The organism is Burkholderia sp. Ac-20365 (genome assembly GCF_017104715.1).
Classification (GTDB): domain Bacteria; phylum Pseudomonadota; class Gammaproteobacteria; order Burkholderiales; family Burkholderiaceae; genus Paraburkholderia.
The window spans coordinates 346029-388245 of sequence record NZ_JAAGPI010000006.1 but is presented as its reverse complement, the minus strand read 5'-3'; the positions used below and the strand labels follow the sequence as shown (position 1 = coordinate 388245).

Sequence of the window (42217 nt, the reverse complement as noted above, 5' to 3'; positions counted from 1 at the left end):
GCGCGCGATGCTGTCGCCGCGCAACGGCGGTGCCCAGCCGATCAGCGGCCCGTCCGCGACGCTGCAGCCTACCAACCAATTCCAGGGACAAGGAACGACGAAGCCGTGAGCGCCCCCGCCCTTCCCACCTGCGCAGGCGCCCGTCGCCGTGAAGCCCGTCGCCGTGAAGTTCGCCACTATGAAGTTCGCCACCATGAAGCCCGCCGACTGGATCGACACGGGCACGTTACCCGTGCAGCGGCTTCCCTCCGCTATCGATGCCGCGCTCGCCTATGTCGGCGAGGTGCTCGGTCACCCGGTGTACCGGCGGTGGACCCTGTCCGACCTCAAGCGCGTCGCGCCGTCGCTCGCCGACGCGAAGCGCGCGCATCCCGCCGTCTTTGCGCTGCTGCTCGAGCACGACGCGGCAATCGAATACTGGTCCCACGGGCGCCTGCACCTGGCCGCCGATGGCGCGGCGCCCGCCGCCGACGTCATCCTCGCGCGCGTGCTGCACGCGCACCGGCGCCGGTTCCGTCATCTGCCGGAAGCCACCGCGGATGAGATCACGGACGTCAGCAACGGCCCGAACTGCCCGTCCGGTGACGGGGTCGCCGGTCCCGTGGATAGGGAGCCGGCCGATGCGGTCGCGCTGGTCGCCTCCGGCAATGGGGATCCCGCCGCGCTGCGAACGTGGCTGACCCGCGCCGGCCGTTTCATGAACGCGTCGCCCACCAATTCGCTGGGCGTCGCTGACGACGCGCAGGCCCTGGCGCTGTTCCTGCGCGACCGCGCGCAGCGTTCGCCGCACACGCTGCGCGCGTACCGGTCCGAACTGCGCCGTCTGGTCGGCTGGTGCGAGGCGCACCGGCGCGGGCCACTGTCCGACCTGACGCGTGACGACCTGCTGGCCTTCCGGCGCTCACTGGATCACCCCGGCCATGCCGGCAACATCGCCGGCGCCGCCCGCACGGTCGCCTCCGGCGGTGCATCCACCGTTCAGGCATCCCGCAGCGATGCCACGCGCCGGCGCGCGCTCGCCGTCATCTCCAGCCTGTTCCGCTACTGGCAGAAAACCGGCTACCTGGTGGTCAATCCCGCGGTCGAACTCGCCGGCGGCGCACGCATGACGTGGACACCCGCGCGCATCCTACCGTCCCGGGTACTCGCGCTGTGCGATACGGTGACAGCGGGTGACCGGCCAGCCGGCGTGTCGCCGCTCGTCTGGGCGCGCCGCTGCGCGATCTGGTCGCTGTACCGCTTTGCAGGCGTGCGCCTCGCCGAACTCGAATGGTCGGTGGAACAGGGGCTACCGCGCCTGAGTGTCGATCACAACGTCAGACCACCGGTCAACCCGCAAACCAACACCGCTGGCCGCGAAACTGGCACATCGGACCCTGAGCTCTGCGCGTGGACGCTGCACGTCCGTGGCAAGGGCGGCAAGCTCAGAGCCATTCCGCTGCCGTCGCGCTGTGTACCCGTCCTGCGCGCGTACCGGCTCGCGCGCGGCCTGCCTGCGCAACCCGCGCCGTTCGAGTCGGCCCCGCTGGTTCACAGCGAGAAGCGCGACGCGCTCGGACACAGCGGTCTCTACGACGAGGTGAAGGCGGTGCTGCAGGCGGCGGAAGCGCGGGTGCCACCGGGCGACACCGCCACGCGTGCGCTGATTCACGCGGCGTCGACGCACTGGTTACGGCACGGCTACACGCGCACGCTGGTGGTCGATCACGCGGTGCCGCTGCCCGTCGCGCAGACCCTGCTGGGGCACGCGTCGGTCCAGACCACGGCCGCGTACGCGCGCACGGATCTCACGCAGCTGCGGGATTTTGTCGAGGGAAGTTTTCCGTAGCCATGATGCGATGACGACAGTCGTTGAACAACCTCCCTCTCAAACCTATTCGACCGATCAACCGCTTCGGACTTTTAATCCGTTGGTCACGTGTTCGAGTCACGTACGGCCTACCAAAAAAATCAAGCACTTAGCCCGGTCTCGTGACCGGGCTTTTTGCTTTCAGGATTCCACGTAGGCATCGTGTAGGCGAATTGGATTAACACGCGCCTTCCCCGAACCACTCCAAGTTTCTATCATTTGCAATAAGGTCCTGTCCGCGCAGTTCTTAGTTGTTAAAAACTATCGAGGGGCAACGTTTACCTCTATGCCAAATGGCCCGTTTGGACCTCACCAGCCCCGTCTCCTCACCCTTGCTTGAAAGTTTCAGATTGGTCCAGAACAGCCTTCTGGATAGCATACGGGACGCTACTCACTGTCGCGCTTGCGCTGACTCGGCTTAGTCCCATCCGTGCTCGCGGCAAAGCAAGACAACCGTGACGCCGGTTGTATCGACGCCGAAACGCCGCCAGCTTGGTAATAGAGCCGGAGAATCATAAAAGGGAGCACAGCATGAAGCAGACTCTTCGGGAAGTCGGACTTCTTGTGGTCCTTGGCTGCACAGGACTACTCGCGGCTCCGATATTGGGCTGGGTTCTTTTGCTGATCGCCTCGGGTGAAGGTTCTGGCTTAAATTTGCCCCAAGCCGGTACCCTCTATGTCACTCTGGCGGTTATTTTCGTCGGTTCAGCAGTTGTTTTCCGGGCCATCCTGTTCCTGCGAACGCGGCTGTTAGCCGCGCGTCCGCCTTCTCACTTCGGCCGAATCTCTGGCAATAAACAGATCGAATCCATCGTCTACGCGCTTCGACAGCGCGCAACTCGTCTCCGGCGCGCGTCAAATGTCATCCTTGGGTTAGTTGTTCTTTCCGTCTTGTTGGGCTTCCGCGTCTTCGCGTCTGCTGGATACATAACGTCTCGTGACCAAACAGCTGCCATAGATCGAATATCAGAGCGAGCCTTAATCGGTCTTGAAAGAGCGGTCGAAGACCTTCAGGCGTCAAAGAATGTTTCACAAGACGATATCAATGGGGTGCGGAGGCTGCTAGCTGATTTGGAGACCGCGAACAAGGAACGGGCAGCAGCTATTCGTGAAGCAGGTGCCGGATACGCCATGACAACTGTCTGGTCCACGATCAGTACCAGGGTAGCCTCTGTGCTACTTCTATTGTTTCTAGTTCAAATACTCGTAACCATGTATCGCTACAGTATTCGCCTAGCGGCGTTTTATGACGCCCGCGCAGATATTTTGCAGCTTAGCCCGCCGTTCGACTCCGTTCAGTTTGCCGAAATTGTCAGTGCACTGTCACCTGACGGATTAGACTTTGGAAGGGAACCGAAAAGTCCCGCGCAATATGCTATCGATCTTGCGAAGGAAGTTATAAAGGGTAGTAGACCTTCTACCGAATCCGCTAAAGAGGGGTGAGCTACTTTTACGGCTCTCCCTTGTTCGCGGCCGGTGCCAAATTTTCATTCGTCAAAAAACCGCTCTTTCAATTCTTCGCAGCTACCATCGAGGCCCGGAAACAAAGAACCGGCGGTTATGCCCATCATGCTCAGTTCACGCATGATTGAACGTCGATCTTTCGTTTGCAGATCAAACACCTCTAAATAATTACAATTGTTTTGCTGTTCACGCATTCGAATGTACGTCTCGATGTCATCGATATTTGTCACGCTTGAAAGGGCCTGCTGCGGAATCATTCGCTCGTTGTCGACTGCCAAAAATTCGAAAAACGAGAGGTGGAGCCGCAGCGCATCCACATTTGATTCATTGGCAAACGTCTTTTGCCAAGCATGCTTATCAAATTTGAATATGCGAACACGATCATCCTCACTCGCATTCGTCACTTCGCTGTTACGGGTCGAACGATACGCGAAAAAGGTAGCGACGAAAGGCGAATACGACCAGTCCAACAAAGGGGTTGGGTACCCATGATGTTGTGCTAAATGCAAGAATGCACCGTATTCCGCACCATTCGCCAGCGCGAATAGATGGCGTGTGCGTCCGCTAATGTGCTGATGCAAAGCGGGGATGTCATACATCGTGTAGCCAGTGAGGTCAGATCGACCCGTACGATGAAACGTGGTTCGCAGTCTTCTTGGTTTGCGCTGACCACGAAAAACGAAGCGGCGTGGCTCAAGTCCCATAACTACAATTTTGAAATCTTCCCAAGAGATGGCGTTTGCAGGGTATTCGGACGTAGCTCCGGCAACGGACGCTGGCAATATCGCTTGACCTTGCCCGCCGAGATCCGAAGTCCAATCTAATTTAAGTTCTTTGTCGCTCCATGCCGCCGACACTTGCACGCTACGCGCGAACTGCCCATTTGGATACAGCTTCGAAACCTCGTCCCACGTTACGAGGGCTGTCGTTTGAGGGTGCGCCGCCGCAACGCTTACAGAAAAGCGGGCAGGATTTTGTTTTGAGGTAGTCTCAAAGAAACCGACAAGCGGCGGTACGGAAGTCGGATCACCGAACACCGCAATTCGTCCGCGAAATCCGCTAGGAAGTTCGTCCACGTCGACGGTCACTCTTCCCTTCAGATGCGATCCCTGAAAGTCACCTATCCATTGTCCTTTCATACATCTCCGCGTAACTGTTTGGTTTGCTTACCGGTCCATTCCTGACTCAAGAAATTGATCGAGGCTCAACACCTTCACTCCTATTCCCAAAAAAGGATAGATTTGACGGGCCCTCGCGACCAGCTTGGCGTCATTCGAGACAAACACCTGGGATTGGGAGCCATAGATCAGGTGCTCGATATCGTGTACGCTGCTCCGTCGCGTTCGCTCAGAAGTTTCGCGCTTAAACGACAATAGATCCAGACCATTGTGGAGCGCGTATATCGCGTTCCTGATGTCACTATGTGACAGAAGGTTTTTGAACTGATCCTTTTGGAAGCGCGAGGAAGCGCTATGAGACATGAGGTGTGAAAATTTCTCATCGGTCAATGCGTCAAACACGTCCGTACGCTGCCCGAGAGCAATACGGTGCGATTCATCATTGTATTCTGGAAAATGCAATTCCCGACTTTCTTCTTTTAGCGTCTTGATCCGCTCAACTGCATCAGTCGCCTCTGGCGACACAGCAGCCCGAGCCAGAACGTCAGCGGGATTCTCTATGAAGAGGTCAATCTGGTCGTTTGAAGAAGGCTGCAGACATTTGTCGTCGGTGAGCTCCGAGATCGCTTCAATAAACGCCTGTCGATAAGACTCCTCCAGAATCTTGTTGATCTCTTCGAGATGCGATGGACTGTAGACAAACTGAAGTATTCCTCCTGATTTTAGTCGCCGAAGAGTTTTTTTAACTTCATCGTCTTTGGTGAAGACCGAAAAGACATTCTGATCCAGGTAAACAATCGCACATGATGTAGTCGTCGGTACCCGATTGAATCGTAGCTCAGACGTGTCAACGAGATGCTTCATTGCCTGGTCAGCGTATATTGCGTACTTCCATGCGAGTCTGTTCTCTTTGGCCTGATCAACTGTCATCTTTCCAGTTATCAGATCGTTGAGCAGCGGCAAACTGAACATCAAATTATGGCACGGGTCGCAGTTCATGCAGAATTCGCCCTTTCCGATATTGACCCGCTTTAACTCGTCACCCATGCCGTATAGAACGCCCACGCCAGACTCCAGCACGGCATCAATTAGTCCGCTAACCACAGAGTCTATTTCCGAGAACCGCTGCTCGTGAGTTTGTGTGTGCATATTTTCCTTCCTACATTCCTTCTCAAGATCGACGACCGAAGGTCGTCTCAAATCACAGAGTAACCGATCTGTCTGGCTTCTCGGAGCCATTTCAGTATCGTTATGCCTGAGCTGGCTTAAAGCCAGTCTCTTTGGTCTGCCCCGATGTCCTCCCGATTTGCATCGGCTTCATACATCTCAGCTATTCGCTCCAGACATGCTGCAGTTCGTGGCCAATCAAACCGAAGTTCGCCTGCATCGCGCCGATATTGGTGTGCGAGAGCGCGCTCCTGATCGCCTCCGTCGTGGGGCATTCGCACCGTCACGCCACGCCGGTTATACACGCCGAGTTCCAAGCCTCGCTCCAATTCCTTGCTTCTAACAAGCTCGATGACTGCTCGCACGGGTTCTGGGGGCCATGGGTCACTGGCTTTACGCCTTGCCGCTGAAAGGATCTCACCGATCTTCTGGTCCCCGATAGTTGTGCGTCCGGCCTCAGAGAGAAGTTTGCGCGCCTGCTTTACCCAAGGCTCCAGCGACTCACCGTCGATTTCGCCCTGATCATCTGCGCCAGGTACATGCGACCACTCATCAAGCACGTTATATGCGTGACTCGCCAGGTCCTGCGCTTTTGCAGGGTCGACAAAATCAGTCTCGACAACGTTGCTCCCTTCTTCCGGAAAGAAGATCAGCTTAATCAGGTAAACGAAAAATCCGGGATCGCGTGCTAGGGCACGGTGAAGAGTCCGAGTCGAGCGCCGTGAATAACGCAGAGCATCGAAGTAGGAAAATTCCAAGCTCGCAATTTCTTGCTCGCTTACGGTGGGATCGGTATCGAGATGGTCGAGGATCACTCCAACATTATGGCTGAGCATGGTTGCAGCGTTTCCTTCAAGCGGCTGCGCGAGTTTTGCTGCTGCGTGCAATGCTGCAATGAGTAAGTGGCCAGCGGGCTTTGTTTGAATGTGGTGAGATAGCCAACTAATGGCATCAACAGCACGGTCCCATTTCAGCAATCGTTCGACAATGTCACCAGCCTCTGCTTCTCGCTGAATCCAGTACACAGGTAATGAACGCCAGTAGGCCTCGCTCAAAGCTAGACCATGACGGTCTATCTCTTCCCATGTAGATATGTCTACCGGAAGTCCTCGAACAATACGGACCTCAGCCTCCTGCCCCCATCCCTCAACTATGGCCTGCTGCCACAAACGCCGAGTCCAAGAAGCGCCGTCTGTGCCGGCTTGCATCACTAGTCCCTGGAAGATACCCAGCCCGACCTCGACTTCTACGGGTTCGGCAGCTGAAATACCTCTCTTCATCAACAGATGCTTGAGTTCGCCGGGTACGTCAGCGTTTGCAATTCCGATGCCGAGTGCGTGCCACATTGTAATTGTCGACGCGAAAGCAAATAGGTCATCTTGCGGCAACTCAGCCAATAACAGGTTTGCCGCCTCAACCTGCCTTTTTGCTAAGTCTGCTTGCTCCAGATCCCAGTCAACGTTCGGCCCCAACGTCGCCGCACCGGGGCGAAAAAGCCATCGGACGCGTTCCTGCGTGCTAGCTGGTTGTAGCAACTCAAAAACTGCATCGAGCGGCTTCAGATCGTCTTCACGCATTGCCCATTGCGCGTCCGAAAAAGCGCGATGTTTGGACAATAATGACCGTAGATGGTCGCGCATTGCCTCAATCGCTTTGGGATCGTCAAGTTCGCGGACCATGACTGTTAATTGTTCAGTCGCCTGCCTGCGCCACTCGGAATCAAAATTCGGCCAGCGATCTAGCAGTTGAATCCATCGCTCCAAATCATTTCCGGCGTTTTGCAGCAGACGCTGGCCGATAGCACGGCTTGCTTCGCCGAGCGCCTGCACGGTAATTTCCTCGCGCCTGTCTGGCGTGAAATCGCGCCATTTGGGCTTTGCGGAAGGCTCTGTCACGTCATGAAAACTAGGTGCCAGCTTTACCAAGAGTGACCATCCGACTGTGGGACGCTGTCGCGTGATTGTGTCGATCACCTTAAGTCGCTCGGAGGGAGTCGCATACGTCTGCGGAGACCAACTGACAAAAATGCGTCGGAGAGAAACAAAAGGCCTGTTGTTCCACTTTCCTCCCGGATCAATTTCATGGAGGCGTGCAAGCAGCAGCGCGGATTTCGCAAGGTAATCCGGACTTCGAGCCAGCATCTCCAATGCCCATAGCAAGTTCGACAGGTATTCCGTGGTATGTAGCATCCCTTCATCGCTACGGAACAGGGACATGATCGGAGGGTCATTTCCATCGAGGCCTGCTTCTATAGCATCTAGGAACGCGCCAGGCGCGGCTTCCGCCAGATTCATGAAGTCGCGAGAAAGTGACCACCATAGTGACGACTCGGCCTTATCGAATAGCTTGCGAACTGCACCGTCGACACGTCGGCGGAGATCGGAGGCGAGTGTAACTCCCTCTGGGAGAACGGCCATCGCGATCATTGCCTCCGTCAGACCACTGCGAATCGCTGCAGATGGCTGTTCCTCGAATTCGCCATCCGCCTCGTAATAGATACTCTCCGGGCGCGTCGCGAAGCGGGGATTGACCGTGCTGAGTACCTTATGAAAGCTCCGTTCAAAACGGTCTAGCTGGGTTGGCGTAACCCGGTTGCCGATTTGCATCCAGAGATCGCGGAGTGACACGACTTTCCAGAGTTCGCCCGAGCGAACCAGCGGGCCGCCAGCCGCGGCCGATAACGGTATAAGCACTTCCTCGATTTGCTCATATGGGCGGTCAGCCAGTTCGCTGAGTACCTTTTGATCTTGCGCTGACGTTCCCACCCATGCCCCGGCGAACATGGCCGCGATCAGTGCCGGGTCGGCGTTTTTTGCCCATTCAAGCTGCTGATGCGGCGCTGCGGGTTTCAACCGCCGCAGTACAGTGATACTTCGCCCCGCTGCATGTGCATACGCGTAGGCGTCTTCCTCTTCTATGCCGGCTTGTATAAGTGCCAGTTTTAGATGGAATTTCCATGGCCGACGGAGTCGTCGCATGCCGCTTGAATGGCTGCTTGTGCTGGAGCCATATGCGGCGAAAACGTGATGCCCCTCGTCCACCAGTCGTTGCGCAAGTCCAGGTTCCGGGTCGGAGAGAACAATAATCAGCGACGTCCCGAGCCCGACAAGTTGCCTCGCTGTCTCACTGTTTTCAGCGACGACACAGCGGCTCCAATGCCACAACCTGTAGTGCTCGGGCAGCGGACTGATTGCGGCATACAGGAAAGCCATTGCCTCTTCTGGATCGTCTGCCTGCAGCGCAAGAAGGTGCGGCTGTTCTCGTAGCCACCTAAGTACCGCTATCTGGTCTTCATCGCGTCCGGCAAGAAGCACATCCGTGGTGATGGGTATCGTGCTCGCCCCTATCCATTCGGACCAAGCTTCTTCCAAGGTCCGCAGTCCTTGAGGGCGACGACCTGTCTTGATCGATAGCCATTGTGCTACTGCCGGGCACATTTCCAGCCAATGCACAAGATCATCGCCATCGATTAACGCTACATCTCGCCACACGCCGCGTGCCTTTTGTTTCGCGATCCAGTCATCCTTTTTGGGAAATCGTTGAGGCGTTATGAAGACAAAGGTCGTTTGCGAAGGATCGTGCCCGAGCGGGTCCTCCGAGCGCTTCTCGAAGTCGTCGTCTGCTTTCTTGCTAATCCTTAAGCGTTGCGTTCCGATTTCCCATGCGGAATTTCCGGGCGGGACATAGGTCGCCCCGATATCGGTTATGCACTGACCGTCCCATCCGCCGTGCTGAACGCTTTCGTCCGAAGGGAAGCGGACGTCTGCGGCTGGCCCTACCGTTGCAAAAATCAAGCGGCGGAGCAGCTCCGGCATAGCGCCCTGGGCGTCCCTTCGCTCTCCCCACTGGGAGAGGTCCGTGGCATTCACCCAGCGCATCAATCCGCCTGGGCTCGCAGTTCGAGGGGAAGAGAGGAGCCTGCCCTTTTCAACAACACCGCCGGCAACAAATTGCAGCCCCTCAGCCTCGAGGGCGTTCCGGATAGCCTCAGCGTTATTGACCATGGGCGTGCGAACCCCACGCTCAAAGTCTGCGATTGTCGATGTGGCAACACGGGCCTTTTTAGCCAACTCCTGCTGAGACCAGGCCAAAAGCGCGCGAGCTGCTTTGATCTGCTCCGGGATAAGTTCTTCGCGCAAAGCCAACCTCATATTAAAAATATGATGTCAATTTAGGATGCTGATGTGATCAAGTCAAGCATATTCGTGTTGATGCCTGTCGGTTATTTGGGGGTCGGATTCATGAATGGTCCACCTACGTAGTTTGGCCCGCTCGGCCAAGATCTCAGTCGCCACAAGCCAAGGTCGTTCGCGCCATATTTTTGGCGCAGGCTTTTCTCGTCAGTAAGGCTGGATATGAACTACCGCTCGAGGCGTCGCATGAAGGCTTGGTTTTAGCGCCGAGCACCCGGAGATGGCCCCCGCAGAAACTCCGCTGAGCAGCCACGCTGCAGGTGAAAAAATTGTGCATCGCACACCAGATTTTCGCGTTGCCGCAGACATTGTTGTCTCTGAACGACCAACCTTGCGGTGCCGCGTACTTTGTTGTGCGCCCATAAAAATTATTAGCGCACAACAAAGTGTGCGGGAAAAAATGGCTGGGAGCCCTGAAGTACCGTTGGTGTAGCCGCCGTTACAAACCCCATAGTGTGCGGGAGGCAATCACCGGCCTCTTACGCTGTCTATTTCAGAAACACAAAGTGTGCGGGAAGGCCGTTCCACGGCCATCTTGACGGCGTGAAGAAAAAGGGAAGAATCGTTTCTATGTTGCGTCGCAGCGCTGCTTGCTCACGTCGAATTTGAGCCTGTGAATGCTCCGTTCGAGGCTGTTAGAGTGTCGCTCGCCGGCGACAACTACTGCGGATATGGCAATTGCAATCGATAAGGCGAATGAATTAAAAAAAACTATTTCATCGCCGTTCGACGATAGGCACTTCAGTCAGCTGCGCCATGTCAGACAGAACTGGTTTGGGATTACCGGGGTGAGAAACGCCCCGCGCGAACGTACAGAAAACGCTGGGTGAAGCTCCTATCAATGTGCGCCCGCTACTTGGATTGGCGGATAACCCGCAAATCGATTTCCTGAATTCGGCTTTGCTGCTCTCTTGTGAAAGCACGCAACCGTATCCCCGCTCGTTTCAATGCGTCACCGCATGTTTCCAGGCGTTGCTCCGATGCCAATGCCGCAAGCCAAGAGATGACGCGTTCACGATAGGCTGAATGCGACTCTGCCAATCTGGCGAGCAGAACGGAAAAGGGCCGGCCGCTATCCCGTTGCCCGTAGAACCCTATTCGTTCGAGAACTGCAACTCGCGTCACCCATACCGGAGGCTCTATGAGCATCAACTCCTGCCATGCTTCGCGAACTTGCGCTGCCGTTGGCTCAATCACGCGATACGAACTTCTGGGACGCCAAGACCGGTACCTCCGATTGAACGTAAGTAACCAATCCCGGTCATTTCTCAATAACGTTCGATAAACAGTCGGGCTACTTTCAGCGGCGGTCGTGATGCGAGTCTCTGATGTGATACTTTTCACCAACTGGCGCCACTCTGCACGACATTTTTGAATCTCACGTCGAGTCATTTCATTTCGATTGACTTTCAGCTCTGAGGCCGTCCACTTTATTCCTGTCGCCCGAGTCACACCAAGCTTTCGCACAGCAGTTTGGCGACTTACTCCTCTCGCTATTAGTTGACGGAAACGCGCCCTATAACGGGCGCCGTAAAGGTATGGCGTCAACTTCTTGGTGTCGCGACCAATCGCGTTGTCCAAGCGATAAGAGATTCCACAGGTGCACTGGAGCTTAAATCCTCCCGACCTCCTCAAGGTGCCTGTGAATTCGAGCCTATCTGTTTCTCTATGTAATACCCCCGTGCATGAAATCCCATCTAAAGAGGGTGTGATGGACCGCGGAGCGTCCGAAGACCTTATTGAGCTCGCTTGCCTGCCAGGCACAAATGAGCCCGGCATGGAGAGGTGCGTTTCAAGAAAGCTGTCTGCCGCGATGAACATGAATGGATTCGGATAAATCGCAACTTGCCTCGGGTTTGACAAACCGCCAAGCCACCGCTCAATCCTTTCCGTGGTCATTCCCACAACATGACAATATCCCTCGCCAAAGAACTTGCGCCAAGATAATATTAAATCATCCCTTTTCAAGAGGTTAGCGGTTCGAGCGAACCCGGCTTCATAAAACATTTCACGATACGTTTGTATTGAATTCGACAAGACGTTGCTTAGTCTTTGGCTAACACTCCTCCTCGCGACATCCACCACGGCAATCATATTCGAAGGGGAAATATCTTTCAAAATTTCCACATCCGATGGACTTATAAGTTCCTCCACTATAAAATCATCACTTCTATCAATATAGTAATGCGAAACAGATTTCAACATGCATGAATGTTTAACACAGAAATATACGCCTTCCAATTGATGGTCAACCCTCCAGTAGAGTGGCTCACGATTGACCTTCGATTCTGAAAAGCATTCAGAACAGTAACGCAGTTTCGTCGAAATTCCGTGGACCGAATATATATTCTTCAATGATGAGCTATGATTCAATGGATGGGTCAGCATTCTTTCACGCAGATGTTCACGCGCCAACTGTGATGCCATCTTAATTGTGTATCGATACTCCGTGTGCTCGTCGATTATTTCTTCACCCGTCCGATTCCAATAATCGCTCGCTTGTTCTGCGAGGTACGAAACAGCACTCGGGAGACGAGTACCAGGCAAGCAACCGTACCCAAAGACCGATTTCCTCAGGGCTACGGGGGACGTCAAACCCATCATCTTCGCGTATCGTCCCAAATTACTACCGATGGTCTCATTATCCATTAGCGGAAGCAGTGCAATAGCCATGACGCCCCCTAGAATTGATTATCACGAATTTTTCTTCCCAGAATTAATCGAACTGTTTTTCCTGTTAAACTCAACAATCCAATGTCGGTCGTATCGATACAATTTTCTATATAATCGCGAATCAGCCACGTGCGACGACATTATTCGCGATTGGGGGCGAGACTTCATGACAATGGAACGCCATTGGTCACGTAAGCGGAGAATCTCCTCTGGGGAGATAGTTCTCTTTACAGAAAAACCACAAAGCCGAGCCCAACGGGCGAATCGCGGATTTACCAAAGGAAACCTTGGCTCTCTGCTGTCGGAGTTAAAGTTGTCGGCGAAGCGCATTGCAACTAAGTTTCGGTAGCGCTCACCATAAATCATCACACTCGAATCCGTTTCTACATGGTGTCCAATCCCTGACGACTTATAGGTTACGCCGCAGGAGCAAACCAACAGCCGCCCTTCGAAATCAATCAAGTCCCTTTGCCATGCATCGCTAGTTCGATGAAGAAGTCCTTTGCACTGCCAGCCCCGTTTGCTTTGACATGAGCCGTCGTGCACGTTTTTGGCCGGGACTTCGGCAACTTCCTCAGCTTTATTTCGCATGGCAGGTTCAAACGTGCCAGGCGCCATGCAACGAGCATTCAGCATTGACAATACGGAAATGAAAATGAAGGGATGCGAAGATTCTCCGCCCTTTACGTCACGCTCAATGCTCTTCAACCATGTGGCAAGCCTTTGCAGGCTTAGCCCCGTAGACTGGCAGTATTCATGACCGAAATGTTCAACCATCGACGCCGTGAACGCTCGAATATCCACGCCACCGGTCGGCCACTCGTATCCCGCCGTTCGAAGAAGCTCACGATACGTCGCGGTCGAAGGGACACTGTCGCTCGCAATCCGGCACAGCGCGCTTAGTTTTGCCACCTCCGAGAACGCGGCCCGCTCTGAGGGCGACGGACGCGTCAAGACGTCTTCATCGTCAACGTCCTTGAGTTCAATAACCGTGGAATCCGTGAGGTTTTGAGGATTACCCCGCTTCGCGACCTTTAGCATCCTCGAATGCGCAGGACAGAGATACACGCCCGGCAGTTGAAGGTCTACCATCCAGTGTGCAGGTGTCCCAATCTCCCGCCACTGCGCCAGACAGTCTTCACAGTATCTAAATTTTGCGACGCGTTCGGCGCTCCACCCGCCAACGCTTCGTCGAAAAGTGCGGCTGCCAGGCTGCTCGAGCAAAGCTGAGAACATTGACTCCCTCTGCTTCATAGACATGGTGGCAGTTGCGTAATAAAACTCCGTTCCTCTTTTAAGAATTTGTTCTGGCGTCAAACCCCAGTAGTCTTGAGTTTGCTCAGCAAGATGATTCATGCCGCTCGGGAGTCGGGTATCCGGCTTACATGGATACCCGAAGACACGACGTCTTAGGCGCAGAGTGCTCTCAGCTCCGATGGACTCCGCATAGCGTCCCAAATTACTGCCGAGTGTTTCACCATCTAAAAGGGGAAGCAGCGCGATTGCCATGATGTCTCTCCCTGCATACGCAGTTCGAATCTGAAGCGTTTTGGCACGAAGGCTACTCAAAAAAGCCTTCGTGCTCGCCGCCTCAGGCCGCACTATCCTTGACACGACTATTCAGAGAGCGCGCGGGCGCCTTCGCCTGATAGAAGCGTCGAGCGGCTTCATTACTCAAATCCTGAGTCGACGCTGACGGGTATTCCTTCTGCACCGTGTTCACAAGCGACGACGCAAGCTCCTGCGGAACTCCTAGAAGTAGCAACCTGGACACCGCGTCAATCGCCGATTCATTCCTCTCGTGCGCCATCGCTAGCTCTTGAAGCGCAAAACGTTTGGCGGCAGCTTCCGTCGAGCTGACGATGTCGTTGAGCGTATCGCCCAGCAAATCGTCGTAGGCCAGCATCTTTTCTCGTTTTCTTGACCGGATTGCATTCATCATCGGCTTCAACGAATTCATCTTCTCCTCAAAGACATCGTTCACTAAATCTTCAGATAATTGCTCATCTCCCGAACAAATCGCCTGATACTGCGACAACTGAAACAGCGGTACGGCCACGCCCGGTAAGCCTTGGGTCAAGTTGTACATGTTCTTCCGCAAGCCCGTAGACAAAGGCGTCGCCTTAGCGAGCCATTGGTACTTCTCCAGTTGATTGCAGAACCGCTCCCAGTCATCCTTATTTCTCATGCCCTCCCACGTCGTAACGCCTTGACTGCTGAGACGTCGTGCAGACCGAAGCGTCTTCCGGAAGAGCTGCGCCGCCTTCGGAGTTCCACTCACAATCACCGGTATCCCGACCACATTCGTGAGATTGACAAAGAAGTCGAAGAGCGGGTCATTCTTCGAGACGGCGTGCAACGCATTCTGCATCTCGTCAATAACGATGAGTCCCGTGTGATGCCGCTCGCAAATTCGGTGTAGCTTGTTCGCGTGGTCTGCCAAGGTCGCTCTCGAACCGACCTCCGCCATATAGTCCGTCCCGAGCAAGTCATCGAACTTCAGAATCAGAACCTTGAGGGTGTCCTTCAAGCTCGCTCCCTTCGGGCAATCGACCTTGACCCACACAACCTGATTGATTCCAAATTGCTCATGATGGACAACCTTCGGCATTAGGCGCAAAGCAGACTCCAGCGCCGTAGTTTTGCCACCTCCCGAAAGCCCGAAGATACCCGCACAGTAAGCATGTGAACGCTGATGGCGGTATATCGGCACGAGCTCGCCGGCTTGATTCGCCCGGTATCGGTCTTCGATGCCTCCGGTGTCAAGTCGAACGTCCCTGTCAACGTAGTGCTGGCGGACGATAACCTGAACTGTGCTCACGACGTCGAGATGAGCTGGAAGAGCCATCACAAACCGCGATAGCCGCCCGACCGCATGCAGGCGATACTCTTCAGAGTTTTCGCGCTCATGTGCTGAGAAAGCAATCGGAACGTCCAGCGCCTTCAAAATTGTCGCCTTATCCCAGATGGGGCCCAATGAAGAGATAAGCGGATTTTCCCGATACTCAGGCAGCAGGTCGTTGCCCTTGTAATACTGTGCCTCGACAGCCTCGACGCACTGTTTCACGGGCTCAGGCACCTCCGTTTGCTTCCCAGAGAGCAACTGCGTGACAGACTCCTTGATTTTCATGACGCGCTCCTATTTGTCCAGTTCCGCAAGCACCTGCCGAGCGCGCATCTCGCGACGCTCCTTGGAGGTCATGCGGTCAGCCCCGCCCGAAGGCGCAGCAGTGTCAGCTACAGATTGCTCAAAGGCATCTCCTTCTTCGTCATACGTCTCCTGTTCGACTTGGTCGGCCACACTGACTTCATGCTCAAGGCTCTTGATAAACCTCTTGAACGACACACCGGATTTGGTACGGTGTCTGGTCTTTCCACCTCTCTTCGAATCCCGCGCTATCGACGAGCTTGGGTCCGCGGAACGTTCGTCTTTGCGCGTTTCGTCCATATCATTGATGTCAGGACGCGACATGCCCGCCTCTTTCAACGCCTCCCGCGTCTTCAAATCTGCGTCCTTCGCAGCCTTCGATATGTTGTAGTAGGTCTTCGCCCGCTCAGCTTCGTCGGCTTCTTCCGCCATTCCCCGATTCGTTGCGTCAAGGTCTTTCCCGAGTTTCTGCTCTTGGTAAGTCACTCCAATTAGCTTCCCAGCTTCTCGGTCGGAAATTGGGCAGCTGATTGGCTCACCAAACCCATGTAGCAAAATACTGCTGTTGTCAGTTCTTTCGTAACTGATTTCCACCTCCGCTTTAGGCTTCCCTGCGCGGGACATCGACTGACGTTCCAAAAGCTCAAACGTCGGACACTTATAGTGAAAATCGTTGTGCAGTATTCCTTCTCCATCAATCTTGGCAGTCGTTTTTGGCATGACCTTTGCGCGGAACTCATCGACTGGCACGCGCCTTCCTCCGCAACCATTTACCTCGGACCCGTAATTCCAAAGATTGAGCGGTGTTGGAGCTTTTCCACGCTCAATCATTTCAGGTGGCGTGGGGTACCCACGAATCACGCAATTGTTGTAATGCAGCAGCGAGAGGCAAATGATTCGACGAAGCTCACCAATATGTAACGCAGCGTCCAACGCTGGATGTTGGTATCCACGGTCGAACGAGTCTTTTTCAACGACCCCCGGAACCAACGGATTCCAGATTGCTGGAATGATTCCGAATCTCCGCTCCATCACGCTGCGAAGGTCGGGTCGATAGGCCGGTGCATTCTGCACTTCCATTCGACAGTATTCGAACAAAGGATGTGCATTATGAACGCTACTAACCTCACCCTGGTCCGAATAAACGACTTCACAGAGACGATTAGCGGGCCATTGCTCTTCTCGAATATCGATGTCTAAAGTCCTACAGAACGCGACCTTTGGACTAATCGCATTGATAAGTGCCATCATCGCCCCAACCCAACACGGCGGGTCAAAAGTAAGGTAAAAGCCAACCGCCATTCTTGAGTAGTCGTCAATCACTAGATATAGGGTGGGTCGCCCTATAACTTTCATTCTTAGCATCTGCCCAACAAGGTAGATGTCGACGATAGTAGCGTCGATGTGGAATTTTTCCCCGGGTCCACGTGAGGTGCGCAGGGTACCGGTTAACGGTCGTTCATGAAGTAAATATCGTCTACGACCGACTTTGCGGGTGCGGCGTTGCTCATATGTAAAGTTTTGAAGGATGTAATGCTGAAGTTGTCGCTTCGTCAATACGACGCTGTCATCTAATTCAAGGTCGACCATTTCGCCTTGTTCGTTAAATATTGTCCGTTTTCTCAGGAACGTGCCACGCACCCACGATAGTGCATTCTCCAACGTCTTTTGAGACCGCTTTCCCTTCTTATATGCAAAACAGAAGTAGTGGTCGGCGGCTAGCGCAAGAAGACTATTGACAAATCGGCTCCGGGGCGATGCGCCATTTTTTCGACGCCAAGGGGTCTTCCCTGGTCGACACTTCCATTCGCGTTGCTCTCCGCGCCCTCCGCAAAGGTCGTAGTCGTCGGCGACAGCATCAGCACTCATTCCTCGCTGGCAAAATCTACGAAAAGTGCGATGAACCGTATCCTCAGAGATAGAGGATATTGCACAGTACCGCAGAATTCGCTTTCGGCGTGTCTCCTTATGAAGAAGCTCTTCGAACTCGTCTCCGTAGATAGAAGGCTCCGCCAGATTACCCTCCGCATCTCGTTTCCTATCAAACCCTAATAGCCCTTTTATGAGAAGCCACCCTTTCGATAGTATTGGCTTATTCACAAGTTCCTGATATATCGCCAATCGTCGTGACAGGAAAAAAGGCGGTGCCCTTCGTCTCGAAGCTGGATTGATGGGTGACTTGTCCAGAAGTTCGAGAGCGTCATCTCCAACATAATCGGATGAAAGACGAATTCGAAGGTCATCCGTCTTCTCCTTGAACGGTGCGGCTTTGTGAAACCTAAGTCTCGTGTCATGCTCAATGTCAATGAGATAAATCCATCTATTGTTCGCATCTGTTTTTAGGATGACGAATATCTTTCCGCTGCCGCGCTCTTTCAACAAATCACCCACGGCAAGCTCTGGCAGAGGTTGAGCCTTCATTGGCATGATTGCCTCCAACTTACGTATCGAATGAGATGACTAGACCGGCCGCTTGGGCTTCCAAACGTCACCTGTGAGCAATCGAACGGGGTCACTGGTGTTTAGGTCGAATGCCAAGGCTTTGCGACCTGCAAGTTGCCGGAACGCCTGGACTCCAGAACCAGATGGGAGCTGAAATTTGGAGTCTACATATCTACATGCGTCAACAACTCGCATGTCTTTCCGGCTTTTGAGGATACGCATAAGCTCGCTCTGCGCTGTCAACTCTGAGGCAGATAGCTGTCGTCCCACCGTATCGTTGTGGGCGCGAAAAATCCAAGCCAGATTCTTCGAGCGGTTCTTGTGCATCCCGTGAAATGCCACGGCTTTGAAAATTGCGGCGTCGTCCTCCCAAGTCCTTCGCTCAATCAACTGAGTACGCGTCAGAGTTGCTCTTCCGTCAGTCCTCGCTGACCTGACGGAAATGGCCTCCCGTTTGTACGTCCTACCTCGCCTGACGTTCAACACTAAGTCAGTGCTGAGTACAGCGGGCTCGGTTCGGCCTATGTATGTTGGATGGTCGATGTTTATGCATAGCGCTGCGCGCTGAGTTTTTCCTCTGTCGAGAGCCTGATGGTCAAAAATGGTCTCCACATCCGCTCGCCACCAAGCCTCCAGAAATGCAGCGTGCTCCGCCTCGGACATGAGATGCAGTTCGTCAGCAGCGGCCTTCTCGCAAACGAGACGGGTCTTTATGCCAGAACCCGGCATATCTCGTGTATGAATCCAACGCAGATATATTCCAGCCTTTCTCGCATCTTGCTGCTCTTTGAGTTTTCGATGAATCGTGCGCATCTTCATTTTCAGTGTCTTCGTCGACATGACTGACCTCCGAATCTCGATTGTGAGAATGTCCTCTACTTCTTTATAACGGTAAGTTATCCTATATTTTTTGATGATTTTGAATAATTTATGCCCGACCCAACCTATGACTGCATCGAACTGGCCAGCGGTTCAATTGTCGATGTGTCACGGGAAAGAACGAAAGCAAAGACACGCTAGTCTCAGCCCACGAGTCTCACCGCATCACCTTCATCCCGGAAGCGCCATGCCAATATTTTGTCGCTCGTGCGTCACTACGGCGACGTCGACCGTGCTAGAGGAGATACCGCTCACGCAGAAGCCGCCCAACGGCGAAAGAATTCTGATAGGCGTGGACATAGCTTTCGCGCTCACGCATCGCAGATGCAAGCCTAGCAGCTCTGGCGGACAGCGAGTTTCGCGACGATGGAGCGGGCGTCACGGATAGTTCCGAGTCTTTCCTCGCGTCTGCACAGCGAAACCGCCGCGGTTGGGCCACGAGTTCAGCTAGAGACAGAGCTTCGATTTCAGACAAACGCCCGACGCTCGGCTCAACAATCGTCGGCGACTTTCGCGCCCACTTATGATGGTTGATTTCATCTGCGACCACCATTTCTCGAATCACCGTCAGGCCAAAGATACGCAGGTAAAAGGCCAGCAGCATCCAATTGCAGTATCGGGAATCGATGGTGCACACAACTGCGATGCCGACCGTTATTAACTTCTGAACCTGATATGCAAAGCTGCACGGTGAGCCGAGATATTGCTCGACTCCGTCGATTCCCACGACGGACCGTGACGTACCGCAACACGTGGCATTCGCGGTTGCACCGAGTGCGGCGCGGTCGAGCCGGAGGCTGACGACGCCGCCTACGCAATCGACACGGAGTTTTGCCCCTCCAACTGCAGAGACCTCTTCCATCCGCTTATGTAGAACCGCTTGCCGGGCGGCTGATTTCGCGCCGTCGATAAAGAGGACCAGTTTGGGGTCGCGATTCCCGGATGCGGCGGGTAGCCCAGGAGGGGGCAAGCCTTTGTAGTTCGGCTCTTCCTGCACCGAACCCGGCCCTTTTGAGGCGGCCGCCGGCGCTAGCTTTTTTGGTCTACGCAGCGACGCTGGCTTGCGTGACGCCTCACTCGCGAGACGCTTTTCTGCCGACAGGCGGCCGCGGAAACTCGGACCGCTATCGACGTACAACGTCTGAAGGGGCGATTGAGTCTCAATGTTCGAGAAAACAAGGGACGAGTCCATATCTGCCTCCCAAATGGGCTTGACAAGAGGCTCGACCAGGCAGACTATGGCGTTGAGGATTACGCGGTCTGCTGGTCAGGCCGATAAAAAGCGGGCTCCCGGTCTGACCACCGGGGGCTCGTTTCATTTTCAGCACTCTCTTCCTACGGTCCGCATTGCATCATTCGGTCTCCCAGAGTCGCAGACGCCTGACTTCCCAGAGTCGTACTTAGGCAACACTGACAAGTCACAGGGAATAAACCGTCAATCTGCCGGGCTGAGTTTGTGTTGTTTCTTGGCGCATTTCAAGGAAAGATGTATTGCGTCCGCGGGAAGAATTGGCCGCCCCAATTTCGTCAGATGAGTTCCCGATTCTTGCCGGCCAGGTTGAGTGCTCGCACCCCGTTTTTCATTTCGTTGCGCACGCAACTTATTTTTTCGAGCCTTCCCTCCCTCGAATATTTGCACTTTGTGTCGCTGGTACAACTACATCACTGCAGCTCGATAGCGCAACATCGCTTCAGCGAGCATTTCGCTGTTCTCTATTGATATACCGCGTTTTATCTATTTCCCGCAGAGCGAATCCTGGCAGCGACTCCGAGAAGTTAACATCGCGTTCACAGGTTGCGCTTGCGCGTTTCAATCCGAACACGAGGAGATTGTTAACTCGAAGGAGACATGCAAGGAATTTAAGTTGCAGGACAGTTTCCTCCTGAAAGGATGCTTGCGGTATCGCCATTACATGGTGAACGCGCCACATTCTTTTCCGCGGTCCGCAGAACCGAAAAGATAGGGCTGCCCCGTACGATGGTTGCCCTGTAGGAAAATTTCAGAAGTGCCAATGCATCCGTTAAGGCGTCGATGGCAGCGCTGCTGCAGTGCACTATCGATTTATGTTACTGGTTCCCAAACGCTTGGAAGGCAGGCCGCAAAAGGACCTCCATTTGAGGTGTCGCACCGGATGTTGGCCGGTGAGCAACTTGCGCGTGGAACACCATTTGGCTCTGAAAAAGCGAGTTCTTCGGTCCCTCGGCCCATCCGACACGCGCACGGCGCTATTCCATACGGCATCATTTTCTTGGTCTTTGGGAATAGTCATATAACGGACGTCCCCGTCCCCGTCCCCGTCCCCGTCCCCAGACAATAACGACTTGGCTGTGAGTGCAACGTCTACGTGTTTGAACGTCAGAGAGCGCTCCGCTGGCCGAAGAAGTCTGTGGGCACTGCATAGGAAAAAAACGAGTTTGCGATAACCCGTCTTATCGCGCATGCCGCCTGAGCGTCCTAAACTGTTCTTATGAAAACCGCCCCTGTCTCGGCCCGCCCGGCCGCCCGACCCGGGAACGGACTGTCTGCAGAATTGCCCGCTCCCCTGACCGTCACGCTGCCCGACCTCGCGTCGCTCGCGACACTGCGCGCGTGGCACGAAGGTCTTACAGCCCGCGAAGCCGTCACGCATTACCTCGACCACGCCCGTGACGACGGTCAATCTTCGCGCGGCGTCATCGCACGCATCCGCCGGCATCTCGCGGCCTGCGCCCGCGCACGCCAGCGCTACGACCTAATTCCGCTTTTTGCCATTCACGCCGCCAGTCGGACGCAATACGCCGCCCAAGTCGTCGGTGCCATCGACACCCTGCGTGCCACGGCAATCCCGGCGCCACAGCCCGCAGACGCAGTGGACCAGTGGCTCGCGCCACGTACGGCACGCGTACTCGCGGCCGTAGGGATACGGTCTCTTGGTGAACTGATGCTCTTCAGGCTGCGGCGGCGCCGCTGGTGGCAGCCGGTGCCGGGACTCGGAGCAGCCGGTGCGCAGGCGGTAGCAACGTGGTTCGATACGCACCCGAAACTCACGCGTCGCGCCGCGCATGTGGCTGAGCACAGCGAAGGCGCGGGGCAGTTGCACCCTGTCTGGTCTTTGGCTTCGCTGCCCGCGAACCTTGACGGCTCGCAGGGACGCTATCGCGCGCCGCCTGAGACCTGCGGCCTTGCCGCCACGACGGATGTCGAAGCCGTCATGGCGTGGCTCGGAATGCACGAGTCAGCACATACTACGCGCGCCTACCGGCGCGAGGCCGAACGCCTGCTCCTTTGGGCCACAGTTGAGCGACGCAAAGCGCTCTCGTCGCTGACGACAGAGGATGCGACCTCATTTCGTACCTTCCTGCGGCGGCCGGTGCCCGCTGCGCGCTGGGTCGGCCCGCACTGCCCACGCTCTTCACCCTCATGGCGTCCGTTCGAGCGGGCATTAACACCGCGCTCCGCCGCCTACGCACTGACGGTGCTGCGCGCGCTCTTTGCCTGGCTCGTCGACCAGCACTATGTCATCATCAATCCGTTCGCTGGTGTCACGGTTCGCGGTGCGCGTCCGCGCACGCCTTTCGATACCGCGCGAGCGCTAGATGACAGCGAGTGGAAGACCGTTAGAGCATTCGCCAGCAGGCTGGAGCGTCATGGCTGGACGGTAGCTGCAGCTCAACGCCTGCGTTTCGTGCTTGATTTTGGATATGCGACGGGCCTGCGGGCGAGCGAACTTGTGAGCGCGAAACTAGGCGACGTCGGGCGGGACCAGCGAGGAGCCTGGTGGCTCGATGTGACTGGAAAAGGCACAAAAACGGGGCGAGTCGCGTTGCCGCCACTCGCGAGACAAGCGTTGCGCCAGTATTTGAAGGAGAGACGACTGCCAGTGGCCCGCACTCGCTGGTTAGCGACGACGCCACTGCTCGCCGCGCTCGCCAGGGACGAAACTACAAGCCGGCGATGCGCACAGGACACGTCGGGCCATCGCGGTATCAGTGCGGCGCGATTGCGACAGATGATGAGTGAGCTTTTCCAGGAGGTCGCGGAGCTTGTGAAAGCCCGTAATCCGGCACTCGCCGCGAGGCTGCTGCATGTAAGTCCCCACTGGCTGCGACATACGCACGCCACGCATGCGCTCAACGCTGGAGTCGAGCTTGTGGCCGTGCGTGACAATCTTCGGCACGCTTCGATTGCGACGACTTCGACCTACTTGCATGGAAACGACAGGCGCCGCGCACAACAGGTCGGCGCTGCATTCGGACGTACCCTCTCGCGGTCATAGCGTTCAACGCAACGAGGCTTCATCTGCTAAACGAGCGCGATGGCTGCGCTGGGGGAGACAAATCTCACCCACCAGCGCTGACGCTGCCCTTGTGATTCCGTATCAATATCCATCCTCGTCAGGACAAGAGGTTTGTGTATTGAATGCCGGCCGCATCGAGCACCGGCAGAAATTCAACTGGCACTTGAGCGAAGTTGACTGCACCGTTCGTACCTTACTCTCCGGCGGTTCCACGAAGATATGCACGCCCTGCTCGCGACGCCAGGTTACAAAAAGGGCACGGAACTCGCGAGCTTATGTCGCAGATATTGCGATTGTGGTCATTGCGTACTCCCAGCTTAACTTAGGTTTGAACCATAGTGGCTCTATGCATCACCTACCGACGTAAACGCCGACAAATAGCCCGGCCGGAGAGGTCTCGGTACCAACGACGATGAAAATGGCACCCACGAGCCTTGCACGCGCAGCGTGCTCAAGGCGCGGGTCGTGAACGAGCCAATTAGGTCCATGCGCGTGACTTCGCGCGGGACGACTCTTGGCAATCCGAGACCGTGAGGGCAACATCCGGTCGACCGCTAGGACGGACGCCAAGATAGTGCCGTTCAATGTTATCTAGGACACGTCGGCCGAATGCCTGCCGCATTTGCCCTAGAAAGCGGTCGAACAGAATCGGCAAAAAATTATCGCCCTCGCTTCTTCGCTACCGCAGCTCGAATGTCTTTCTCGCTGACAGCACCAGTTTTATCGCGCATGGTCTTCAGAGTCGTATTTGGCCCGAAGCCCTCGATGGGTTTCGGCAGATTCTTGTTCATCGTATTGCCGTGCTTCTGGTCTATTTTTCCGTCCTTGTCGCGATGGCGACCATCAAGTCCGGGCTGCTTCATGTTTGCTCTCCAGTTGATTCTGACATGGGAACTGCAGGACGACCTCATTTCCCCCGCAAATGCTCAGGTAGTGAGGCAACTGCAGGCGACACAAAACGCTTTTGAGACTGTCAACACGATGAGACGACCTACTCTTTCAAAACGGACCGACGAAGCATCGGCTTTCCACAATCGACCGCTAGAGCGTGCTCGTTCTCGCCCAGAACAGCCCCTAGCAATCGACGCATGCCTATGAATACTCCTTTGGCGATACTTTCTGACTTTGTCGAGTTCCTTTACTGTTGAGCAACCTTACCGGTCGCGGCTATCTCTGCCAGCGCAACATTCTGGTCGGCATACCACCGAATAAGGCATTCGCGCTCATGGCATTGCTGCTCGCGGTAATTCCATTGAGCCCGAGTCCGCTCTTTGAATGCTATGGGGTCGTCTGCAACTGCCTTGGCCTTCGCGTAGATTGCGGCCAACTGAACGTCATCTGAGGCCAGCTCAGCGTCGCTACATATGATGTGCTCCGCGTCAGAATGAGCCTTCGAACAATCAAAGCTGGTCTGCTGAAATGAAGTCGTTTGAGCCGAAGGCGCGGCGTCTGTACCTGCAGCCTCCTGCGCCCAGCTTGATAGTGGAGTGACGCCGACGCGCAAGTCAGGCCACTGGAATATCTTTATCGAGGCGTTACCCGAAGAGTTTGAGGTTTGCTTGACGAGCATCACGCCTTTGCCTGATGTTGCATCGACAGCAAACGCGGCTTGCTCCGTACTGCACTCATGTTCTTTGCACCCTTGCGCGACCAGATACCCGTCTTGCATCTGAATCCCGGAAGAGTTGACCACAGCAAGGCGCTCCGAGATTTTTTTCCAGTCCGCTCGCGAGACGCCGTTGAAAGCAGAACGGAATCGTTTGTCATTCACGACATCAGATGGGTACTTACCCACAAGCCAGCTAAAGTCCGGAACCGGATGAGCTGTATTCAATGTCGTGGCAGTAGCTGCGGCCGGCACGACGCCATTCGAACCGACTGCGCTTGTGGCGGATTGAAGCGTTGGCTGTTCGCCATTGCCATTCGACGGTAAGTGATGAGGATAGCCGATGACGGTGTAGATGACCGCCATCGCAGTGACTGTTGCGGATGCCGCTGCCTTGAGGGCAACATAGTCATTACTCGAACGGATGGTTGGGCGCGGCGTAACCTCCACAGCTAGTTTGGACTGAAACCACTCGTTCGCCTCCTTGACGGCTTGGGAGGAAACGGACTTCTTGCGCATGAAACTGAGGGTCTTGTATCCACCGTAGGCAAGCGCGAATCCAGTCAAAGCAAGCCCCACGGGAACGCTAAGCACGGCCATGAGAAAACAACCCAACAGCGCAGCAAAGAGAGGACCAACGAATCCAGGAGCCCTCGGCCATGCCTGCACTCTAGCCATCAAAGCGCTCGCGGCTGTCTGCAGTTCACCGCGAGGTCCTTGCGCCGCGGCACATTTGTGCTCCATCTCGTAGACCGCCAGCATCGCCTTTTCTTTTTCTGCGAGGGAGACCGTGCCGATGTCTACGGCTAACTTGATAGCTTTCGTTGTGAGCGCCAAATCGTGAGCGAGCGTATTGAGAAACGGTTGAAACGCCTCGAGCTTGACCGCTTCACCGATGTCATCATCTTCGACATAAACACCATGGGAGATGAAATACTGTCGTAGCGCATTCGTTGTGCGTGACTGCACCTTGTAGACGAAGTCCTGCGTTGCCTGCTCTCTCTTTGATAAGTTGTCGGTATTCATATATTCAGACCCGGTGCTCGCAGATGTGCCGTGACTGTTCCGACGGCCCGATTTCCTGCCCTTCAAACTTGTCGTATATCTGATTCCGGTTCCCGGAATACTTGTGGTGATGCGGCCACGGGTGTTGTACGTGAAGCCCTTTCCACCAATGGATGTGCTGATTCCGCTCTTGCTGAGATTGATGCGGATACCGGGTGCGATTTTTATGCTTTTCCTAAAACCCCAACCCATGTTGTCCCCCGGAATGCCTTGTGAGCGAACGAAAGTCGCCCGTACGGAAAGGAAATTTTCTGCCAGTTGTGCAGACGGTCGGACACCTGTCATGCCGACCGTCGTATTGTTTTAGTCTTGAGAGTCAACCTCCGGAAGTGGCCTTCGTCGCACTTGACCAAGCTATTTCCAGACGCATTCTGCTGCCTGCGTTAAGCTTGCGAAGACCCACTTCTCGGGCCATCGCCGGCACGCCCGACTCTTCGTCATGTCCTGCCTGCATCATGTCGAACGCGAGTGCTCGGAGTTCGGCAAGAGAAATTTCATCGACTGACCGTGCGGTGCCATCAATGGGCCGCCGGAATTGAATCTGCACATCAGCCGATTCACCTTTAGCTCGGAAAAACGTCCCCACATCCTCTGGGTCGCTGCGGAAGTGTTGCGACGCCAACCGGACGACTCGGTCCTGGATTTTTGCGCCTGTCCGAACCCAGCCATGCGCCCGCGCAATACGACGCGCCAGCACTTCGTCCCGAACCGGTCCTTCCACACGCACGACGTGTTCAATCAACCGAAGTAGCGTTGGGTTATAGACGACGTCGAAAAATGAGTTGGCATCGACCGCGTATCCCTCAAGGGTTAAATCGACCTCCGCAAAACGTCCCTCGACCTGGTCGCTTGAATGAGCAGCGGGGGCATTCCGAGCGTAGGTAACGGGCAACATGGCAGCGTCCGTCACCAATTTCACCTCGCTCGACACGTCGGTTGTCGTATCTGCCGACAGGTCCATCTGCTCATCCGGCATTGCCATTACGTCTGCGATAACCTGCTCCGCGAGGACTGTCGCGTCCAGCTCGGTCTGCGCTCGCTTTGCCCGCTGTTCGGCGAGCAACTCCTCGAGCTGACGATGAACCTTCTCGACGGTCCCATGCATGTCAATCCACCAATCGGTCGACCAGATGCGCAGGATGTCCCAACCGAGGCCACGCAGAACTTGTTCACGCAACTTGTCGCGGTCGCGGGCTGTTGCAGAACGATGATAGGTCGCACCATCACATTCAACACCGGCTAGGTAACGTCCAGGCGCGTCCGGGTCGACTACACCGAGGTCAATGCGGAAAGCCGACACACCGACCTGCGGATGCAAAGTCCAGCCTCTCTCGGTGAGCGCGTTCGATACAGCTTTTTCAAATGGGCTGTCGAAGTCTCCGACGCTACCTGTAACCGCCTCGCCGAGCGCGCGCGCACCGCGGTCCGCAAACTCTAGGAAGTGCTTCAGGTCACGCACTCCAAGCGCCTGAGTTCTCGCCAAGTCCATCTGCTCTGGACGGAAGCTGCCGAAGACTCGAAGCTCCTGCCTCGCACGGGTAATCGCAACATTCAGCCGACGCTCCCCACCCTGTTGGTTCATCGGGCCGAAATTCATTGGCATAGTGCCGTCAACCCCCGGGCCATAGGTGGTTGAAAAATACATGATGTCCCGCTCATCACCCTGCACGCTCTCCAGGTTCTTTACAAACACGGGCTCAAGCTGCGTTTCCAGGAAGAAGTGCTCAATGGATGGGTCTTTACGACGTTCTTCGTCGAGCAAGTCTTCGATGAGAGACTGCTGTTCAGAGTTGAACGTCACCACGCCGATGGTCAACTCACTGTCACGAAAGCCGGGCGCTTTCATTTTGCCGACCAGGTCGGCTACCAGCGCTTTCGCTTCTGGCTTGTTTGTTCGCGCCCCGCCACGCTCGTATTGGCCATTCGCAACATGATTAAAGCTGACAGCACGGTCGTTTGTGACCGGACTTGGGAACGTCACCAGGTCCCCGTCGTAGTAACGATGATTCGAGAATGCAATCAGACTTTCATGGCGGCTACGATAGTGCCACGACAGCTTCATCGTCGGCAGGTTGGCACCGATACACTCCTCAAGGATGCTCTCGAGCTCAGTTTCGACATCAGTGTCATCAATGTCCGATTCCGCGCGGTCGAAGAAACTTGTCGGTGGCAACTGTTTCGGGTCACCTACCATGATGACCTGTTTCGCACGCGCCATTGCTCCAATGGCGTCCCACACTGGAATCTGTGATGCCTCGTCGAAGATGACGACATCAAAGTTCGCCGTCTCAGCCGGCAGATATTGCGCAATCGATAGCGGGCTCATCAGAAGGCATGGCGTCAGGCGCATCACGGCGCCCGAAGCTTGAGACATCAACTCGCGAAGAGGCAGATGGCGAGTCTTCTTTTGCATTTCGTATCGCAGCAGGCCCCATTCAGAGCCTCGTGATACACGGTCCGGCGAGGGATGCCCGGCCGAAAGCTGTGCACGTACCCAAGATTGCGTCAGGCCGATGAACCGTTCGTCAAGCTCCCGGAAATCCCGAATGCGTTTTTCATGCTCTGCGGATACAAAGGTGCGCAACACCTCGTCTACATCGACAACTGCATTCAACCACCATCGACAGTAGTCGGTTTCGAACGCTTCTTTTACGCGTCCGAGCTGGATTGCGCCCTGTTCAACGCCGGCGACAACGGGAGCAAGCCGCAACGCAAGAGCCGCCGCGCGGGTCTTGCGCCACGCACACCATGCATTCAACCGGTTCGAGCTAGCTAGGACGTCGCTTGCGCGTGCGGCCAGTGCCGCAGGAAGAAGTGCACCCAGAGTCGCGACATCAGAGCTCGGCAAGCCGCTCGCGACCGTAAAATGTGTAACTGCCTGATTAAACGCCTGTAGCGCCTCGGCATACATACGCCCAGCACCCGCAATCGCACCTGTTGGCTCAAGCAGAACATTGCTATCACCCAATAGCAAAGCAATCGGGCTCTTTACCGCTGCCAGCGCCTCAGGCGAATTTGCCATCAATGCGAGCGCGCCCGACAGCGATTCGAAGAAATCAAGCGCTGGTTCAATTGCCTCTAGTTTTGTCGGCAAAGCGTTCCAGAGTCCGCCGGTCTTCGCCGGAAGGTCGTCAAACTCCTTGAGACGAACACCGAGCGCAACCAGCTCGCGCATCTTCTTGAGGTCCGCCGACGCGACGGCACCCGCGCTACCGCGTTCGATAACGCTAAAGCCCTCGTCCTGCCAATAACTACTGGCCACTGCTGCTGCCAGCGCACTCTGAAAAACGACGTACGTCTTCGCGACAGCCAAATCCGTTTTATATCCAACCCATACGCCGTCTGTCTCTTCTTCGAGTCCGGAAAGGCGATTGATAACCTGGTCAATTTGGCGAAGTTCTCTGATGCGAGCGAGGTCTTCACGCGCCGTCTCGCCACACTGACCCCGGCTAACCGGGTCAAGCCCAACATCTTCCCAAATAGCCCGTACCCGAGCCTGGTCTAGGGCGGTCTGGAAGCCAAGGGAAGCCCGTGCGACATCAAGTTCGGTCTTCAGCCCCAGCCATGCATTCGATGTGGGCAACGACAGGTCGTCGAGCGCTTTTATCTCTTCCTGAAGTGAATCAATCTGTCTAAGACGTTCGATGTCACCGCCAATGTCCGGCTCGCCTCCGCCAGCCGACAACTCCACCAGTTTCTTCGAAAGCGAGCGGCGCCGCATCATGCTCATCGGCCAGGACGAATCCTGCAGTTCCCGCCAATCGAACTGGAGTTGCTGAACCGTTGCCGTTGAAATAGTGTCTTTGTATTTGAGCGACAGCTGGTCAACTATGTCTTGGCGCTTTCGCAGGAGCTCAATGCCGGCCGAAAGCCGTGACCTTAGTGATTCGTTCCACGGCTGGGAAAGCTGCGAATGAAGTTCGTGGTAGCGAGTGAGCTGGACGATACCTTGCCGTACATCCTCCAAGACTTGGTTGCCCTGCGGCGCTGAAAGCGAAGCGTGCAGCTCGCGGTGTCGTTCGACCAATGGTTTCGCGACGCGCAGATTATCTGCGATGGTTTTTGCATCCGGACGCAGGACAAACTGCCAATCGTGCCCAGAGGCAGAAGGCAAAGTCGCAGCCAGAAGACGTAGGCCTTCCCTCACGCGCGCATCGAGAACAGGCGGCGGCAACCCCACGGTGGTACTCAGTTGTGCAGTTGCAGCTTCAAGACGGGCAACCACGGGGCCAATGGCACGGGCCGAATCGAGCAACGAGGCTTGCCATAGCGGCGACCATTCGGTCTGAACCACGTGAGCAAGCGGGCTGGACGTCAGCTGCCCCTCTCCCATCACTTTCGCGTGAACATCAAGCAGCTCGGCCGTCTCACGCAGCGTTCGCATAGCAACTGAGTCGTGAACCCGAGCGGAAGGCCATGACAGCTGCAAGACGGGCAAGTCATGCCCGGCGACAATGCGACCGATGGCCTCATACACGCTGAGTCCGTTCGGGTATCTCAGATGCAGACGTTCAACATACCCATTCAACTGGTCGCGCAATCGCTCCAGTCGAGCGGCCTCCGCGTGCCATTCATCTGGCGCCATGGCCGCAGCGGAATCCCACGAAGTACGAAGCTGCTCGAGCACTTCCGTCTTACGTGCTTTGCTGGAATGCAATTCGAGACAGAAATTGCCAAGACCAACATCGGCGAGGCGCCGGTATACGACATCGAGCGCTGCCATCTTCTCTGAAACAAACAGCACACGCTTTCTTTCCGCCAGACACTGGGCAATCAGATTCGAGATGGTCTGGCTCTTCCCAGTTCCTGGAGGTCCAATCAGGACGAAGTCTTTTCCTTTGCTTCCCGCCACGACCGCGGAAAGCTGCGACGAATCGGCCGGTAGTGGGCAGAATGTGTTCTTCACCGGCAGTTCTGCGTCGAGCCTTCTGGCGTCAGGAAACTCAATCGCGCTCTCATAGGAATCGCGCGGCGTTTCAATCAGATGCTTTACGACCGCGTTCTGTTTGAGCTGCTCGGTTCGCTCGGTCAAGTCCTTCCACATCAAATACTTTGCGAAAGAGAATGTAGCGAGAACGACTTCTTCGACTACCTCCCAACCCTTGATGTCCTTGACTGCGCTCGATACGGTTTTCCAGATTCCCGCGACATCCAACCCCGAATCATCCTTCGGCAGCTCGGTGTCCTGGATGCCCAGCTCCAGTTCGAAATCCTGGCGAAGCATTTCAATCAGCGTCGGATTGAAACGTGGTTCGTCATCGTGCAAAGTCAGGCTGAACCCCGAGCGCGCGCTTCGCCGCTCAAGCGACACAGGAACAAGAATGAGTGGCGCGCGATACTTCTTGTCGTCCTTCGCTTCACGTGTCCAGGAAAGAAAGCCCAGCGCCAAATACAAGGTGTTGGAACCACCTTCCTGCAAGTTTGTGCGTGAGGTCCGAAAGAGTTCGACCAGACGAGTATCCATCTCGTCTTGCGAGAGCCCTACGAAAACCTCTCTTCGCTTCAATGCGTCAATCGCATGGGAACGACGAATGTTTTCGCGCTCCCGAGCTTCATGGATTGCCTGGCTACGTGGGTCGTTGCCGTCCATCAAATCGGGACGCGTGAGCAGCTTGATGGCGTGCCCCTCCGCCAGAATATCTTCCAGCTGGCCGGGGTCAGGCGCTTCTAGCTTCAGCGATTTCTTGCCAGCCTTGAAACTGAGCAGATTATTGCGGAGTGACAGGTCAAGTAGCTTCCGTTGCCAACGAGTCAGCCGGTCCTCCGGGCGTTCGACAGCCTTGTCTTCCGAGGAGTTTTCCAGCTCCTCTGGCAGGTCCGGAGCAACCTCGAACCCTCTCTCGAGATTGACCTCCTCCGTCCCGACAGTGCCACGCTCAATCGGCTGCTCGCTGGCAAGCGGCCTGATACGCTGCATTCGCGCGCGGCGGATGTCGATAGCCAAATGGAATTTCCGCTCTGCCTCTTCGGAAATCTGCTCCTCGCCGTTCGCAATAGCAAAGCTGAATGCCGGATGAGGGCGATGCGTGAGCATCGTCGACTCAAACAGCACCATCTCCTTCAATTTCACGCGTTTCCGGAGCGCCGTAACATCATCGATAACGGACGTCGAGAATTCTTCCGGTTTCAGCCAGACGCCCGGGAATGCGTGTCCATCCGTGAAAATGAGCACGGCGTTGAGACCGGCCTGTTCGAGCGCGGCACACACAAACAAAGCGAGGTCAAGACAGGTCCCAAGGCCCGAGTCGGCTATCTGGCTGGGGCTACGCACCTTCTGCCCGGACTGCTCGAAGCTTGCCGGCGGCACCGCGTAGTCAATGCCCATTGAGCCGATGGCATTCCAGATGGCGGATGCCAATTCCCAAGCTCGCTTTGCACCTTCCTGATACCCGTTGATAGCCCCTGACTTGCCTGCTTTGTGAAGGACGTCCGCAGCCTTCTTCAAGACCCGCTCTACCGCCTGCTCGTTCGGCTGAACGAATGCCGCGACCATATCGGGAAGAGCCGATAGGCCGCCCCACTGGTTACGTGGCAATAATTCGACTGTTGTCTCAAATGAAGCAAGCTCAACGGGATTTTCCGACTCCGCCGTCAGCTTGAAAGTGATGAGTGCCTTTTCCGACTCGGTCAGCCGGCCGAGAAGCGCTCCGTCCAGCGACAGGTCGAGGTCGCTGATGCGCACATCTTTTCCGGTCGCGATGTGGTCGAGGTGCCATGTCTTCGGCTTGAAAAATGACGGCTCGGAGGATACGGTAAGCTTCAACTCCTTAACGTCATCGGTCGTCTCGTTGGCAAGCGAGAGTTCGTGGACAACCGGGATGGCATTCTGGAAATCGGCCAGATTTATTTTGCCGGCGAGCGTCGCTTTAATCTGCACGCAACGTGGCTCCTCCGGCATTTCAGCCGGCTCAACAATAGTCTCATCCATCTGGCCCCCAAAGCCTTCCGCTTGTACGTCTTCTCTCAATTTGATTATGCCGTCGCCCCGTCGCGCCCAATATGCCGAACAGGCATTCAGAATATGCGCTTTTTATGGAATCGAGTAGCACGCTTCCGACGGGTTTCCCGCCCCGTCGAATAATCTCATATTGGTGGAGACACTTGCTATGGCGTGTACCGAAAAAGCCGCGCTTGCTCACTTACTTGGCAGCCGGTTTGAAACGAATCGGCTCAGCCTGACGAGCCCCGGGGTAACGAATAGAAGCAATACGCAAACGATTGCGAAGCGCTGGAGAAGTATTCCATATCGAATTCGGGCCATGACACTGAAGCGGCTGAGCATCTGTGGGCGATGCTTACCGAGCCGATACGACGATGATTCATCGCGGCCGACTGCGACAATAGCGCGCCGGATGACGGGCTGCACGCGTGATAACGACAACGCTCCTGCACGCCCGGAAATGTCCCTTCAAGTGCTGGTCGGCACAATTTTTCGGCACATGTAGCGGGTGGGCCAGCATTGCAACTCGACGAATCGTCTAAGTTTCTAACGACAACTTGTGCAGCGTGCATCCACTATTCTTCGCCGCCGTCGGCGCCATACAAAATGCGGATTGCACCGTCATTCCCAATATCAACCGCTCTCGATATTTTAAGATGAACATCGACAAGGAGAGTGCTGTCGCTTCTCGGCGAGCATGAAACGTCGACGAATTGATGTTCAGCATACTCTTGGAAAAGGACCTTCGCAAACGTATCCTTTGACAAAATCATCGATTGTCCTGCAACCAAGTTAGCGCTATACACCTCTATTTCGTTGAAGTTGCAGACGTACCCTGCACCTCTATCTTCTGCACGCCAAACCCGGAGGTCGCCCGGCTTCTCATAACCCAAACCGAAATCCGCATGCTGCCACTGCCAGACCCAGTCAGGTCGGGTCGGGTTCTCGAGAATCAAAATCGGCACAGAACCGCCCTTCTGAATGCGCTCAGATTCCGACATCAGTAGCGCGTAGTAGGACTCCCGGTCGGCGACTGCCACTTCGCGGATATTGCACTTTCTTATCACATCGCCGAGAACGAGGGCGCCCACATGGTTTTTCATTGTTTCGGACCAGAACTCTGCTTCGTTGACGGCGCGCTGGTCCATTTCAATCAGCGTCAATTCGCCCTTCCGAATCTGCTGCATATTGAGGGTAAAGTTATCCAACGCCTGGTTGGCATACTCTAGCCTCTGAAAGAGCTGCAGCGGAAACGCTCCCGACTGCTGTTCAAACGCTGTTAGCGAGGCGAATCTCGCCAGCTCGGCAAGCCTGTCTGGCTCAATCGGTGCGTCCTGGAGCACCTCACCCCTCCTTGATTCCAAGGTCGACCGTACGGACTCAATACTCTCTTTGAGGTTTTCTAGGGCTGTAGCGGCGTCATGTGTTTTTTGGGTCCGACGCAGCATCGCTGTAGTCATTTCCGTCAACACATTCGCTGGGTCCTCCATGGCGGCGAGCCACGAAGCCAGCCTGCCCCGAACTATCTCGATACTGTCGTACTGGCGCCCCATCCAGATGTCCAGTTGCCGTCGCAGCGAAGCTTCCATGGACCATCTTGCTGGAGACAGGACGGCCATGACAATGAGTTGCTCTTGCTGTAGAGACTCAACATCATCCGCCCCGAACGATGAATAACTCCGGGATGTAACCATCCGCGGCTGTTGCATATCCTTCACCCGCTGCACGAACTCGCTCAAACGAGCAACGTAACCGCCGCGGTAATGTCCACTGGCACCGAATTGTCTGGTTTTCGCCGTCAGATACTCTGCTGGTCCCAGCCGATTTAGTGAATGTGACAGCGTACCGCCACCTCGATATTGCCGACCGGTCAATAGTCCCGCCGCGACGTCCAAAGCCAACGAGCCCTCCACGTCGCGTCCCAATTGGCTCGCCCAAGACAGCGCGAGCTCCACCGCAATCAACCGGATGTCCGTCCAAAAATTGCGAAGTGCAGCGAGTAGAACACCACGCTGCATACCCACGACACTATCACCCATTCTCTGACCGTCCTGCTCAGAAAGGCCTAACGCGTCAGCGACATCTGGCCAATGACCGGCGAGGTCATCCAGACATATGAAATCTGCCTTGTCGTAGAGCGCCAGCGGAAGATGTTCGTATTCAAGGTTTCCCCACCACTTGTTCAACGAATCCGCAAACCATTCTGCGGCGGTTTGGTCCCCTCGTTTCACCGCAGCCAGCAGCAACTTCGCCGTGCCTTGAATATGCGCTGCATTGATACGGGCGATGGATACTACGTCAATCCAGTGGAAGGTCGCAGTGAGTTCCGGAATTTCTGCGATGCGCGTCCTCGCGTTTTCCCATCCGCCTATGAAGGTTAAAACGACTTCTTCATAGATTCCGTACAACGGTGGGCCGAGCATCGCCGCAATATGCGGTCCATGTTGCGCTCCTTGTCCTTCGATTTTCTTGGTCCACCAGTCTCCCAATTGATACATTAAAAGTGCCTGCAAGTCGAAGACGCCCTCGCGCATGTCGACAGGTGAGTGACTCAACGCGTCTCCGCTCAAGTGTTGTCCAATGTGGCACATACGACGAATCGGGCTACTATCGGTATCCATCGTCTCTATGGCGGCAATGAACACCGACCGATATGCGTTATTCCAGCTTTCATGCATCGGCCGCCCGAAGAACTCGTTGACGTCGGGCATAATTGCCCAGCTTCCCACGGAACCGTCTTCTGTCTCAACCAGAGATGCGCCTAGAAGGAGTACGTGCAGTCCAACGAGAGCGTTATAAGCACGTTCGAATGTCTTGGCATCGTCCTTCTCAGCTGCAGTGCGAGCATCAAGTTCGAATTCCTCGATGACGGACTTGACGCGAATCTCATATCGTTCCCTTCTCAAACTGCGAAACACGTACGCCCACCGAAGCATCACGCGCTGCGAGCGCGAAAGATTTGGACCGTCCTCAACCTGAGCCACATCAACCGACTCCAGATATTCTGTACCAGGCATCAGCGGGACCGTCAAAAGAGGCCACTGTACGCGTGAGCGGCGAGGACCGTCGGTCGGGCGTGTCCACTTCCGAGCTGCACTCTCCCATCCGTCAATTGCAAGGCATAGTGGCCACAGTCGAACGTCCACAAGGCGCGATGGCGCACGAAATGTTATCGTCCCTTGCTCTGTGCCTTTTCCGAATCCGAACCGTGCCAGCAAGACTTTGGGGCCGTCCTCTTTCTCGTTGTCCAGATAGCTAGGTGTTGTAATCCATCCCTTAGAGTGCGCTTGAGCTAACACTTGGTATGAATACAGTCGCCTTATCTCGCGTGGAAGGGCGACGCTGGTCACGTACTTGGTTACGATGGCCGATTGCACTTCGGGTCGCAAGTATTCGACGGTCCGATAAAGGAAATGCGTTGTCAGAACCGCATTCAGCGCAAACCAGACCGAATCCAAGATTCCCCACTTCATCAGGACCCACGCGCCGAAGTACGGCATAGCCACATACTCGCAGGCCATGACCACAACGAGCATCAGCGACGACAAGCCAGCAGCCAGCGCTCCTGAATTCAGCATGTAAAGATGCATGAAGCTGTCCGCGGCCGGACGCCGCTGCAGGAACACCGCTACGAAAGCGATAACGATTGGGTATGCGAGGGCAGCGAGCGTGGCCTGGACGGACCATAGCGTCGAAAAGTAGCTCAACTGCTCGGACGCCTGCCATGTGGTCCAACCGTGTGGAAGCCAAGTAACCGGCAATAAAGAAAGGGGCAGCAACCACAATCCGAACAGGATGGGTAACAGCAAGCATAGCCATACGGGATGTTCGCCAGCAAGCATCAACAGTCGAGACCAGAACGACATAGAGAACTCTTTCTGAACTCGATTGAACGCCTTCCAGTCCGCGACGTCTTTCCGGACAACGCTACCGATGGACCATGGAACGCTAGAGGCGCGTCTGACGGCCCCAAACCAGGCGGATATTGGGTCAATCAGTTTGTGCCACCCTTGACTGCTTTTGACCGCGACACTCCGATACATGCTGGATGTCGTGCACCATACCCTCTTCAATATCGTTGACATCTTATGCTCTCGATTATTCTTGTTAGTCTTACTTCTACCCTGCTTTCATCTAATCGCGGTCTTTTCAGCTGGGTCGAACGCGACAGTCGCAGAAATTATGGGCGTGGCTCATCAACTTAAGCAGCCAATATGTGCTCGTAGTAGGGGCGCACTTTGTCGTCGAGTATCGCGTACTGTGCCGCGAGGTCTTCAGGATTCGGATTGAGCCATGCAGCTACGTTTTCGGGCTTTATATAGACAATGCAACGGTCATGCCCCGCTGCAGCAACCTCCGGTGGAGGCTCGTCCGTGATAGCCGCGAAGGAATATAGGTCGGGCTCCCCAAGCGCCGTCCATTTTGACCATACGCACGCGACAAGCATTCTGCTTCCGTCGCGGGGAGTAAACTGCAGGATGACGTTCTCATCTCCTTCTCCCTCAGCCAACACGCGCCCTTCCATTTTCGACTTCTTCACGTTTTCATAAAACGAGTCGACGATGAGCAGGCCGTGCGAATAGCCGAACAGCGGCTTCCAGAAACCGCCCAGACTGTCCAAGCGGGCGTTATATGTTCCCGGATACTTGAAGTCATAGCTCGCTGGCTTTCCTGCTATTCGACACTGATAGCGCATCGGTCGAACAACAAGTTGACCGTTCTCTTGGATGAGCACCGGCGCGTAGTTCCCGGGGAAAATCCTTGAATCGCGAGCAAGCAGTTCGGTGCGTCTGATGTCGTCAATCCTGCCCAGCACATCCTGAATCTTGTTGGCAGCGATACGTTTGCTTTCAGACGCGGATTTCGTTGTTTTTGTCTGCAACGTCTTCTCCGCTGCAACCAAGCGCGCTCGTTGTTTAAACAGTTCTTCCTCGAGCCCCTTCGACTGCACTGTGTTGTACTGGCCGATTAGCTGTTTGATTTCAGCTTCATCATCGCTCTGCGGATTTGCGAAAGCGTCGTCCATTGCCTTGGGAAACCGAGCTTTCAACCTGCCCTCCGCACGCTCGAAGTACAGACGAGCGAACTCCCCAATGTCCATATGCGCGCCAAACATTTTGACGTACTTCTTGTAGTCCGCTTCTATCTGGGCCGAATAGCACACGTGGCCTCCCCTGATGCTTGGTGAATATGTGAGCCTGCCGCTGATGTCTTGGTGTCGAGGCGACTCCGGCTGCCATCCGACATCGAAATGGCAACGTGTTTCATAGCAGCCGATGCTCACTGAGTCCACTGAGCGCGCCTCTTCGACCGCTCATGACCCATTTGACCATGTCATCGGCGGCCCCGATACCTCAAAAATCGATGTCGCCAAACTTTCACCCAAACCAGGCTATACTGTATATCCATACAGTATTTTGGGTGTTCGGTGGTGACCCGTCGTATTCTGCCGCAGTTGCCCTCGCCATCGCTGCCCGAACTTCGCCGCCTCTGGCGACAGCACGGGTCCGGGACCGAGTACGACGAGACCATCCGGCGCCTGATAACCGACGTGGTGCGGATGCGAAAGCTCATTGCCGAAATGGACGGGCTCTGCGGAGCAGTTCAGCGGGTATGGCGCGACGAGACGCGGTCAAATTTGGTCGCGCTCGAGCGTCTGCGCATACTCTTCAGCGATGAGCGCTCTCGTCAGGGTGGACTCTCGTCTGAGTCTCCGCCAGCACCGGCTGACGCCATGAAACGGTATCCCTGACTTGCTTCACTCAAGGAGATTCATAGTGGATGCGAACGCGTGGGTCCGAGAAGCCGAGCGAGAATCAAAGCTCGTTGACGCCTTGTACAAAGCGCGCTATCTCATTTCGTTGCACAACGGCATGACCGTACGGTGCGATGGCGAGGAATGGGCGCTCGATTTCGGCCAGGAGTTGCAGATGATTGACGCTACATTGAAGCTGGCTGGTGTCGACACCCAACGGCTCAGGCATCATGCGCAAAGGCCAACTGATGCAAACTGAGAGGTATCGCGGATACACGCTGTGGGGCCATGCCATCCTGCAACAGGAGGACATCTTGCAGCCGGCTCGCTTCGCCTCGAGCGGAACAGTCACTCATGAGACGAGTGTTGTGGAAGTGTCTGGGAATGTGGGCGTTTTCGACTCCGAAGAACAGGCAGAGTCGTCTGGGTTGGCGTGGTGCCGCGCATGGCTAGATAACCATGTCTGACACCCCTCGAACCGGGCATCTCCCGGACCCGCGCCGTGATTTCTCTCCACGCGTCGTACGGCGTGACTCAAGACTGCACGATTTTTGACCTGCGAGTACAGTGACGACAGGTCTCCTCCGTGTCTTCACACGGTTTGCCCGCCGGAAAGGCGGGTTTTCTTTTGCGGCCGTTGCCACCCTGCCGGAATCCACGTCAAGCTGTTCAGTCGTCATCCTCCTGCTCGTGCAGGTCTGGAGAAATTCGTATGCCATCAGCCTCATCAAATCCCAAAGCGTCGTGGCCGTGGTCGGCATATATCGATTTTCAGAATCGGTGCGCCGAAGCGTTTTATGGCGCACCTCGACATTTGCAACAATCGATTCTGCCCTGGACGTTCGCCGCAATGGTCGTAAACGAAGACAACTCGACAAATCCAGCCATGGAGCGTGCGATTGTCAAGCACGAAAGCTACGGCAAACAGCTCGGACGGCTTTCAGATGCGCTCACTTCGCTGATTCGCGAAACGGGGGTGAAGCACGACGATGCTATCGAAGAGTTCCTTGAGCTCAAGGCACACATCGACGCGATTAAGCGCAAGTCGGCATACAGCCGGTTCGAGGTTGTTCTTGCCGACCTAAAGCGTCTGCGGACGGACAATCCCATCCATTTTCGCGAGTGCCTGAAGCGGGTTGCGGAACTTGACCGGGACTAGATGTCCGCTTCTCCGTAGCTGCACCGTAGGATGTATGCAACGCGAACAGACGCATCCTGGCGCCAGCACTGGACTCTGACAAATGGAGTAGGTAATCTGGCCGTGCCAGACTTCGTATTGTGACCACGCTACCCGGACCTTTGATAAGGAGAGGGACACATGCAGGTGAGCACGGAAACGCTTGTCGAGATGCTGCAGGAAGTCGAAGCCGAGGACCCTATTGACTATGCCGACCTGCCGTTTGGCGAGCAGGAACTCCGGCGGCTCATCATCAACTCGCTCGTCGAGCGCCATCTGGCAGTCGAAGCTGGACTTGCCGCCTCAGATGTCCACGCGATGTACCTGTTGAGTACGGCCAAGCTCGTGCTTGAAAATACTGTCCTGCATGCGCGGGTGCTCCTGCTCCAGGGCCAACAAATTGACATGGATTCGCTGCTGGCCCCGTTCAGGCTCAAGGGCAAACGCTGAAAGGTCGGACTGCATCCCTGATGCGCTGAAGTATCTGGGATGTATCCCCGCAGGGAAGCCGTGAATGCAGGTCGAATTGCATCAAACGGTATATTTCATTGACTGTTGATAATCGGACATTTAGATTCTGGTTTTGAAATCGATTATCTGAAAGTGGCTTTTGCGCAATTTGACGAGAGGCGACCTCTCACGGTTACCCTCGATGGTGTCTCGCAAACCGGTTCGTACCGGGTGATTGACGGTACAGTCATCGTGTACTTCGGACTGGAAATCCGGTCGGCGCAATTCGGCATGGACCGCCCCGACATGGTTGCACGCTGCATGCTGCTACAACTTTGTCGGAAGGCTGGGTCGATGAAGCGCAAATCCATCAGCAGCAAACAGCGGCCAGGTCTTGCCTGACATCGAACTCACAACCCACGGCAGGCCATCCAGGCATTCAACAGACGCCGTACTCTACACATCCCTTCCACGAGATGATTACAGGTCTTTCGGCCCGATAAGCCGTGGGCGACCGCTTTCGCTGGGGAGCAAATTCTCGATTGCCCGTGCTATGCGAGGCTGGTTCAAATTGAATGCTAACAGTAGCTGTTCACGGCTTTCGTCACGTGCGCCTAGTTGTCGTCGGACAGTGTCCGCTGAGAGCACATAGGTGCGATAGCCCCAGTCAACGTCGAAAACTGAGAACTGGATACACTCGGAGGAAGTAAAGACCGGGGGAGTGAATCGAAGTCGCTCGCTCATCCTGGGTTCCTGTTGATTGCAATCGGTGGCGCCGAGCAGAGAATGATGCAGAACGATGTTTACACCTTGGCACAGTTCGGTCCCTCGCATCTTATGGGATTGCAACCATGACACCAACGTTCTTTGGGTACTTTTCCGCGTGCGTTTAGTCTACTCGATACGCCTGCTCGACCTCGTATTCGTATGTTTCCCGCGAGGAATCCTCGTTCTTGACCGACCTCAGATAGGCTCCCATGTCGAAGTACACAACAGTCCAATCAGGCAGTTCCATCTTGATTGCGCACGCGATGGACAGCCCCTCCTGTGAGAAAGCGTCCCAGTCGAAGAAAGCCGGACGCTCCTCAGGCGGAAGATAGTCCTTGCTCTGCTCATACCACCAGCACCGCGTGTCAATGCGGGAATGCAGCTGAGAAGAAACAGGCAGCTCTTCGGGTTCTGCCATAGCTCCGTCACGCAACCAGATGCCAGTTGATGAATTGTCGGCCGACAGGCGAATCCATCGCTCCTGCGAAACAGAATTCTGCTCGTTCATCGCATCGCGTCGTATTAAGAGTAGACCTTCCAGCGGACCTCGGATACCGTCAAAGTCGCTGGACCGTTTAGGCGGCGGCAAACACGACCGCTCCACGGCCACTGAGCTCGGTGAACGTCCTGATGAATCGGTAACGCACATCGTTTATGGTCGTGTCATTGAAGCCAGACCTCGTAGCTTCAAGTATTGCATCCGCGAGCTCGTTTTGAATCACGCCGCATTTCGCCGGCTCCCCATCTGACGAGCCGACTTCGCCCAGATACAGAACACTCGTTCCGCCTTCGCTTCGGACCATAATCAGATGGCGTCCCTGGTTTAACGCGCGCTCCAGATATTCCGACAACGTCGCGAGTGCCTCTTCGCCCGGCAATACGCGATGTCCAGCCCTTGACTCCATTGCATGACCTCGACGTTTGAATCACCATGCAGTCATGGTACTCCACCGAGCGGCCGTCCTGGACCTTACTGAAAGCTGCATCGCGGACCAGACGAGGTATTCAAACACAGGTGATTGGACTTGTGCGAATGCAACGAGGAATTTTGGCTGCATCGTCCACTGGAGCTATGCGAACGGCGGTTCACTGATGACAATGTCGTAGTGCCACGCCCCTTCGTCGAGTCCAGATAGTCGCATGTCGGTCGCCAGGTTCGGCACAAAGACCCGTGGGCTGCCCTGGATGCCCACCTTTACGAGATAGCCACCACCGAAGTTCCGGACAATGTCGACACGCTCAATGA

General features: G+C 55.4%; 24 protein-coding genes (1 of these 24 running past the window's edge). 7 read left to right on the top strand and 17 right to left on the bottom strand.

Annotated elements, in window-relative coordinates:
* Positions 1-148: 148 nt before the first annotated feature.
* Both G3O01_RS14520 and G3O01_RS14515 read left to right on the top strand, forming a co-directional pair.
* The gene (locus tag G3O01_RS14520; protein WP_346779182.1) at positions 149-1828 is read left to right on the top strand and encodes a tyrosine-type recombinase/integrase; all 1680 of its coding nucleotides are present in this window, start codon (positions 149-151) and stop codon (positions 1826-1828) included.
* 552 nt (positions 1829-2380) lie between these two features.
* Positions 2381-3292 (top strand): hypothetical protein, encoded by a 912-nt coding sequence (locus tag G3O01_RS14515; RefSeq protein WP_205805711.1) that lies wholly within the window; start codon positions 2381-2383, stop codon positions 3290-3292.
* Positions 3293-3336: 44 nt separating this feature from the next.
* Here the strand turns inward: G3O01_RS14515 and G3O01_RS14510 are convergent, their stop codons facing one another.
* The 9 genes from G3O01_RS14510 to G3O01_RS14470 all read right to left on the bottom strand — a co-directional run bounded on the left by G3O01_RS14510 (position 3337) and on the right by G3O01_RS14470 (position 20125).
* Positions 3337-4452 (bottom strand): FRG domain-containing protein, encoded by a 1116-nt coding sequence (locus G3O01_RS14510; RefSeq protein WP_205805710.1) that lies wholly within the window; start codon positions 4450-4452, stop codon positions 3337-3339.
* A 27-nt stretch (positions 4453-4479) separates the two neighbouring features.
* On the bottom strand, positions 4480-5580 hold the full coding sequence (locus tag G3O01_RS14505) for a hypothetical protein (protein ID WP_205805709.1): 1101 nt from the start codon (positions 5578-5580) through the stop codon (positions 4480-4482).
* Positions 5581-5696: 116 nt separating this feature from the next.
* Positions 5697-9737 (bottom strand): helix-turn-helix transcriptional regulator, encoded by a 4041-nt coding sequence (locus tag G3O01_RS14500; protein WP_241023935.1) that lies wholly within the window; start codon positions 9735-9737, stop codon positions 5697-5699.
* A gap of 906 nt (positions 9738-10643) precedes the next feature.
* A complete protein-coding gene (locus G3O01_RS14495; RefSeq protein ID WP_205805707.1) occupies positions 10644-12464 on the bottom strand; it encodes a TnsD family Tn7-like transposition protein in 1821 nt (606 codons plus the stop codon).
* A 21-nt stretch (positions 12465-12485) separates the two neighbouring features.
* Positions 12486-13973 carry a TniQ family protein gene (locus G3O01_RS14490; protein ID WP_205805706.1) on the bottom strand — a complete coding sequence of 496 codons (1488 nt, stop codon included), beginning with the start codon at positions 13971-13973 and terminating at the stop codon, positions 12486-12488.
* Between the two features lie 82 nt (positions 13974-14055).
* The gene (locus G3O01_RS14485; RefSeq protein ID WP_205805705.1) at positions 14056-15594 is read right to left on the bottom strand and encodes an ATP-binding protein; all 1539 of its coding nucleotides are present in this window, start codon (positions 15592-15594) and stop codon (positions 14056-14058) included.
* A 9-nt stretch (positions 15595-15603) separates the two neighbouring features.
* Positions 15604-18039: a DDE-type integrase/transposase/recombinase gene (locus G3O01_RS14480; RefSeq protein WP_205805704.1), complete on the bottom strand. Its 2436-nt coding sequence runs from the start codon at positions 18037-18039 to the stop codon at positions 15604-15606.
* Positions 18040-18072: 33 nt separating this feature from the next.
* Positions 18073-18894, bottom strand: a complete 822-nt coding sequence (locus G3O01_RS14475; protein WP_205805703.1) for a TnsA endonuclease C-terminal domain-containing protein — start codon at positions 18892-18894, stop codon at positions 18073-18075.
* A gap of 274 nt (positions 18895-19168) precedes the next feature.
* Entirely contained in the window at positions 19169-20125 is a 957-nt protein-coding gene (locus G3O01_RS14470) for a hypothetical protein (protein ID WP_205805702.1), read from the bottom strand.
* Between the two features lie 1276 nt (positions 20126-21401).
* Here G3O01_RS14470 and G3O01_RS14465 point away from each other — a divergent pair.
* Positions 21402-23189 (top strand): phage integrase family protein, encoded by a 1788-nt coding sequence (locus G3O01_RS14465; protein WP_205805701.1) that lies wholly within the window; start codon positions 21402-21404, stop codon positions 23187-23189.
* A gap of 680 nt (positions 23190-23869) precedes the next feature.
* On the opposite strand, the gene G3O01_RS14460 is transcribed toward G3O01_RS14465, so the two are convergent.
* From G3O01_RS14460 to G3O01_RS14440, 5 genes are all read right to left on the bottom strand, one after another.
* A complete protein-coding gene (locus tag G3O01_RS14460) occupies positions 23870-24073 on the bottom strand; it encodes a hypothetical protein (protein ID WP_175151234.1) in 204 nt (67 codons plus the stop codon).
* 275 nt (positions 24074-24348) lie between these two features.
* Complete coding sequence (locus G3O01_RS14455) at positions 24349-26073, bottom strand: DUF4236 domain-containing protein (protein WP_205805700.1); 1725 nt, start codon at positions 26071-26073, stop codon at positions 24349-24351.
* Positions 26074-26197: 124 nt separating this feature from the next.
* Complete coding sequence (locus G3O01_RS14450; protein WP_205805699.1) at positions 26198-32809, bottom strand: DUF3320 domain-containing protein; 6612 nt, start codon at positions 32807-32809, stop codon at positions 26198-26200.
* A gap of 587 nt (positions 32810-33396) precedes the next feature.
* The gene (locus tag G3O01_RS14445; protein WP_205805698.1) at positions 33397-36687 is read right to left on the bottom strand and encodes a hypothetical protein; all 3291 of its coding nucleotides are present in this window, start codon (positions 36685-36687) and stop codon (positions 33397-33399) included.
* Positions 36688-37022: 335 nt separating this feature from the next.
* Positions 37023-37985, bottom strand: coding sequence for an SOS response-associated peptidase family protein (locus G3O01_RS14440; protein WP_205805697.1), 963 nt, complete (start codon positions 37983-37985; stop codon positions 37023-37025).
* Positions 37986-38598: 613 nt separating this feature from the next.
* Between G3O01_RS14440 and G3O01_RS14435 the strand changes: the two genes are divergently transcribed.
* The 4 genes from G3O01_RS14435 (at position 38599) to G3O01_RS14425 (ending at position 40203) form a co-directional block, all read left to right on the top strand.
* Positions 38599-38835, top strand: a complete 237-nt coding sequence (locus G3O01_RS14435; RefSeq protein WP_205805696.1) for a hypothetical protein — start codon at positions 38599-38601, stop codon at positions 38833-38835.
* Positions 38825-39043: a hypothetical protein gene (locus G3O01_RS45310; protein ID WP_241023964.1), complete on the top strand. Its 219-nt coding sequence runs from the start codon at positions 38825-38827 to the stop codon at positions 39041-39043. Before G3O01_RS14435 ends, G3O01_RS45310 begins: the two co-directional genes overlap by 11 nt.
* A gap of 245 nt (positions 39044-39288) precedes the next feature.
* Positions 39289-39735, top strand: coding sequence for a hypothetical protein (locus tag G3O01_RS14430; RefSeq protein ID WP_205805695.1), 447 nt, complete (start codon positions 39289-39291; stop codon positions 39733-39735).
* A 159-nt stretch (positions 39736-39894) separates the two neighbouring features.
* Positions 39895-40203 (top strand): hypothetical protein, encoded by a 309-nt coding sequence (locus tag G3O01_RS14425; RefSeq protein ID WP_205805694.1) that lies wholly within the window; start codon positions 39895-39897, stop codon positions 40201-40203.
* A gap of 889 nt (positions 40204-41092) precedes the next feature.
* Here the strand turns inward: G3O01_RS14425 and G3O01_RS14420 are convergent.
* From G3O01_RS14420 to G3O01_RS14410, 3 genes are all read right to left on the bottom strand, one after another.
* Positions 41093-41479 (bottom strand): hypothetical protein, encoded by a 387-nt coding sequence (locus tag G3O01_RS14420; RefSeq protein WP_205805693.1) that lies wholly within the window; start codon positions 41477-41479, stop codon positions 41093-41095.
* Positions 41480-41546: 67 nt separating this feature from the next.
* Positions 41547-41849 carry a hypothetical protein gene (locus G3O01_RS14415; RefSeq protein ID WP_241023934.1) on the bottom strand — a complete coding sequence of 101 codons (303 nt, stop codon included), beginning with the start codon at positions 41847-41849 and terminating at the stop codon, positions 41547-41549.
* A gap of 192 nt (positions 41850-42041) precedes the next feature.
* Positions 42042-42217, bottom strand: the 3' portion of a protein-coding gene (locus tag G3O01_RS14410; protein ID WP_205805691.1) for a hypothetical protein. Its footprint extends 208 nt past the window's final position; the window shows 176 of its 384 coding nt (coding positions 209-384); the start codon falls outside the window, past its right edge — the gene reads right to left on this strand; it ends in the stop codon at positions 42042-42044.

What these genes read in the sequence shown, in the direction of transcription:
- G3O01_RS14495 (WP_205805707.1), bottom strand. Translation starts at nt 12,464, where the DNA reads ATGGCTATTGCACTGCTTCCGCTAATGGATAATGAGACCATCGGTAGT.
- G3O01_RS14420 (WP_205805693.1), bottom strand. Translation starts at nt 41,479, where the DNA reads ATGAACGAGCAGAATTCTGTTTCGCAGGAGCGATGGATTCGCCTGTCG.
- G3O01_RS14505 (WP_205805709.1), bottom strand. Translation starts at nt 5,580, where the DNA reads ATGCACACACAAACTCACGAGCAGCGGTTCTCGGAAATAGACTCTGTG.
- G3O01_RS14490 (WP_205805706.1), bottom strand. Translation starts at nt 13,973, where the DNA reads ATGGCAATCGCGCTGCTTCCCCTTTTAGATGGTGAAACACTCGGCAGT.
- G3O01_RS14425 (WP_205805694.1), top strand. Translation starts at nt 39,895, where the DNA reads ATGCAGGTGAGCACGGAAACGCTTGTCGAGATGCTGCAGGAAGTCGAA.
- G3O01_RS14480 (WP_205805704.1), bottom strand. Translation starts at nt 18,039, where the DNA reads ATGCCAATGAAGGCTCAACCTCTGCCAGAGCTTGCCGTGGGTGATTTG.
- G3O01_RS14475 (WP_205805703.1), bottom strand. Translation starts at nt 18,894, where the DNA reads ATGTCGACGAAGACACTGAAAATGAAGATGCGCACGATTCATCGAAAA.
- G3O01_RS14465 (WP_205805701.1), top strand. Translation starts at nt 21,402, where the DNA reads ATGAAAACCGCCCCTGTCTCGGCCCGCCCGGCCGCCCGACCCGGGAAC.
- G3O01_RS14510 (WP_205805710.1), bottom strand. Translation starts at nt 4,452, where the DNA reads ATGAAAGGACAATGGATAGGTGACTTTCAGGGATCGCATCTGAAGGGA.
- G3O01_RS14485 (WP_205805705.1), bottom strand. Translation starts at nt 15,594, where the DNA reads ATGAAAATCAAGGAGTCTGTCACGCAGTTGCTCTCTGGGAAGCAAACG.
- G3O01_RS14455 (WP_205805700.1), bottom strand. Translation starts at nt 26,073, where the DNA reads ATGGGTTGGGGTTTTAGGAAAAGCATAAAAATCGCACCCGGTATCCGC.
- G3O01_RS45310 (WP_241023964.1), top strand. Translation starts at nt 38,825, where the DNA reads ATGCAAACTGAGAGGTATCGCGGATACACGCTGTGGGGCCATGCCATC.
- G3O01_RS14450 (WP_205805699.1), bottom strand. Translation starts at nt 32,809, where the DNA reads ATGGATGAGACTATTGTTGAGCCGGCTGAAATGCCGGAGGAGCCACGT.
- G3O01_RS14430 (WP_205805695.1), top strand. Translation starts at nt 39,289, where the DNA reads ATGCCATCAGCCTCATCAAATCCCAAAGCGTCGTGGCCGTGGTCGGCA.
- G3O01_RS14460 (WP_175151234.1), bottom strand. Translation starts at nt 24,073, where the DNA reads ATGAAGCAGCCCGGACTTGATGGTCGCCATCGCGACAAGGACGGAAAA.
- G3O01_RS14445 (WP_205805698.1), bottom strand. Translation starts at nt 36,687, where the DNA reads ATGTCGTTCTGGTCTCGACTGTTGATGCTTGCTGGCGAACATCCCGTA.
- G3O01_RS14470 (WP_205805702.1), bottom strand. Translation starts at nt 20,125, where the DNA reads ATGGACTCGTCCCTTGTTTTCTCGAACATTGAGACTCAATCGCCCCTT.
- G3O01_RS14515 (WP_205805711.1), top strand. Translation starts at nt 2,381, where the DNA reads ATGAAGCAGACTCTTCGGGAAGTCGGACTTCTTGTGGTCCTTGGCTGC.